The organism is Methylophaga sp. UBA2513 (assembly GCF_002341285.1).
GTDB lineage: Bacteria > Pseudomonadota > Gammaproteobacteria > Nitrosococcales > Methylophagaceae > Methylophaga > Methylophaga marina.
Map to the genome: position 1 here is coordinate 68795 of NZ_DDNT01000008.1, position 55628 is coordinate 124422.

At 43.8% G+C, this 55628-nt stretch carries 65 protein-coding genes (1 of these 65 cut by a window edge); 25 read left to right on the top strand and 40 right to left on the bottom strand.

The window, feature by feature from the left end; translation table 11 throughout:
• From dapE to dapC, 5 genes are all read right to left on the bottom strand, one after another.
• Positions 1-542: succinyl-diaminopimelate desuccinylase (gene dapE / locus B3V56_RS04785; RefSeq protein ID WP_289284013.1), on the bottom strand; the 542-nt coding region annotated here is incomplete at its 3' end.
• A gap of 21 nt (positions 543-563) precedes the next feature.
• Complete coding sequence (locus B3V56_RS04790; RefSeq protein ID WP_289284014.1) at positions 564-716, bottom strand: hypothetical protein; 153 nt, start codon at positions 714-716, stop codon at positions 564-566.
• Entirely contained in the window at positions 694-1032 is a 339-nt protein-coding gene (locus B3V56_RS04795; protein WP_289283572.1) for an ArsC family reductase, read from the bottom strand. Before B3V56_RS04795 ends, B3V56_RS04790 begins: the two co-directional genes overlap by 23 nt.
• Before the next feature lie 87 nt (positions 1033-1119).
• A complete protein-coding gene (gene dapD / locus B3V56_RS04800) occupies positions 1120-1941 on the bottom strand; it encodes a 2,3,4,5-tetrahydropyridine-2,6-dicarboxylate N-succinyltransferase (RefSeq protein WP_289283542.1) in 822 nt (273 codons plus the stop codon).
• A gap of 23 nt (positions 1942-1964) precedes the next feature.
• The gene (dapC, locus tag B3V56_RS04805) at positions 1965-3158 is read right to left on the bottom strand and encodes a succinyldiaminopimelate transaminase (RefSeq protein WP_289284015.1); all 1194 of its coding nucleotides are present in this window, start codon (positions 3156-3158) and stop codon (positions 1965-1967) included.
• A gap of 73 nt (positions 3159-3231) precedes the next feature.
• On the opposite strand from dapC, the gene B3V56_RS04810 reads away from it, so the two are divergent.
• Both B3V56_RS04810 and B3V56_RS04815 read left to right on the top strand, forming a co-directional pair.
• A complete protein-coding gene (locus tag B3V56_RS04810; protein WP_289283545.1) occupies positions 3232-4113 on the top strand; it encodes a DMT family transporter in 882 nt (293 codons plus the stop codon).
• Between the two features lie 76 nt (positions 4114-4189).
• The gene (locus tag B3V56_RS04815; protein ID WP_289136552.1) at positions 4190-4573 is read left to right on the top strand and encodes a VOC family protein; all 384 of its coding nucleotides are present in this window, start codon (positions 4190-4192) and stop codon (positions 4571-4573) included.
• 262 nt (positions 4574-4835) lie between these two features.
• Here B3V56_RS04815 and ttcA read toward each other — a convergent pair whose 3' ends face one another.
• Genes ttcA through mobA form a run of 3 tightly spaced genes read right to left on the bottom strand, consistent with a single transcriptional unit; the run spans position 4836 to position 8088 of the window.
• On the bottom strand, positions 4836-5714 hold the full coding sequence (gene ttcA / locus B3V56_RS04820; RefSeq protein ID WP_286305353.1) for a tRNA 2-thiocytidine(32) synthetase TtcA: 879 nt from the start codon (positions 5712-5714) through the stop codon (positions 4836-4838).
• Positions 5711-6970 carry a bifunctional molybdopterin-guanine dinucleotide biosynthesis adaptor protein MobB/molybdopterin molybdotransferase MoeA gene (locus B3V56_RS04825; protein WP_289284016.1) on the bottom strand — a complete coding sequence of 420 codons (1260 nt, stop codon included), beginning with the start codon at positions 6968-6970 and terminating at the stop codon, positions 5711-5713. The genes ttcA and B3V56_RS04825 overlap by 4 nt, the downstream gene beginning before the upstream one ends.
• Positions 6971-6972: 2 nt before the next feature.
• Positions 6973-8088, bottom strand: coding sequence for a molybdenum cofactor guanylyltransferase MobA (gene mobA, locus B3V56_RS04830; protein ID WP_289283548.1), 1116 nt, complete (start codon positions 8086-8088; stop codon positions 6973-6975).
• A gap of 38 nt (positions 8089-8126) precedes the next feature.
• Here mobA and B3V56_RS04835 point away from each other — a divergent pair, with 38 nt between their 5' ends.
• Positions 8127-8771, top strand: a complete 645-nt coding sequence (locus B3V56_RS04835) for a retropepsin-like aspartic protease family protein (protein WP_289283549.1) — start codon at positions 8127-8129, stop codon at positions 8769-8771.
• A gap of 54 nt (positions 8772-8825) precedes the next feature.
• Here B3V56_RS04835 and folE2 read toward each other — a convergent pair whose 3' ends face one another.
• From folE2 to B3V56_RS04860, 5 genes are read right to left on the bottom strand one after another with little or no spacing between them, the layout of a single operon-like run.
• Positions 8826-9638: a GTP cyclohydrolase FolE2 gene (folE2, locus tag B3V56_RS04840; protein WP_286305349.1), complete on the bottom strand. Its 813-nt coding sequence runs from the start codon at positions 9636-9638 to the stop codon at positions 8826-8828.
• The gene (queD, locus tag B3V56_RS04845) at positions 9639-10022 is read right to left on the bottom strand and encodes a 6-carboxytetrahydropterin synthase QueD (RefSeq protein WP_286305348.1); all 384 of its coding nucleotides are present in this window, start codon (positions 10020-10022) and stop codon (positions 9639-9641) included. It lies immediately after the preceding gene.
• A 44-nt stretch (positions 10023-10066) separates the two neighbouring features.
• Positions 10067-11890 carry a 1-deoxy-D-xylulose-5-phosphate synthase gene (dxs, locus tag B3V56_RS04850; RefSeq protein ID WP_289283551.1) on the bottom strand — a complete coding sequence of 608 codons (1824 nt, stop codon included), beginning with the start codon at positions 11888-11890 and terminating at the stop codon, positions 10067-10069.
• Between the two features lie 12 nt (positions 11891-11902).
• Positions 11903-12769, bottom strand: a complete 867-nt coding sequence (gene ispA / locus B3V56_RS04855) for a (2E,6E)-farnesyl diphosphate synthase (protein ID WP_289283573.1) — start codon at positions 12767-12769, stop codon at positions 11903-11905.
• A 26-nt stretch (positions 12770-12795) separates the two neighbouring features.
• Positions 12796-13041 (bottom strand): exodeoxyribonuclease VII small subunit, encoded by a 246-nt coding sequence (locus tag B3V56_RS04860; RefSeq protein ID WP_286305346.1) that lies wholly within the window; start codon positions 13039-13041, stop codon positions 12796-12798.
• Positions 13042-13168: 127 nt separating this feature from the next.
• On the opposite strand from B3V56_RS04860, the gene ribF reads away from it, so the two are divergent.
• Positions 13169-14110 carry a bifunctional riboflavin kinase/FAD synthetase gene (gene ribF / locus B3V56_RS04865; RefSeq protein ID WP_289283552.1) on the top strand — a complete coding sequence of 314 codons (942 nt, stop codon included), beginning with the start codon at positions 13169-13171 and terminating at the stop codon, positions 14108-14110.
• Here ribF and B3V56_RS04870 read toward each other — a convergent pair.
• From B3V56_RS04870 to B3V56_RS04880, 3 genes are read right to left on the bottom strand one after another with little or no spacing between them, the layout of a single operon-like run.
• Positions 14098-14457 (bottom strand): lysozyme inhibitor LprI family protein, encoded by a 360-nt coding sequence (locus B3V56_RS04870; RefSeq protein WP_289283553.1) that lies wholly within the window; start codon positions 14455-14457, stop codon positions 14098-14100. The genes ribF and B3V56_RS04870 overlap by 13 nt on opposite strands.
• A gap of 3 nt (positions 14458-14460) precedes the next feature.
• Positions 14461-14865, bottom strand: a complete 405-nt coding sequence (locus B3V56_RS04875; protein ID WP_289283554.1) for a hypothetical protein — start codon at positions 14863-14865, stop codon at positions 14461-14463.
• 11 nt (positions 14866-14876) lie between these two features.
• A complete protein-coding gene (locus B3V56_RS04880) occupies positions 14877-15335 on the bottom strand; it encodes a GNAT family N-acetyltransferase (protein ID WP_286305342.1) in 459 nt (152 codons plus the stop codon).
• 120 nt (positions 15336-15455) lie between these two features.
• On the opposite strand from B3V56_RS04880, the gene B3V56_RS04885 reads away from it, so the two are divergent.
• The 4 genes from B3V56_RS04885 to B3V56_RS04900 all read left to right on the top strand — a co-directional run bounded on the left by B3V56_RS04885 (position 15456) and on the right by B3V56_RS04900 (position 20882).
• On the top strand, positions 15456-16202 hold the full coding sequence (locus B3V56_RS04885; protein ID WP_289283555.1) for a ferredoxin--NADP reductase: 747 nt from the start codon (positions 15456-15458) through the stop codon (positions 16200-16202).
• A 145-nt stretch (positions 16203-16347) separates the two neighbouring features.
• Positions 16348-16869: a type IV pilin protein gene (locus B3V56_RS04890; RefSeq protein ID WP_289283556.1), complete on the top strand. Its 522-nt coding sequence runs from the start codon at positions 16348-16350 to the stop codon at positions 16867-16869.
• Positions 16870-16877: 8 nt separating this feature from the next.
• Positions 16878-19694, top strand: a complete 2817-nt coding sequence (locus B3V56_RS04895) for an EAL domain-containing protein (RefSeq protein WP_289283557.1) — start codon at positions 16878-16880, stop codon at positions 19692-19694.
• 132 nt (positions 19695-19826) lie between these two features.
• Positions 19827-20882, top strand: coding sequence for an acyltransferase family protein (locus tag B3V56_RS04900; RefSeq protein WP_289283558.1), 1056 nt, complete (start codon positions 19827-19829; stop codon positions 20880-20882).
• Positions 20883-20884: 2 nt separating this feature from the next.
• On the opposite strand, the gene B3V56_RS04905 is transcribed toward B3V56_RS04900, so the two are convergent.
• Positions 20885-21547, bottom strand: coding sequence for an SDR family oxidoreductase (locus B3V56_RS04905; protein WP_289283559.1), 663 nt, complete (start codon positions 21545-21547; stop codon positions 20885-20887).
• A 116-nt stretch (positions 21548-21663) separates the two neighbouring features.
• On the opposite strand from B3V56_RS04905, the gene B3V56_RS04910 reads away from it, so the two are divergent.
• Genes B3V56_RS04910 through arsB form a run of 3 tightly spaced genes read left to right on the top strand, consistent with a single transcriptional unit; the run spans position 21664 to position 23493 of the window.
• Complete coding sequence (locus tag B3V56_RS04910) at positions 21664-22041, top strand: ArsR/SmtB family transcription factor (RefSeq protein WP_289283560.1); 378 nt, start codon at positions 21664-21666, stop codon at positions 22039-22041.
• A gap of 1 nt (position 22042) precedes the next feature.
• Positions 22043-22453 carry an arsenate reductase ArsC gene (locus B3V56_RS04915; RefSeq protein WP_289283561.1) on the top strand — a complete coding sequence of 137 codons (411 nt, stop codon included), beginning with the start codon at positions 22043-22045 and terminating at the stop codon, positions 22451-22453.
• Positions 22450-23493, top strand: coding sequence for an ACR3 family arsenite efflux transporter (gene arsB, locus B3V56_RS04920; protein WP_289283562.1), 1044 nt, complete (start codon positions 22450-22452; stop codon positions 23491-23493). The genes B3V56_RS04915 and arsB overlap by 4 nt, the downstream gene beginning before the upstream one ends.
• An 80-nt stretch (positions 23494-23573) precedes the next feature.
• Here the strand turns inward: arsB and B3V56_RS04925 are convergent, their stop codons facing one another.
• The 5 genes from B3V56_RS04925 to B3V56_RS04945 form a co-directional block, all read right to left on the bottom strand.
• On the bottom strand, positions 23574-24815 hold the full coding sequence (locus B3V56_RS04925) for a sensor domain-containing phosphodiesterase (protein ID WP_289284017.1): 1242 nt from the start codon (positions 24813-24815) through the stop codon (positions 23574-23576).
• A 126-nt stretch (positions 24816-24941) separates the two neighbouring features.
• Positions 24942-25364 carry an MAPEG family protein gene (locus tag B3V56_RS04930; RefSeq protein ID WP_289283565.1) on the bottom strand — a complete coding sequence of 141 codons (423 nt, stop codon included), beginning with the start codon at positions 25362-25364 and terminating at the stop codon, positions 24942-24944.
• An 11-nt stretch (positions 25365-25375) separates the two neighbouring features.
• Positions 25376-25963 (bottom strand): hypothetical protein, encoded by a 588-nt coding sequence (locus B3V56_RS04935; RefSeq protein ID WP_289283566.1) that lies wholly within the window; start codon positions 25961-25963, stop codon positions 25376-25378.
• A gap of 31 nt (positions 25964-25994) precedes the next feature.
• Positions 25995-26381, bottom strand: a complete 387-nt coding sequence (locus B3V56_RS04940) for a YybH family protein (protein ID WP_289283567.1) — start codon at positions 26379-26381, stop codon at positions 25995-25997.
• On the bottom strand, positions 26378-27910 hold the full coding sequence (locus B3V56_RS04945; protein WP_289283568.1) for a bifunctional GNAT family N-acetyltransferase/carbon-nitrogen hydrolase family protein: 1533 nt from the start codon (positions 27908-27910) through the stop codon (positions 26378-26380). Before B3V56_RS04945 ends, B3V56_RS04940 begins: the two co-directional genes overlap by 4 nt.
• A gap of 182 nt (positions 27911-28092) precedes the next feature.
• Between B3V56_RS04945 and B3V56_RS04950 the strand changes: the two genes are divergently transcribed.
• Entirely contained in the window at positions 28093-28893 is an 801-nt protein-coding gene (locus tag B3V56_RS04950) for a response regulator (RefSeq protein ID WP_289283569.1), read from the top strand.
• A 195-nt stretch (positions 28894-29088) separates the two neighbouring features.
• The gene (locus B3V56_RS04955) at positions 29089-29883 is read left to right on the top strand and encodes an SDR family NAD(P)-dependent oxidoreductase (protein WP_289283570.1); all 795 of its coding nucleotides are present in this window, start codon (positions 29089-29091) and stop codon (positions 29881-29883) included.
• A 56-nt stretch (positions 29884-29939) separates the two neighbouring features.
• Here the strand turns inward: B3V56_RS04955 and B3V56_RS04960 are convergent, their stop codons facing one another.
• Positions 29940-30332: a DUF2846 domain-containing protein gene (locus tag B3V56_RS04960; protein WP_289283571.1), complete on the bottom strand. Its 393-nt coding sequence runs from the start codon at positions 30330-30332 to the stop codon at positions 29940-29942.
• A 174-nt stretch (positions 30333-30506) separates the two neighbouring features.
• Entirely contained in the window at positions 30507-31724 is a 1218-nt protein-coding gene (locus B3V56_RS04965) for an MFS transporter (RefSeq protein ID WP_289284018.1), read from the bottom strand.
• A 210-nt stretch (positions 31725-31934) separates the two neighbouring features.
• On the opposite strand from B3V56_RS04965, the gene B3V56_RS04970 reads away from it, so the two are divergent.
• Complete coding sequence (locus B3V56_RS04970) at positions 31935-34334, top strand: mechanosensitive ion channel domain-containing protein (protein WP_289284019.1); 2400 nt, start codon at positions 31935-31937, stop codon at positions 34332-34334.
• Positions 34335-34402: 68 nt separating this feature from the next.
• Here B3V56_RS04970 and B3V56_RS04975 read toward each other — a convergent pair whose 3' ends face one another.
• Positions 34403-34897, bottom strand: coding sequence for an aminoacyl-tRNA deacylase (locus B3V56_RS04975; RefSeq protein ID WP_289282449.1), 495 nt, complete (start codon positions 34895-34897; stop codon positions 34403-34405).
• A gap of 293 nt (positions 34898-35190) precedes the next feature.
• Here B3V56_RS04975 and B3V56_RS04980 point away from each other — a divergent pair, with 293 nt between their 5' ends.
• Positions 35191-36171, top strand: coding sequence for an IS110 family transposase (locus B3V56_RS04980; protein WP_289282448.1), 981 nt, complete (start codon positions 35191-35193; stop codon positions 36169-36171).
• A 116-nt stretch (positions 36172-36287) separates the two neighbouring features.
• On the opposite strand, the gene B3V56_RS04985 is transcribed toward B3V56_RS04980, so the two are convergent.
• The 7 genes from B3V56_RS04985 to B3V56_RS05015 form a co-directional block, all read right to left on the bottom strand.
• Positions 36288-36551: a Txe/YoeB family addiction module toxin gene (locus tag B3V56_RS04985; RefSeq protein WP_286305318.1), complete on the bottom strand. Its 264-nt coding sequence runs from the start codon at positions 36549-36551 to the stop codon at positions 36288-36290.
• Complete coding sequence (locus B3V56_RS04990; protein ID WP_286305317.1) at positions 36544-36798, bottom strand: type II toxin-antitoxin system Phd/YefM family antitoxin; 255 nt, start codon at positions 36796-36798, stop codon at positions 36544-36546. The genes B3V56_RS04985 and B3V56_RS04990 overlap by 8 nt, the downstream gene beginning before the upstream one ends.
• Positions 36799-36931: 133 nt before the next feature.
• Positions 36932-37435 (bottom strand): hypothetical protein, encoded by a 504-nt coding sequence (locus tag B3V56_RS04995; RefSeq protein ID WP_289282447.1) that lies wholly within the window; start codon positions 37433-37435, stop codon positions 36932-36934.
• The gene (locus B3V56_RS05000) at positions 37428-38165 is read right to left on the bottom strand and encodes a tRNA threonylcarbamoyladenosine dehydratase (protein WP_289282446.1); all 738 of its coding nucleotides are present in this window, start codon (positions 38163-38165) and stop codon (positions 37428-37430) included. Before B3V56_RS05000 ends, B3V56_RS04995 begins: the two co-directional genes overlap by 8 nt.
• Positions 38166-38235: 70 nt before the next feature.
• Positions 38236-40284, bottom strand: a complete 2049-nt coding sequence (locus B3V56_RS05005; protein WP_289282445.1) for a transglutaminase TgpA family protein — start codon at positions 40282-40284, stop codon at positions 38236-38238.
• The gene (locus B3V56_RS05010) at positions 40271-41233 is read right to left on the bottom strand and encodes a DUF58 domain-containing protein (RefSeq protein ID WP_289284020.1); all 963 of its coding nucleotides are present in this window, start codon (positions 41231-41233) and stop codon (positions 40271-40273) included. Before B3V56_RS05010 ends, B3V56_RS05005 begins: the two co-directional genes overlap by 14 nt.
• Before the next feature lie 2 nt (positions 41234-41235).
• Positions 41236-42147 (bottom strand): AAA family ATPase, encoded by a 912-nt coding sequence (locus B3V56_RS05015; RefSeq protein WP_286305313.1) that lies wholly within the window; start codon positions 42145-42147, stop codon positions 41236-41238.
• A gap of 129 nt (positions 42148-42276) precedes the next feature.
• Between B3V56_RS05015 and B3V56_RS05020 the strand changes: the two genes are divergently transcribed.
• A complete protein-coding gene (locus tag B3V56_RS05020; RefSeq protein ID WP_289243930.1) occupies positions 42277-42567 on the top strand; it encodes a ferritin-like domain-containing protein in 291 nt (96 codons plus the stop codon).
• Here the strand turns inward: B3V56_RS05020 and B3V56_RS05025 are convergent.
• Entirely contained in the window at positions 42564-43331 is a 768-nt protein-coding gene (locus B3V56_RS05025) for a TatD family hydrolase (RefSeq protein WP_289284021.1), read from the bottom strand. The genes B3V56_RS05020 and B3V56_RS05025 overlap by 4 nt on opposite strands.
• A gap of 34 nt (positions 43332-43365) precedes the next feature.
• Between B3V56_RS05025 and B3V56_RS05030 the strand changes: the two genes are divergently transcribed.
• On the top strand, positions 43366-43806 hold the full coding sequence (locus B3V56_RS05030) for a hypothetical protein (protein WP_289282442.1): 441 nt from the start codon (positions 43366-43368) through the stop codon (positions 43804-43806).
• A gap of 20 nt (positions 43807-43826) precedes the next feature.
• A complete protein-coding gene (locus tag B3V56_RS05035; RefSeq protein WP_289282441.1) occupies positions 43827-44297 on the top strand; it encodes a hypothetical protein in 471 nt (156 codons plus the stop codon).
• On the opposite strand, the gene ggt is transcribed toward B3V56_RS05035, so the two are convergent.
• The gene (ggt, locus tag B3V56_RS05040) at positions 44298-45962 is read right to left on the bottom strand and encodes a gamma-glutamyltransferase (protein WP_289282440.1); all 1665 of its coding nucleotides are present in this window, start codon (positions 45960-45962) and stop codon (positions 44298-44300) included.
• A 1-nt stretch (position 45963) separates the two neighbouring features.
• A complete protein-coding gene (locus B3V56_RS05045; RefSeq protein ID WP_289284022.1) occupies positions 45964-46956 on the bottom strand; it encodes a rhodanese-related sulfurtransferase in 993 nt (330 codons plus the stop codon).
• Positions 46957-47132: 176 nt separating this feature from the next.
• Here B3V56_RS05045 and B3V56_RS05050 point away from each other — a divergent pair, with 176 nt between their 5' ends.
• Positions 47133-47549, top strand: a complete 417-nt coding sequence (locus B3V56_RS05050) for a hypothetical protein (RefSeq protein ID WP_289243924.1) — start codon at positions 47133-47135, stop codon at positions 47547-47549.
• Here the strand turns inward: B3V56_RS05050 and B3V56_RS05055 are convergent.
• The 4 genes from B3V56_RS05055 to B3V56_RS05070 are packed head-to-tail and all read right to left on the bottom strand — an operon-like array spanning position 47546 to position 50761.
• Entirely contained in the window at positions 47546-48088 is a 543-nt protein-coding gene (locus B3V56_RS05055) for a YcbK family protein (protein ID WP_289282437.1), read from the bottom strand. The two genes, B3V56_RS05050 and B3V56_RS05055, sit on opposite strands and share 4 nt — an antisense overlap.
• A gap of 45 nt (positions 48089-48133) precedes the next feature.
• Positions 48134-49093 (bottom strand): FecCD family ABC transporter permease, encoded by a 960-nt coding sequence (locus tag B3V56_RS05060; RefSeq protein ID WP_289282436.1) that lies wholly within the window; start codon positions 49091-49093, stop codon positions 48134-48136.
• Positions 49090-49863, bottom strand: coding sequence for an ABC transporter ATP-binding protein (locus B3V56_RS05065; protein ID WP_289282435.1), 774 nt, complete (start codon positions 49861-49863; stop codon positions 49090-49092). The genes B3V56_RS05060 and B3V56_RS05065 overlap by 4 nt, the downstream gene beginning before the upstream one ends.
• On the bottom strand, positions 49856-50761 hold the full coding sequence (locus B3V56_RS05070) for an ABC transporter substrate-binding protein (RefSeq protein ID WP_289282434.1): 906 nt from the start codon (positions 50759-50761) through the stop codon (positions 49856-49858). Before B3V56_RS05070 ends, B3V56_RS05065 begins: the two co-directional genes overlap by 8 nt.
• A gap of 59 nt (positions 50762-50820) precedes the next feature.
• Between B3V56_RS05070 and B3V56_RS05075 the strand changes: the two genes are divergently transcribed.
• Entirely contained in the window at positions 50821-51360 is a 540-nt protein-coding gene (locus B3V56_RS05075) for a hypoxanthine-guanine phosphoribosyltransferase (protein ID WP_286305303.1), read from the top strand.
• The gene (locus tag B3V56_RS05080; protein WP_289284023.1) at positions 51361-52101 is read left to right on the top strand and encodes an S-methyl-5'-thioinosine phosphorylase; all 741 of its coding nucleotides are present in this window, start codon (positions 51361-51363) and stop codon (positions 52099-52101) included.
• A 3-nt stretch (positions 52102-52104) separates the two neighbouring features.
• On the opposite strand, the gene B3V56_RS05085 is transcribed toward B3V56_RS05080, so the two are convergent.
• Entirely contained in the window at positions 52105-52740 is a 636-nt protein-coding gene (locus B3V56_RS05085) for a CsiV family protein (RefSeq protein WP_286305302.1), read from the bottom strand.
• 142 nt (positions 52741-52882) lie between these two features.
• Between B3V56_RS05085 and B3V56_RS05090 the strand changes: the two genes are divergently transcribed.
• The 4 genes in view from B3V56_RS05090 to B3V56_RS05105 are tightly spaced (at most 2 nt apart) and all read left to right on the top strand, a layout consistent with a single transcriptional unit that may run on beyond the window.
• Complete coding sequence (locus B3V56_RS05090) at positions 52883-53806, top strand: SPFH domain-containing protein (RefSeq protein ID WP_286305301.1); 924 nt, start codon at positions 52883-52885, stop codon at positions 53804-53806.
• A gap of 2 nt (positions 53807-53808) precedes the next feature.
• Positions 53809-54249, top strand: coding sequence for an NfeD family protein (locus B3V56_RS05095; RefSeq protein ID WP_289282432.1), 441 nt, complete (start codon positions 53809-53811; stop codon positions 54247-54249).
• 1 nt (position 54250) lies between these two features.
• Complete coding sequence (locus tag B3V56_RS05100; RefSeq protein WP_289282431.1) at positions 54251-54853, top strand: histidine phosphatase family protein; 603 nt, start codon at positions 54251-54253, stop codon at positions 54851-54853.
• Positions 54850-55628, top strand: partial view of a cupin domain-containing protein gene (locus tag B3V56_RS05105; protein ID WP_289282430.1) — the 5' portion only. It continues 388 nt past the right edge of the window; only the first 779 of its 1167 coding nucleotides appear in the window; the start codon lies at positions 54850-54852; its stop codon lies off the right edge, out of view. Before B3V56_RS05100 ends, B3V56_RS05105 begins: the two co-directional genes overlap by 4 nt.

A 55628-nucleotide genomic window follows, 5' to 3' on the forward strand; every position in this document is an offset into this window, starting at 1 on the left:
AAAGAGCCACGACGACCGTTTTTGACAATATCGCCGACTTTATCCGTACTTGAAGGCTCACCTACCAGACACCAGTCAATATGTTCCCCACGGCTTTGTAAGGTTTCAACCACTTTCACCGTGCCGTTTACTGCTGGGCCTTCTTCATCGCTGGTAATCAGAAAAGCGATACTGCCCTGATGATCTGGATGTTTTTTGACAAAGCGCTCACAGGCTGTGATAAAGGCAGCAATACTGCCTTTCATATCAGCCGTACCACGTCCATACATCATGCCATCGACGATATTAGCTTCGAAGGGAGGATGACTCCAGCGCTCGACAGGGCCTGTTGGCACAACGTCAGTATGCCCAGCAAACGCCAGAACAGGACCTTTATTTCCTCGGCGAAGCCAGAGGTTATCCACGTCGTCGAAACACATGTGTTCAGCATGGAAACCATAAGGTGCCAGCCGATCCGCTATCATGATCTGGCAGCCTTTGTCTTCGGGAGTGACACTGTCACGACGAATTAATTCTTGGGTCAGTTGTATGGTTTCAGACATGAACGTTTCTTGTGTTTGAGGTTATAAACGAATACCGATGGTGAATGACAAACTGGCACCACCTAACATAATGACATCAACGCCATATTGATGATTACCGCAGCCGATACCTGGAATGATAGCGGGCAAAACTCTGCTAAGAAAATGTAAGTTAAACCAACTGTTGATAAACATCTTCTTTAAATCCGACTATGGTCGTTGAGTCGTTGACCAAAACGGGGCGCTTAATCAGAGTAGGGTTTTCCAACATGAGTTCAATCGCGGTTTTTTCATCCAGATTGTCCTTACGTGGGTCATCCAGTTTCCGCCAGGTTGTGCCTCGTTTATTCAACAAAGTCTCCCAGTCAACGGACTGAAGCCATTCTTTGACGGTGCTCTCTTCAAGACCTTGCTGACGAAAATCGTGAAACACATAGTCAATAGAGTGTGCCTCAAGCCAGCTTCGTGCTTTTTTGACCGAATCACAGTTTTTAATACCGTAGAGAATCATTGTAGTCACATGTATATAAGGCTAAAAATAAAAAGGGGTGAGCAATAACGATTTGCTCACCCCTAATGTTATCTGAATAAAATGATACTAGATATCACGTAATAATTCATTAATACCCACTTTGCCACGTGTTTTTTCGTCAACTTGTTTAACGATAACCGCACAGTACAGGCTGTATGAACCATCTTTAGAAGGTAAGTTACCAGACACCACAACAGAACCTGCAGGGATGCGACCATAAGTGATTTCACCGGTCAGGCGATTGAAGATTTTTGTGCTTTGACCAATATAAACGCCCATTGAGATAACTGAGCCTTCTTCCACAACAACACCTTCAACTACTTCAGAACGAGCACCAATGAAGCAGTTATCTTCAATGATGGTTGGGCCGGCTTGTAAGGGTTCTAATACACCACCGATGCCTACGCCACCAGAAAGGTGAACGTTTTTACCGATTTGAGCGCAGCTACCTACCGTCGCCCAAGTATCGACCATGGTGCCAGAATCAACATAAGCACCAATATTGACATAAGAAGGCATCAAAACAACACCAGGTGCGATGTATGATCCGCGACGAACCGCTGCTGGTGGTACAACACGCACACCGGCTTTGTTAAAGTCATCTTCATTAAAGTTGGCAAATTTAGGCTCAACTTTATCGAAATAGTTGGTTTCTGCACCAGGCATGATTTTGTTGTCATTTAAACGGAATGATAATAAAACCGCTTTTTTCAGCCATTGGTTAACAACCCAGTCACCATTTTGTTTTTCTGCAACACGAGCTGAACCGTTATCCAGCATCGTTAATGCTTCATTGACTGCATTTCTGACATTGCTATCAGCGTTAGCAGGGTTAATCTCAGCACGGCGTTCAAACGCCTCTTCAATAATTTGTTGAATATCACTCATTGGTGTCTACTCCATTGATTTAATTATAAACTTTCAATAAGGCTGCGAATGCGATGTGCAGCTTCTATACATTCTTCCAGCGGGGCAACCAACGCCATGCGAATACAATTCGAACCAGGATTGCCCGCAGTGGTGTCACGGCCTAGATAGGTGCCTGGTAAAACGGTGACATTTTGTTGTTCAAATAATTGTCTGGCAAATGCCGTATCAGCAATGGGCGTTTCAGCCCACAAATAGAAACCGGCTTGCGGCATAGATACTGACATGACTGGCGCTAAAATTTCTAATACCGCATTAAATTTTTCCAGATACAGCTCACGATTATGAACAACATGATCTTCATCATTCCAGGCGGTGATGGAGGCCGCCTGTGTAGCAGGTGGCATTGAGCAACCATGGTACGTGCGGTAGCGTAGAAATTGTTTCAGAATATCAGCATCACCAGCGACAAAACCACTTCTCAAGCCAGGGGCGTTCGAACGTTTCGACAGACTATGAAAAACCACACAACGGCTCATATCAGTATAACCAGCCGCATAAGCTGCTTCTAATAAACCGACGGGCGGGTTCGTTTCATCGGGGTAGATTTCGGAATAACATTCATCAGAAGCAATCACGAAATCATACTGATGCGCCAACTCAATTAAACGTGTCAGAGTCGCTTGATTAATGACAGCGCCAGTTGGATTGCCTGGGCTGCAGATATAGATTAACTGACAACGTTGCCAGGTATCTGCACTAATCGCATCAAAATCTGGAATAAAGTCGTTACTGGCAGAACAATTCATATAATAAGGTTCTGCACCTGCCAAAATAGCCGCACCTTCATAAATTTGATAAAACGGATTAGGCATTAAAACTAATGGTGCTTTGTCGCGATCAATGACTGCTTGAGCAAACGCAAATAAAGCCTCACGCGTACCATTTACCGGAAGCACCTGAGTCATGGCGTTGATATGGCCATCCAGATTGAATCTATCATTCAACCAAGTCGCTATGGCATGACGCAGCTCATTCGTACCGGCGGTGGTGGGGTAGGATGACAGTCCATGAAGATGGGTGATGACTGCTTCGGTAATAAATCCTGGCGTTGGGTGTTTGGGTTCACCTATCGACAGTGCAATATGTGCCTTGTCTTCAGGTGGCACACAGCCTTGTTTCAGTTGAGCCAACTTTTCGAAAGGATAGGGGTGCAGTTTTGCCAGTTCTGGATTCATAATTCCAAATGAATGAGTGAAAAAATCAGACCATTATAACGGGTTGGAGCAATCTCGTGTTATAAGGTGTGCCATGACAAATACGAATAACCAACAATTTAATCTTGCTGTACTCGGTATCTTATTTTCCTCAGCTATGTGGGGATTGATTTGGTATCCAATGCGCTTACTCGAACAACAAGGCCTTCCTGTCGTTTGGTCTACTTTACTCATGTATTTTGCTGCCGCCATCGTGGCCACAGCCATGTTGTTCAAACAGAAAAAAGATTTTTCAGGTTACTGGCCCCCCAGTCTTTGGGCGCTTGCTGCCGCAGCAGGCGTTACAAATATTGCTTTCTTAGTGGCACTGACTCACGGTGAAGTGATGCGTGTCATGTTGCTCTTCTATCTGTCTCCACTCTGGTCAGTGTTGTTGAGTCGTTGGTGGTTAGGCGAAAAAATTTCGCGAGTTTCCATGCTGATGATCATTGTGGCGATGTCAGGCACGATGATCATGTTATGGCACCCGGAAATAGGTCTGCCCTGGCCAAACGATATGGCTGACTGGTTAGCTTTGTTTGCGGGATTTATGTTTTCAGTGAATAACGTATTAAGTCGCAAACTTGCTGATGTGGCTATGGAAGTCAAAACCACCATTGTTTACTGGGGCGTGGTTATGGTGGCAGGGCTTGTATTAGTTCTACAGCAATCAAGTGTACCGGACATCAGCCTCAATTTATGGCTGGCGGTCATGGTTTTTGGTGGTCTTTGTTTTACCGCGATGACGATAGCCGTGTTATATGGTCTGGCAAGAATGCCGGTTTTTCGCTCAGCCATTTTGATGTTATCTGAACTGGTGGTGGCGGCTATTTCTGCCTGGTGGTTGACTAGTGAACAAATGAGCCAAACAGAGTGGTTAGGCGGAGCGCTTATTTTTATTGCTGCCTACGGTATGGCTAAGCAAGGTAAAGCCTGAGTTATATTTGGTGTCACATACCGCCTGACGTTAAACTAACGCTATGGCTTTTAAATGTTTTTTATCCAGGTGAAATATGATCAAATCGATAGCACATGCCAGTTTTCTAGTAAAAGACCTAGACGTTTCTTTACGCTTTTATTGCGACGTATTACAGCTGCCTCTTAACCCCAGCAGGCCTGAGTTTGCTTATGACGGTGCTTGGTTAGATATCGGCGATACAGGACAGATGATTCATCTGATGGTATTACCCAACCCTGACTCTACTGAAGGACGTCCCGCGCATGGTGGTCGTGATCGTCACTTGGCGTTAGTAGTCGATGATTTAGAAGCCTTGGGTGAACGTCTGGAAAATGCGGGTTATGAATTTTCTCGAAGCAAGTCGGGCAGAGCCGCATTTTTCTGCCGTGATCCAGATGGAAATGCATTAGAGTTTGCAGAAGATTTTACACCGAAGTAAAACTAAAAATAACGACTTAGAGAAGCAATCAATGACTTACAGAGTTACTCACATTTTCTGTGGATAACTCTGTGATTAACTTCTGTGAAAATCGCTAAGTCATTCTTACGCAACAAGGCTGACGGTTTTGGTTAAAAAATGACCATTTTGTTAAGTTTATATAAATCAATGACTTATATTCAAGTTAACCAGATTCAATGACTTAGCGATGATACTTGTATTGGTTTTGTAATACTTCTTATAACTGGTGATAAGTCTGTGGCTATCTTGCCAAAGCAGGCTGCTGAATATCGTCCTGAAAGCGATCTTCTTCCCCAGTGGGTTCCTGTCTAAATTGCTCGAGATCGGTAAAGTTAAATAAATCTAAATCGCCCATTTGTGAGGGTGAAATATTCTGAATACTGCGGAAGATATTTTCTAACCTACCGGGAAATTGTTTCTCCCAGCCCTGCAACATTGTTTTAATAGCCTGACGTTGCAGATTTTCCTGAGAGCCACATAAATTACACGGTATAATGGGAAACTTCATTGCTTCGGCATATCGTGCAATATCTGATTCTTGCGCATAAGCTAAAGGTCTAATAACGATATTGGTTTTATCATCACTTAATAGTTTTGGGGGCATGGCTTTTATTTTGCTGCCATAGAACATATTCAGAAACAGCGTTTCAATAATGTCATCACGGTGATGACCCAGAGCGATTTTGGTGATGCCATTTTGTCGAGCATAGCCATATAAAGAGCCTCGACGTAGGCGTGAGCAGATTCCGCAAGTGGTTTTACCTTCAGGCACGACTTCTTTGACGATGCTGTAGGTATCTTTTTCGATGATATGAAATGGCACACCAATCGATGATAAATATTCCGGTAATACGTGCTCAGGAAAGCCAGGCTGTTTCTGATCAAGGTTCACGGCGATAAGCTCAAAGTTAATCGGTGCATGATCTCTCAGATTAATCAGAATATCGAGCATGGTATAGCTGTCTTTACCACCAGATAAACAGACCATCACTTTATCGCCGTCCTGAATCATATTGTAGTCGGCGATGGCCTGACCGACGTTGCGACGTAAGCGTTTACGCAGTTTATTAAACTCGCGCTGTTGTTTGACCAGAGTGTGTTCGGTTGTGGATTCTGTCATACCAGACCTGCAAAGGGTTGAACGTTAACAAGACTGCCGGCACTGAGTCCGTCGCAGTTTTCTTCAAGTAAAATAAAACAATTCGCCATGCTCATCGAGCGAAGAATGCCAGAGCCCTGGGCTCCGGTTGTGCTGACTCTGAGTTGACCTTCATTGTTTCTAAATAAGATGCCGCGCTGAAATTCAAAGCGCCCTGCGCGTTTTTTTATCGCATTATCGCACGGAACTTCAATGATTATAGGGAGTGTGTCTGATTCACCCGCCAGACGTTTTAGGGCAGGTTGCACAAATTGATAAAAGGTCACCATCACCGACACGGGATTACCAGGTAAACCAAAAAACATGGCTTCGCCAATTTGCCCAAATGCCAGAGGACGTCCTGGACGCATAGCAATTTTCCAGAAATTGACCTGGCCTAATTCAGCCAACATGTCTTTGACATAATCGGCATCACCTACCGATACACCACCAGAAGATAGAATAACATCTGCGTCCGCCGCCGCTTGCTCTAGAGCTATTTTTAAAGCGGCTCTATTATCTGGAATAACGCCCATATCAATGACATCAATATTGAGCTCACTGAGCATGCCATAGAGGGTATAGCGGTTACTGTCATAGATCTGACCATCACCAAGGTGTTCACCCAAGCCACATAACTCGTCACCAGTAGAGAAAAAGGCAACACGAAGTGGTCTATATGTGACAACCTCGGCTATGCCTAGCGATGCTAAGAGGCCTAAGTCAGCAGGTGTTAATCGGCGGCCAGCAGGTAGAACCGTGTCACCACAGTCGATATCTTCTCCTGCTAGTCTGACATTTTGTCCAGCTTTCACGTCTGTATGGATGGTGATGGTTTGATTGTCTGATTCAACTTGCTCCTGCATCACCACTGTGTCACAACCATCCGGAATTTTTGCGCCGGTCATAATACGAATACATTGACCTGCTTCAACATGACCTTGATAGGGTTTACCCGCAAATGCCACACCAACGTTGTTGAGTGAGAAAGGGGCATTTTTGATGTCTGCACTTTGCAACGCATAACCATCCATGGCTGAGTTGTTATAAGGGGGTACCTGTCTGGGTGATACTACGCTTTGGTGTAAAACCTGCCCTAGTGCCTGTCTCAAGGAGACTTTTTGCCAGCTTGAAATGGGGGACAATAAGTCGTGGATACGCTGGCGAGCCTGTTCAACCGTCAAGTTATTGTGATCAACATCATCAGCGCAACTTGGCTGTGGGGTAAATTCGGCCATATTTAGCTTTTCCATGAAAAAATAAACTGTTCAATAAAGTCGACCATAGCAGGTATATGGTTGATATCCAGCATGAAAGGCATATCGTCATTTGCGATGGCATTGTCGGACGCAACGGCGATGATATGCGGGTCATCCTTATATAATGTTGGTGCGCCTAGTTCTGTGCGGTTTAATTCTATTTTAGGGAAACGTTCGTGTTTAAAGCCTTCAACAAGAATGAGGTCGATGGTGCGTGTATCCAGACGCTGAATTAATGGTTGTAATTCGGGCTCGATGAGATCGTCATGATTTTTTTTCATCAGTGCCATCATTTTATCTGAAGCAATAATCATTTCTTCAGCGCCGGCTTCACGGATTTGATAGCTGTCTTTTCCCGGCTTATCGATATCGAAATTATGGTGAGCGTGTTTTATCACCGCAACACGGATATTTCTGTCTTTGAGCGCGGGTATCAGCTTAGTGAGTAAAGTCGTTTTACCTGTTCCGCTGAACGCCGCAAAGCCCAGAAGTGGTTTGGTTGAGCGTATTTTTGACTTTAGAGTTAATTCATCAGGTGAATTGATATTGATAAAAAAGTCTGCCTGATCAGAAAAATCGACTTCAGCCACCTTATGCTGATATAGCCAATCGCGGGTTTTACGCTGACCTGAAGCTAAAAACTCAGACAAAGACTGTTTAAGCCGAAGTGGAATTAACGCAAATACCGGTTGTAATTGTGTACCATCATGGGCAACGGCAATATCACTTCCAGTCGCTAACAAGGCTTCCATTAAACGTTGCCTGAGTTGAGCACTGATAAGCGGATTGTCACAAGGTACGGTGAGTAAGTACGCTGATTTTACCTGCTGCATTACTGATAGTATGCCGGACAGTGGCCCCTGGAAATTGGCGAGATTATCCGTGATAACCGGATACGAAAAAGTTTGATACTTTTCAATATGTCGATTCGCACTGATATATAAATCATCAACTTGCGGTAATATAGCATCAATGACATGGCTTACCATCGCTCTGCCCTGGTAGTGAAGCAAGCCTTTGTCTTGACCACCCATTCGGCGGGATTGGCCGCCAGCCAGCAGTACGCCAGAGACTGTAATAGGGGAGAAAATGCTCATGATGCGATTAGTGAACAACCTGATTAAAAAGAAAAGTCATGGCTAAAGTTATATTAGTGTCGCTTATTATACTGTTAATTAGCGCTCGAGCAGAGGCCGTTAATATCGACATTATGGTGGTTGGTTTATTTAAAGACAAAGCCGTGGTCGAAGTGGATGGTAATCAACATTTATTGAGTGTCGGTGATACAAGCCCTGAAGGCCTGAAATTGCTTGCTGCCAATAGTAATAACGCCACTTTTGAAATCAATGGAAAAAAACAAACTTTCCCTTTAGGGGATCGTATCAGTAGTAACTACATTGAAGCTGAGAAAAAAACAGCAGTGACATTATGGCCAAGCAATGGCATGTATACCGCAACCGGCAATATAAACGGTTATACGACAAGCTTTTTGGTCGATACAGGGGCCAGTACTATCGCCATGAACTCAGCTACTGCAGCTCGCCTTGGCATTGATTATCTTCGAGGGCAGCAGGTGGGGATAAGGACGGCTTCAGGCAAGAGTGTGGGCTATAAGGTCAAACTAGACTACGTGCAACTTGAGCAGATAAAACTGCATAATGTTGATGCCGTCGTCTTAGATGGTGAAGAACCTTCAGTGACCTTACTCGGTATGTCCTTTCTGGGACAGCTGGACATTCAGCACAATGGTGAACGTCTTGATCTAAGACAAAAATATTAAGCAAAAAAAAGCCTGGTTAACCAGGCTTTTTTTAGATGAACCAATCAATAATGATTAATCAAACCCTTTGCTTATTAATGCATAAGCAGAATGGTTATGAATCGATTCAAAGTTTTCTGACTCGACTGTGTAAGCCGTAATACGAGAATCTTGATTCAATCTCGCTGCGATATCACGCACCATATCTTCAACGAATTTTGGATTATCATAAGCGCGTTCAGTGACGTATTTTTCATCAGGACGCTTTAATAAACCAAAGATTTCACAAGACGCTTCTTTCTCAACAAGATCGATTAGATCTTCGATCCAGACAAAGCTCTCCACACGGACAGTCAAAGTCACATGTGAGCGTTGATTATGTGCGCCGTAATCAGAGATATTCTTGGAGCAAGGACATAGACTAGTGACAGGAACGACAACCTTAACCGTCATCATGGTTGTTGCACCGGTGATTTCACCAATAAACGTGACGTCATAATCCATCAAGCTTTTGACTTTTGAAATGGGCGCTTCCTTGTTTACAAAATAAGGGAAGTTCATTTCAATGTAGCCAGATTCAGCATCAAGGCGCTCGGTCATTTGACCAAGCATTTCGCGGAATGACTTAACCGTAATTTCACGTTCGTGTTGATTCAAAATCTCCACAAAGCGTGACATATGTGTGCCTTTGAATTGATGTGGCAAATTCACATACATATTAAAGTTAGCAATGGTATGTTGCTCACCGGTCGTACGATCACTGACTTTAACGGGGTGTTTAATGTCTTTGATACCGACTTTATCAATGGCAATTTTACGTTGATCGGCGATATTCTGGACGTCTTCGATTTCGTCTTTTATCTCAGTGCTGGCTGGGGTTGTGCTCATTCAATTATCCTCGCTGTATTTAACGCAAGCGCGATCTGTTTCCCACAAAGTAACACCGGAAACTTTAGCGATATCATTATTTAAGGTATCACTGAGCTTTTGGTAAAAAAATCTGGCAATATTTTCAGCCGTTGGATTGATGGTATCAAATGGTGGGATGTCATTCAGATATCGGTGGTCCAACGTTTTTGCCAACTCACGAGTCGCTGTTTTGATCGTTTTGAAATCCATGCCCATGCCATGATCATTCAGATCAGTGGCAGTGACTTCGACTTCCAGCTTCCAGTTGTGGCCATGCATGCGACTGCAATCACCTGGATAATCTCTCAGGGTATGTGCCGAGGCAAAATCGGCCAAAATTTTCAGGGTGTACGTTGCGCTCATAATGTTGACTATTATACTCAGGAATCGTTCACGAAGACAGCGTATTATGCCGTAAAGTGCTGATTAATGGTATGCAAAATACCGTCAGCATCCAGACCGCACTGACTTAACATGCTGCTATGAACGCCATGCTCGATGAATGTATCAGGTAATCCCATCAGTTTTATAACGACAGCATGATTTATTTCTCTTAAATATTCATTTACTGCGCTGCCAGCACCACCCATGACCGCATTTTCTTCAATGGTGATAAGAAGGTCGTGTGAGTCAGCGATTTGCTTGATCATGTCTGTATCAAGGGGTTTAACAAATCGCATATTCACCACAGTGGCGTTGACCTGTTCTGCGGCTTGTTCTGCGGCAGTGACCATACTGCCAAAGGCAAGAATGGCTACTTTTTCACCGTGGCGTTTTAATTGGGCTTTACCCATTTCCAGTGAGGTCAGCGCCGGCTCAATCGGGGTGCCGTTACCACTACCACGGGGGTAACGTACTGCTGCTGGCCCGTTATAACGAAAACCAGTGGTTAACATTTGTCGACACTCATTTTCATCAGCAGGTGCCATGATGACCATGTTCGGAATACAACGTAAAAAACTTAAGTCGAAACTGCCTGCATGGGTCGGACCATCAGCGCCAACCAAACCGGCACGGTCAATGGCAAATAATACATTCAGATTCTGGATAGCTACGTCATGAATCAGTTGATCATAAGCTCGTTGTAGAAAGGTTGAATAAATCGCAACAACGGGTTTTTTGCCTTCACAAGCTAAACCAGCGGCGAGGGTGACTGAATGTTGTTCAGCAATACCGACATCAAAGTAACGCTCAGGAAAATCTTCGGCAAAGCGATTCAACCCCGAGCCTTCGCACATGGCTGGTGTAATACCGAATAAATCCGGATCCAGACGAGCCATATCGCATAACCAACGGCCGAAAACTTGGGTGTAGGAGGGGCCGGAAGATTTACTATTGGCCGGACTCACTCCATGGTATTTACATGGATGTAATTCGGCAGGCTCATAACCTTTGCCTTTTTTGGTGACGATATGAAGAAACTGCGGCCCTTTACGCTTTTTCAAATTGGTCATGGTCGCTATCAAGGTATCAATGTCATGACCATCAATAGGACCGATATAGTTGAAGCCCATTTCTTCAAACAAGGTGCCGGGAACCATCATACCTTTGACATGTTCTTCTGCGCGTTTGGCGATTTCCCATGCTGGTGGAATCTTTTCAAGTACACGCTTACTACCTTCGCGAGCGGATGCATAGAAGCTACCAGAAAGTAATTTAGCGAGATAATTCGCCATGCCGCCGACATTTCTTGATATCGACATTTCATTGTCGTTAAGAATAACTAAGAGATTGGCACTTAAATCACCAGCGTGTGCTAAAGCTTCAAAAGCTTGCCCTGCGGTAAGTGCGCCGTCACCAATAATCGCGACGGCGTGACGAGGATCGTTATTGGCTTGTGCTGCCAGTGCCATACCTAACGCTGCACTGATTGAGGTGCTCGAATGACCGACACCAAATGTATCGTAGTTACTTTCGCTACGTTTTGGAAAACCAGATAACCCGCCAGGCTGACGCATGGTGCTCATTTGATCACGACGGCCAGTCAATATTTTGTGTACATAACTCTGGTGACCTACATCCCAGACCAGTCGATCGGTTGGTGTGTCAAAGACATAATGTAGGGCAATAGTGAGTTCGATAACGCCCAGATTAGAGGAAATATGCCCGCCTGTTTGCTGCACACTATCGATAATCAGTGTTCTCAACTCTTCGGCCAGCTGGGGCAACTGTTTTTTATCCAGCTGACGCAGAGCATCCGGGTTATTGATATGAGCGAGTATTGTATCCATTCTGTCGATTTCTTAATGTGAGCGTTTCACAACAAACTGGGCCAATTCGGCCAGCACTTCTGAGTTAAATGGGCACGCATCAAGGTGAGTGAGTGCTTTTTCTATCAACGCAACCGCTTTTTGTTGTGCTTTTTCGAGGCCTAGTAAAGCAGGATATGTGGGTTTATTCAATGCAATATCGGCACCTTGCGCTTTTCCGAGCGTTTCTGTGTCTGTGATCACATCCAACACATCGTCCTGTACCTGAAAAGCCAGTCCTATGCAGTCTGCATAGCGATCAAGGTGTTCAAGTATGGTTTCATCGTATTGTTCTGCTGATAAGGCGCCCATTAAGACACTTGCCCGGATTAATGCGCCGGTTTTTAACTTATGCATGGCTTGGAGTGCGTCGATATCCAGTTTTATGCCAACGGATTCCAAGTCAATAGCTTGGCCTCCTGCCATGCCTGCTGCCCCCGAAGCATGACTGAGTGTTTTTATCATACGACTTTGTTGTTTATCCGTCAGCGTCTCATCACACAAGGTTTCGAACGCTTGAGTTTGTAAGGCATCACCGACTAAAAGCGCCGTGGCTTCATCATAAGCTTTGTGACAGGTTGGACGACCTCTTCGTAAATCATCGTCATCCATCATGGGCATATCATCATGTACCAGCGAATATGCATGGATCATTTCAACTGCCGCAGCAGCGACATCCATGGCTGGTTGCTTAGCTCCCATAGCTTGTCCTGTGGCGTAAACAAGTAGTGCACGTAAACGTTTACCTCCACCTAATGTGGCGTAACGCATAGCTTCGAATAAACGCGCTGATCCCGGCTTTAGACCTTGCTGAAGACGTTTTTCTAATACAAATTCAATTTGGGACTGGTGTTTTAACATCCAGTCTTCGAGAGGAAACTTGACGTTCACGCGTCACCAGTTTCCGGGTCGAAATCTACCATATTGCTTTGGCCAGATTGTTGTAAAAGCATTTGTACTTTTTGTTCTGCTGCTTGCAGTGACTCCTGACAATCACGCGTCAGTAATACACCACGTTCATAAAGTTTAAGGGATTCTTCCAGACTAATATCGCCATCTTCTAAGCGTTCAACTAATGCTTCCAGCTCTTTAACTGCAGCTTCATAATCCAGCTTTTTTTGTTTCGCTGCCATTCTTGCCTCTGACCGAAATAATTTTGCGCCTATTATAAGGTAATAGGCGTAGGCTTGCCTGCTGGATTGTTTTTTTATTTGCCGTTACTCTGTTGTGTTTGATTATTTTTTTGGTAGAGAACGTCTTATGCCGAAAATCATTCGCGGTTTTCATAATTTACCTGCTTCACCACAAGGGTGTGTCGCTACCATTGGTAATTTTGATGGTGTTCACTTAGGCCATCAGGCGGTATTAACTCAATTAGCCATGAAAGGCGATACGCTGAAATTACCTGCCGTAGTGATAACTTTTGAGCCGCAGCCTTTTGAATATTTTGTACCAGAAAAAGCCCCAGCCAGACTGACACGGTTTCGTGAAAAAGTGGAAGCATTGCGTTGTTATTCCATTCAGCAGTTATGTGTCTTACGGTTTAATAAACGTCTGGCGCAAATGTCAGCAGAAGCATTTATCCAGACATTATTAGTGAAAGGATTGAATGTTAAATATTTGGTGGTGGGTGATGACTTCCGCTTTGGCTGTGAGCGAAAAGGCGATTTTGCGTTGCTACAGGAAGCTGGCAAAAAATATGGCTTCCAGGTTGTGAATATGCATACCTTTGCCATTGATCAAAATCGGGTGAGTAGTACGCGCATAAGAAATGCTCTGAGCAGCGGTGATTTAGTATTGGCTGAAAAATTATTAGGACGCCCATACAGAATGAGTGGTCGTGTCGCCCATGGTGATAAGCGCGGCCGTAAGATGGGCTTTCCCACGGCGAATATCCATTTACATCGCCATAAAATTCCACTGACAGGTGTCTTTGCTGTGCAGTTATTTGGTATTGATGAAGAGCCGGTCAATGGCGTGGCGAATATTGGTATTCGACCCACCATCGGTGGTAATAAAGCCTTACTTGAAGTACATTTGTTTGATTTTAAAAGAGAAATATATGGAGAGCATGTCCAGGTATTTTTCTTACACAAGATTCGAGATGAACAGCGTTTTGATGGCCTGGAGCAACTCATTGCTCAGATTCATCTGGATGCAGAGCAGGCACGCCAATATTTTTCACAGGTTTATTTCAGGTAATAATTCTGTAGAAACTGATGGCGTTGTCTGGTCAATTCAATAGCACAACTGGCCGTCATGGCTGTTTGCTCCTGATGCTTTTGCCAGGTCTGATACACATTCAGACATTGAGTCTTGCGATAGGCGTCCCAGGTTTGTTGAGATAATTCCAGTGATTTAAGCAATGCCTCATTATCAGCATGGCGTCGTTTAATGAGGGTTAAGTCACTCACCATATGATCAATCGCTGATTGTAATTTTTCATCTAAACAACTTTGCTGCGCCTCGGCACTCGTCATTGGGCATAGCGCCTGTGCCTGAGTCAGCGGTGAGACAATAAAAAGCAGGCTAAATAAAATATATTTCATGGTTTAGAGTCTATCAATATCCAGTAAAATCTGTTTTGCCAATGTTTCCATTCGCTCCAGACTGATATCGGCTTTTTGCAGAAAATCACCGCTGTAAAATTTGGGGTCAGCCCAATGCTTGCCGGTGATATGGCAACGTTTGGCGAGTTTGTTGAGCCCCAGATCCTCTAAATCAAAGCCAAGTTGCGTCCAGTATTTGGCTAGATGCCGCTCGGTCGCATGGTCAGTTTGTTGCGTATCTTGTATTTGTCTGACATAAACGCTGGTTTCGCGAGCTGCAATAATCACATTTCTCAGCGCTTTTCTGGATTGTTGCTGACGTGCCTCACCAGCACGATTGAGATTTGCTAGCCAGCGTTGTATATGTTTAAAAATTTCCCATAATAATTTGGGATTAATCGCATCCATGACGTTTTTATTTATGTGTCTAAGATTAAGCGCATCGGAATCATGGCTGAATGAGTAAAGCCTTCATCCTGATACATTTTTTGTGCAATGGCGTTATCAGCATCGGTTAATAGCGTCATCCGCAGGCAACCTTGTTGTCTGGCAAAATTCACAGCCGCATTCAACAAAGCTGAGCCAAAGCCTTTACCCCGATGTTGTTCATCAATGACCATATCTTCCAATAAAGCGACTTTACCGCCCATGGCGGTTGAGGTCAGATATAACAAACTGACAACGCCAACCACTTTTGACTGATGTTTGATAAGTAAAAAATGGCCTTTGTCTGGATGCCTGAGAATATCACTGACCGCGTGCATTTGTTTCTCTGGCTGTGGCTCAAAGTCGGCCTCCTGTGTGAACAGAACGGTTAACAAATGTGTGATGGCATTCAGATCAGTTAATGTCGCTTCTGCAATGATGTGGTTGGTCATTTAGCGTTAACCTTAGGCTCAGTTTATGTTGGTTATGTTCGTCGTATTCAAGGTCGATTGATAGTAGCATGACCCTTAATCAGAACGTTATATCATTTCGACAAAAAGGGAGACACCACCATGGCTGACTGGTTAACGGCAACTGTAGTTGAAAATAAGCAATGGACTGATCGATTGCACTCGTTAAGACTGGATGTCGATTATCCTATGTTTAAAGCTGGTCAATTTACCCGTTTAGCGTTGGAGATTGACGGTGAACTTGTCAGCCGACCTTTTTCTTTGGTGAATAGTCCTGATACGAGACCGCTCGACTTTTATTTTATTGAGGTACTGGATGGCTTACTCTCTACCCGACTCTCTAAACTGAAGCCCGGCGATGAAATTTTTGTGGCACCCAAAGCCGCGGGCTTAATGACCTTGGATCAGTTACCCGAAGGAAAGCATCTCTATTTATTGTCAACGGGGACTGGGGTGGGTCCGTTTCTTTCTATTCTGAACTCAGCTGAAGTCTGGCAGCAATTTGAAAAGGTGGTATTGGTTCATGCCGTCAGATATCAAAATGAGCTGACATATCAGGCGACGATTGACGCGATAAAAGCAGCACACAGCGAGCAGTTTATGTATGTGCCTTTTGTCAGCCGTGAGGCCGCACCGGATGTATTATCAGGTCGTATTCCTCAAGCTGTTGAAGATGGTCGCTTTGAAAAACGCACAGGCCTAAAGATCAATGCAGAAGATAGTCAGGTGATGTTGTGTGGTAATCCGGATATGGTCTTGGAAACAATGGATGTATTAATCAATACACATGGTTTGAAAAAACATTCGCGACGTGATCCAGGTCAAATCAGTATTGAGAAATATTGGTAATAGATAATTTACAGCTGAATTTGTGAGCAAACTCACTATTGAGAAATATTTGGTTTAGCCGATATCTTGTATACAAGATAAAATTAGTCAAACAAAGTCATTGCTACTCATGATGAAGTGAGTATTTCAAGAAGGTAAATGAGTCTTGACGACCAAAAATATTTATTCAACTCTTTCAGTATTTCCCAACACGAAAGTACATAAGCTACATTTTGATCAGGGTTTGACTCTAATTGAACTCATGATCGTAGTCGCTATTTTGGGCGTGCTCGCTATGATTGCTGTTCCCAGTTACCAACAATATAAAGAAGAAGCGGATAGACAGTTAGCCATTGCTGACTTAACCGAAGTACGCTTTTATATCGAACGATTTTATGCAGAAACAAATCGTTTTCCAGCCGACATCACAGAGCTAGGTAACTTACCTAACAATGGTAATGATCCGTGGGGAAATCCATATGTATATCTCAACATTGCCAATGCGGGTCCAGGGATTAAAGGCCAAGTGAGAAAAGATAAAAAACTTAACCCTATTAACACCCAATACGATTTCTATAGCAAAGGGAAAGACGGGGTGACTAAAAAACAAATATCCAATAAAGACAGTCTCGATGACATCATTATTGCGAGAGACGGTTTGTTTATCGGCGTAGCAGAAGACTTTTAAGCTAAGTCATGCTGACACGTTCTCTTTTTAGCAAAAATACGGTAGCCAAACGCCTCTATTTAGCCTTTATTTTAGCCACGATTATTCCTGTGAGCATTTTAGGGATCGTCTCGTTTTATCAAGTTAATGGTGAACTGGAAGAACAAGCGTTTTCTGGGCTACGCAAAAGCAGTAAAGATTATGGTTTGCGTTTGATTGACCGTTTCGTGGTCGCTGAAAGCGCCCTTAAATTACTCGAAAACAGAATTCCAAAATTAACGCTGGCACATGATTCCGCCATTCTCAAAGAGCGAATTGGCATGCTCTTTAGTCACATTGTTGTATCAAAACCAACTGGCAATCAATACATTGTAGGTGAACAGATATTACTTCCCACACTCAGCACTGATGAGCAGCGTGTGATTAGTTTAGGAAGGACGGTTATCAAAGCCGTTGATGAGGATGAGTCCATTGCATTGTGGATTGCCATTCCTCAGCTAGGGCTGCAAGACCATTTGCTTATGGCCCGCCTCAAGGGGGATTCTATCTGGGAACAGGAAGTGCTGGGTGCAAATGAGCTGCTAGTCTATGGTGAGAATGGTCAGTTATGGTTTAGCACTGCTGAGCACAATGTCTTACCAGAAGAATTGGAGCAGGAGGTGTTGTCCAAAAGCAGTGGTACATTTAAGTGGGAGGATAATGTTAACGGCAGTGTATTGGCCGGTTTTTGGCATACTCCACTGCGTAATATGTTTGAAGCACCGAATGCCATCATTGTTCAAATACAACTCGAAGATATTGCGCTGTCAGCGAATGTGCATTTCAAATCATTTTATCCACCTGTGATTATGCTGGCTGTCTTGGTAGTGTTGCTTTCCGTAACGAAATTAATCTCTCGATATTTAACACCTCTTTCAGCTCTTCAGGAAGCCACCGAGAAGCTAGTCAAAGGTGACTTTTCTTATCAGGTAAAAGTCGACAGTGAAGATGAGTTTCAGTCTCTTGCTAACTCCTTCAACAACATGACTCGACATATTCAAACTCAATTTGATATTCAGTCGACAATGGGGGAGATAGACCGACAGATTTTATCTGTTCGAGATGCGAATGAAGTGGTAGAAACGGCTATGACTCGGTTACCTGAAACACTTGGTGTCGATATGATGGCCATCGCAAGTATTAAACCCAACTCATTGGCGATTGAAAAGCTTTATTTCCGCGTTGGTCTACAGCCGACTCAAATTGTAGATAAGCCCAGTGTCCTTAGTCATGAGGACTATCAACATTTGATTTCTGAACAAAACCGTATTTTTATTCTTGCGAGTAGTGAATTGCCCGCTTATTCCTACATTAGGAAAATAATGCAAGAGCAGCACTTTTATTATCTCGTGGTGCCAGTGATTGTTAACGAACAACTAACGGCTATCGTTGGTTTTGCCTATCATCAACTGTCAGCTATCACTCATGAGGTGAAAAATACGGCGAGAAACTTCGGCGATCGAATTGCTGTAGCTTTATCTAATGCCGCCTGGGAAGAGAAGCTCTATAATCAAGCTCATTACGATGGGTTGACAGGGTTAGCAAACCGTCGTGTTTTAAATGAATATTTGAAACAGGCTGTGGCCAGAGCCAAGCGAGATGAAACTAATTTTTGTGTGCTATTTATTGATCTTGACCGTTTTAAGAGTATCAATGATTCGATGGGACATGCTGCCGGTGATAATTTACTCGTAGATGTTGCCAAGCGCCTTGAAAACAATTGCAGAGAGGCTGACCTGGCGGTTAGAGTGAGTGGCGATGAGTTTGTTATTCTGCTGACCGAGTTTGATGACAAACAAGCTTCAGCCTCTATTTCCAGTCATATTGCTGAAAAAATCCTAAAGACATTAGCTGAGCCATACCACATCAATGGACAAACATTGCACATCTCGGCAAGTATTGGTATTGCCATTTTTCCAGATGATGGTAATAACCCTGACGCTATTTTAGAACACGCTGATGCGGCTATGTATCACGCGAAATCAGCTGGTCGAGCAAATTTCCACTTTTATCAGTCGGCAATGACATCAACAGCCGTTGAAAATCTCAAGCTGGAAAATGATTTGCGTCAGGCATTAGATAATAATGAATTAGTCGTTTATTTTCAGCCGAAATTCGATAGCGAACAGGAAATAGTTGGTGCTGAAGCATTAATTAGGTGGATGCATCCTGAACTTGGCATGGTATCCCCAGCCAAGTTTATTCCCATTGCTGAGCAGTCATTATTAATTATAGATATTGGTCGCTGGGTGTTTGAGCAGTGTTGCGATCTTATTAATGAATTGAGTGATAAAAATCTGACTATTGTTCCCATTGCGGTCAATTTATCGGCAGTAGAATTTAATAGAGATGATCTTATTTCCCATCTGCTTGGGATATTGGATAAAACTCAGACAAACCCTAATTATATTGAGTTAGAACTTACCGAAAGCGTCGCTTTAACCAACAAAGATATCTGTATTCAGCGAATGACTGCATTACGAGAATCAGGAATGAGTTTAGCGATGGACGATTTTGGCACCGGATTTTCATCTTTATCATACCTTCAGGAACTACCACTTAATACGCTAAAAATTGATCAACAATTTGTCAGAAATATTGAGTTGGGTGAAAGCAGTCAGGCAATCGTAAAAGCAGTAATGGCCTTGGCAAAAGGTCTGTCCATGTCAGTTGTTGCCGAAGGTGTGGAAACACCAGAGCAATTTAATTTTCTGGCTGAAAATGGATGCGATTTTTATCAAGGCTATCTGTTAAGTAAACCCATACCCAAAGTTGATTTTATGGCAAAGTTAGAGGCCAAAAAATAGATGACAGCAGGTTTCTATACGGGATATCAATAAATCATATTGCTCATGGTGATTTGGTGTATTGTTCTCATCTTCTATCTTTAGAAGAATGATAAGCTGATGTTCTTACTGATGTTGTTGGTAACTGATTAGATGAGGTTGATTGCCTTTGATTACTTCAGAGCCATTGCCATATTATGCATCGTTGCCGGACATTCTATTAGCTACAAATCCATCACCAGTTTTGATGAAAGAGTCATAGCGAATTTAATTCAGGGCGGCTCACCACTGTTTGTCTTTATCTCTGGTTTTTTCTTTCATCATATTTTTTACAGGCAGTTTCACTACAGCCAGTTTATGCTGAAGAAAGTTAAAAATGTCTTGTCGCCTTATCTGTTCTTATCCTCCCTAGCACTCATTTATTATTTAAGTTCTGGTATTTCTCTACCGGATGCAAAACAGTTAGGCGTGTCGTCTCTAACTGACTGGCAAGATTATATAGGCATGATTAGTTTGTACCTTTGGACAGGCAGAACCTCGTTTGCTTATTGGTATATTCCTTTTATTATGCTGATATTTTTGATGTCGCCTTTGTTTATCAGTTACATTCGCCAGAGTCTAAAAACGCGTTTGGTAATATTCATTATCGCTTTAATATTGGCAATGATTGTCCATCGTCCAGCAGGTAATTTGTCTCCGTGGCATGCCGTTATGTATTTTTTACCGATGTATTTATTGGGCATTTTCGTGTCGATGCATCGTGAGCTTGTGCAGCGATATCTACATAACAAAGCGTTTTTGCTCGGGGTTACAGTGGTATTTCTGGCAATTCTACAAGCGCTGATTTATCCAAGCTTTGGCAATCTGCATAAATTACATCCATTTACCTTTGATGGCTTAGATATCCTGATTTTGCAGAAGATAGTTTTATGTTTTTTCTTTTTATCTTTGCTAGAAAAACTGAGCGAACATTACCCTCAAATACCTTTATTAAGGTTATTAGCTGATGCTAGTTTTGCCATTTATTTTATTCATCCCTGGGTATTGATTGCCTTAGTCGGGTATCAGTGGTTACCCTATCTGGAACAGATGAGCGGATTGGTTCAATTTATTATTACCTTTCCGCTCACAATATTGATTAGCCTGACATTAGCTTATGTTATTAAGCGATGTATCGGTACATACAGTCGCTTTTTAACGGGTTGGTGAGATTATCCTAGTCGCCCTGACACACTATTGATAAAGGCATCCTGGATCGTTTCATCACCATTATAGAGTTCATCAATCTGGTTGATGGATTCAGTATGCTTCAGGCAAAACTGAATACAGGCGGCCACGTCAGCTCGAGTAATCACGTCTTTATCAGCCTGACCTGTTCGTTGTGTGGAAATATGGCCAGTCGCTTTATCATCTATCAGTTTGCCTGGTCGCAAGATGGTGTAGGGGACACCACTGGCTAATAAATACTCATCAGCAAAGTGTTTGCAGATATTGTAGTGTTTTATCGCTTCGGTGCCTGCTTCAGGATTACCGGCATCTCTGGCGCTTACCATAACAAATTGTTTTATATTATGTTTCTTTGCCATGTCGATAGCTTTTACGGCGCCCCATAGATCAATCAAGATGGTCTTATCTGCTCCAGTTTTTCCTCCTGAGCCCGCTGTAAAAACGACTTTATCGCAGTCAGCAAAGGCATCATCAGGTAGCGGTGCTTCCAGATCAGTAATCATTGTTTCAGCACCCAAGTCTTGAAAAAAGGGGGCTTGCTGTGAATGTCGAATCATGGCTTTAACGGGACTATTCTCAGCGCAGAGTAATTTGACCAGTTGTTTTCCAATTTGGCCATTCGCACCAATAACTAATGTTTTACTCATCGCTTTCCTCCTGAAGTCTTAACGTCAATATAACTATCACTCTAACATGGCCACCTGTTTTACTAATATGTCCATAAGTGTTGACGTAAAAAATATATGTCGAATACTATCGACATATGAAAATAGAAAATGCACTTAGCGCTTTTGATGCCCTGTCACAGGAAACACGCCTCCAAGCTTTCAGATTACTTGTTGAAGCTGGTCCGCAGGGAATGGCTGCCGGTGCTATCAGTAATGCACTGGGTATTCCACACAACACCTTATCATTCCATCTGACTCACCTGAGCCAAGCTAAATTAGTTTCGTCACGTAAACAAGGCCGTTCGATCATTTACCTCGCTAATTTTGAACAGATGAGAGAGTTGATCGCCTTTATGGTTCAAGATTGTTGCAGAAGTGATATGGCCCGATTACATCAGGCTGACAATATTGACTGTGCCGTTGTGGAACTGGTTGATTGTTGTAAACCTCAATCCGATAAAACAGAGAGTTGAAATGAAAAGGATATTGGTTTTATGCACAGCAAACTCATGTCGGTCCATCATGGCGGAAGCATTGATTAACCATCTCAAAGGTGAGGAATATCATGCTATGAGTGCGGGCAGTCAGCCCGCAGGGTATGTTCACCCCAAATCGATTGAGACACTAAGAAAACATGGCATTGACCCGGGAAGTCCTGTCAGTAAATCCTTGGATGAGTTTGCTGGTCAGTCTTTTGATTACGTTATCACCGTTTGTGATCAGGCCGCTGATGAAATATGTCCAATTTTTTATGGTGAGTACCGGAAACTACATTGGAGCACGCCAGATCCGGCAAAAGTACAAGGCACTTCCGCGGCGCTAGACGCGGCTTTTGATGAGGCTTTTCAATTATTAAAAACACGTATCGAGAAGGAATTAGTATGAAGCAGGAGTCGACTTCAGCGATAGGCTTTTTTGAACGCTACCTGTCCGTTTGGGTGGGCCTTTGTATTGTGGCAGGTGTGGGCCTTGGGTCGTTATTTCCAGGCGTCTTTCAAACAGTAGCTGCATGGCAATATGCCAATGTAAACCTAGCCGTGGCTGTGTTTATCTGGTTAATGATTTATCCAATGATGGTCAATGTCGATTTTGCGTCGATTAAAGATGTTGGCAAAAAACCAAAAGGATTATGTCTGACGCTGGTGGTGAATTGGCTCATTAAACCCTTCACCATGGCCGGACTCGGTATTTTATTTTTTGAGATTTTATTTGCAGGTTGGGTTGATCCGCAATCAGCAAAAGAATACATCGCTGGGATGATTTTGTTGGGTGTAGCCCCATGTACCGCAATGGTGTTTGTCTGGAGCCAACTGGTCAAAGGGGATGCGAATTACACCTTAGTACAAGTCTCCATCAATGATTTGATTATGGTCTTTGCCTTTGCACCCATTGCCGCATTTTTATTGGATATGACCGATATTATTGTGCCGTGGCAAACTTTATTTTTATCCGTGGTCTTGTATGTGGTCATACCATTAATCGCAGGTTATCTCACGCGTAAACTTCTTGATAGTAGTCAGGAACATCATGAAATAGCGCGTTTCACACAAACCATAAAACCTTATTCAATCATGGGTTTATTGGCGATGGTGGTTTTACTATTTGGTTTTCAGGCTGAAACTATTCTGGACAAACCCTTAGTTATTGCTTTGATTGCTATTCCGTTGCTGATTCAAAGCTACGGTATTTTTGCTATTGCATATGGCTGGGCTTATTTATGGAAAGTGCCGTTTAATGTGGCCGCACCAGCGGCTTTGATAGGCACGTCCAATTTCTTCGAGCTGGCGGTGGCCGTGGCGATTAGCTTATTCGGCCTGCATTCTGGTGCAGTCTTGGCGACAGTTGTTGGCGTGTTGGTCGAAGTACCGGTAATGCTATCTCTGGTCGCTCTGGCATTGAAAACAAAACAAGCTTTCAGAGATTGAAATGAGTATCACTCTTTACGAGATTGGTTGGTATGAAATGTATCATCTAAAAGTAAAAGACATCGTATCTACTGTGTCTTTTAATTAAACTCTGGGCATTGAAAATGAATCGCTTGTTCTAACTCTAACGGCTGGCTGATGAAATAGCCTTGTATTTTATTGATGCCAAGCCGCACCAGTTCATGGAATTCCTCTTCAGTTTCTACCCCTTCGGCTAAAACTTCACAGGCAGTTTCTTTTGCATAAGCAATTAATGCGGCGGTAAGTGCTTTTCTGGACGTATCGGTATCAATATTTCTGATCAGGCTGATATCTAATTTGATGATATCTGCACCCAACTCAAGTATGTGCTGGAAGTTGGAATAGCCTGCCCCGACATCGTCAATGGCAAGACGTACACCTTGATTACGTAATGACTCGACAGCATTTCTGAATGCGCGATAGTCTGTTATCTGAGCATGTTCTGTGACTTCAAGGACAATTTTTTTGTCCAGAATATGTTGAGTTAATGCGCGCTCAACAGCACCATTTATCACGTATTCAGGTGAAATATTTAATGAGAAACTGGTGTCGTTAGAGAAAGCACTCATCTTATCAATGGCAGCCTCAATAGCCATGATTTCAAGTTCTTCCCCTAAGCCAACCGATTCTGCTTGCTGAAACCAGATATCTGGAGTGAGATAGGGTGTACTGGTAAAACGCGATAAACATTCATAGCCGATGACTTTTTGTTGGTCCACATGAAATACAGGCTGGAAGACGGTTTTTACCTCATGATTATTTAATACTTCGGTGATGCGTTTTTTTATTTGGTTGTCTTCTTGGTTCTTGTGCAATTGCTTGTCAATATGGCGTGCAGCGATATCAGCAAATATTTTCATCAGCGCCAGATCTCGTTCATTCAGACTATCGTTTGGTGTATGGCTGAAGCAGCAAAACGTGCCGTAAACCTCACCATCATTCAGCACAATAGGGGCGCCTAGGTAGCTACCAATTTGCAACTCTTCAGTAATAGGCATCACTTTAGTTATATGGTTTTTTGATGTGTCTTGGATAACTTCGTTCAGTTCACCTTCAATAATTCTCTGGCAATAAGTGTGTTCGGTTGGATCGGCGTGCCCAGGGGGGAGCGGTGAATCAGGATAAGCAGTATCAACGATTTCGATTTTTCTCATATCATCAGTAATTTCTGATATGAACGCGACGTCCATGTCCAGATGTTTACGGATAACAGACAAAATATAGCTGAGGTTGCTAGTAATTTCTGACGTTTCTGACAAGGCTATTTCACTTTCTAAGCCTTGGAGGATTGTGTCTCTCATTATCATAAAACTCGTCTACGTATGGGCTTGAAATTATCGTTTCATTGCATATTTACCAATATTTTATATTTTGTCGAGTCTCAAGGTTTTAACAAGGGTTAACTTAAGGGCCTCAATAGCCTTAGGCTAGATGAGCGTTATCGCGCATAAGCCCAGCAATGCAACGTTTGCCAATAAACCAATCATGAAAAAGAGTGTTCTTGGGCTTGGGTTTTTTTCAGTGGCAATTTTGTAATATAACGCCATATGAAAAATTCGGGCGATGGCAAATACCCAAATAAAAATACCTGTCCATAGGGCATTAGCGCCGATAAGAATCGCCATAAAAGACGTCCCGAGCATCAAAGGCAGGTTTTCAAGTGAGTTCATAAAGGTTCGATGAGCACGGAAAACAAAAGAGGAGTGACTTAGGTTCTCATCAATTTTCCCAGGCACAGCACCGGGTTGAGAGGCTTTGGATTTACTGGCTATAAACCACTGGATTAACAGAGTTAATAAAATGATAAATAAACCGGTAAAGGCTAAATGGTAGATGTTCTCTAATGTCATGATGTCTCCGTTTAGTTTTGGGCAATCAGGGCAACCGCACCAAGTATAGCCAGCAGCCATAGCACGCCACCGATAAGTAAGGCACCGTATCCTCTCCAGTCATAGCGTGAGTTGATACTGCCAATAGGATCGTCTTTCAGCATATTGATTTTATCTTGTAGCTCTATCAGCGGATAAGCACTGAGGTAGAACATTATCAACCAGATAATATTGAAATATGGCGGCACGACTTGGTTATCAGCCAAGGTGCTTGCCAGGTTGCCAAGAACGACCAGTAAAACAAACATGGTTGCAAGAAAACCCAGGTGTTTATTCTCGGGAATATCCTGACGTAACATACTTTGCTTGATGCGTTTCGTTAATGCATGAGCAAAAAAAATAGAGAATATGCCACGCATGACAGGCATGATTTTGCCATCGATATAAGGCTGCTGAAGTTTCCAGTTTTTATAAAACCAGTAGATACCATATAAACCGAATGTGGCGAGATAAAGCCACTTTAGCTTAGTGGGGGATACCGAAAAATAAGCTTGATCCCCTGCAGCAGGGTTGCTATCCGTTTCCATAACGGTTTGAGGTGTTTGTGTTTCTAATTCCATTTTAGCCTCGTATTAATAAAATAAAACGCTGTTATTTGCTCTGAAGAATGGCATGTCCGTATGAATTATCAATGGCGCATCGCCAGATATCATCGCTGTTTTTGACAAATACATATGTGACTTGTCTTGTGGTCGGTTCAGCATCAGGCGCAGAGATAATGGTGTTCGCCAATACGAGGGCGGTATCGCCAGTTTCTAAAATCTCTAACGCTTCCTGTGTGATCTGTAAGCCATGCTGAAAGTAAACAGCAATTTTTTCAAATGCCTGACGAATCTGAGCTTTGCCCACCGCATTCATGCCGGGTTGTACTACTAAGACCGCATCGCCAGTGTATATGTCTAATAATCTATCAAAGTCTTCCGCCATGATGGCTTGGTCTGCTGCTTTGATCTGACTGATGATGGGATGTTCCGTCATTTGTTTTTCCCATTCCAATTGAGCGTATAGAGTTCAGTCCGTCTGTCTTTTAGGTTATTCACCGAGCCTTCGCTTCGAGTCAACTTGAGTTTATCCAAGTCCAGATCTGAAAACATGATCATTTCGGTATTCGGTGTGGTTTCTGCCATGACGGCATCGTGTGGATAGGAGAAATCAGAAGGGGAGAACACGGCCGCCTGAGAATATTGGACATCCAGGTTTTCTACTTGTGGCAAGTTACCGCAACTACCACAAATTACCACATAACATTCATTCTCAATGGCGCGAGCCTGAGCACAATGACGTACCCTTAAATAACCATTTTTGGTATCAGTCCAATACGGCACAAAAAGAATATCCATATCCTGCTGTGCCAACAAACGAGCCAGCTCAGGAAATTCGACGTCATAACATATCAATATGCCGACACGGCCGGCATCTGTTTCAAAGACCTGTAACTGGTCGCCACCTTCAATTACCCAGTCGCGTCGTTCATGTGGCGTGATATGGACCTTAGTTTGTCTCTCAATCGTGCCATCACGACGGCAGAGATAACTGACGTTATAGAGCACATCGTCTTCTAATAACGGCATGGAACCTGTAATCACATTGATGTTGTAACTGACCGCCATTTGCGACATTTCTGTTTTAAAGCGCTCAGTAAAACTCGCTAAAAATCGAATCGCTTCGGTCTGATTGCGTTGATCTGGACTGAGTCCCATCAATGGTGAATTGAAAAACTCGGGGAACAGGGCAAAGTCGCTTTTATAACTCGATAAGGCATCAATAAAATATTCGACCTGACTTAACAATTCTTCAACAGACTCAACTTCACGCATCTGCCATTGGATAGCACCAATGCGAACCTGAGTTTTACGGGTTTCAATAACGGTACTTTCAGGTTCATAAAAAATATTGCGCCATTCCAGCAAAGTCGCGTAACCCTGAGACTTTTCATCTTCAGGCAGATATTGTTTTAATAGGCGCGTGACCTGAAAGTCATTTGATAACTGGAAGGTCAGAATTGGGTCATAAATACGTTTGTTTTTAACCGCTTCAAAATACTCAGCGGGCGTCATTTCTTCAGCATACTGATGATAGTTGGGAATACGACCACCGGCCAGAATCGCTCTCAGATTATGTTGTCTGCATAGCTCTTTGCGCGCTTCGTATAAACGCCTTCCCAGACGATAGCCCCGGTAATCAGGATGAATCAAGACATCTAGCCCATACAGAGCATCACCATTTTTATTATTCAGAATGGTTTCTTTTTTGCTGATTAAATCATCATAGGTATGTGGGTTACTAAAGCGTTGGTAATTCACCTGTACTGACAGAGCGACCCCAATGATAGTGTCATGATCAATGATACAAATCTGACCTTCAGGTAGGTCATCAATCAGTTTGAAAATAGTATGTTCCGGCCAGGCGCCACCAATATCATCGTAAATTTTATCCATCAATAGTTTGAGCTGAGGGTAATCGGATTTTTCCAAATTACGAATCTTGATGTGCAGATCTTCAGGCATAACATTCCTTTATCAGTTGACGCATACAGCATAGGTGAGTGACTGATAATATAAAAGTCAGTGTGAAAAAAATTTGATAATGTCAGTGATAACTTATAGGAATAAGTCATCTATCGAGCACGATACGACACTTCTTGGTATATTTTAGCCATAGCCAGTCTTTAAACAACGGAGTTGAACATATGGCTTCAGTGAGTTTGTCGGATTTATCTATTGTGCTGGTGGAGCCTTCTGCCACTCAACGCAAAATTATTGTTAGCCATCTTCAGCAGGCAGGTGTGTATAACATTGAAGGTGTTGCAACGGGGATGGAAGCATTAAAAATCATGATGCAATATCCGCCTGATTTAGTTATCAGTGCTTTGCATTTAGCTGATATGGAGGCTGCAAAGCTGATTGCCCTCGCTCGCAAGTTTAAAAATGAAACCACCACATACTTCATGCTGGTATCAAGCGAAACACGTTTTGAAGAGCTGGATGATGTGCGTCAGGCTGGTATTGTGGCGATGCTACCGAAGCCATTTAATAGCCAGGATTTAGAAAAAGCCCTGGCAACCACTATCGACTTTATGGAACCCGCCAGACTGGAACTGGAAAATTATGATATCCAGGAACTAAAAGTGCTGGTGGTTGATGATAGCCTGACTGCCCGAAACCATATTACCCGTGTATTGAAAAACCTAGGAATGGTGATTATATCCAAAGCGAATGACGGTGCAGCGGCAGCAGAAGTCATAAAAAATAATGAGTTTGATTTGATTTTTACCGACCTGAATATGCCGAATATGGATGGCAAGCAGTTAGTCGAATATGTCCGTCAAGAGCTCAATAATGCATTTTTACCTATCATCATGGTCACCAGCGATGACGATGCTGCCCGTTTAGGTGAAGTCAAAGCCGCAGGTGTGACCGCTATCTGTGATAAACCGTTTGAGCCTGAAGCGATTCGCCAATTATTAGTCAGCGTTCTTGATGAGAGCTGAGATCAGCTCTAGCTATTGCCCTGTCTGGGGTTAGTACTTTTTCCTCATCGATATTGCCTAGCAAAGGTTACTTTTAAGTAACTAAGTTTCTGAAAAGTGCCGTCTTGCGGCACTTTTTTATCCTTTCTACGATGTTTCTAACAAGCAAGGTATTTCATTGCTTTTCATTCTTTCAAAAGAGTAGAGGAAACAATCATGGCGGGCAGATTAGACAATAAAGTCATTTTAATAACAGGGGCTGGCGGCGGACTCGGTAGTGAGCAGGTTCGGATGATGGCAAAAGAAGGTGCCAAAATTGTGGCAGCTAATTTAAAGCAGGATCCGATCATTGCCGATGGACAAGCTGCCGATGCTCTGTGGAACAAAACGCTTAAGCTGGTTGAGGAAATCAAACAGAGCGGGGGAGAAGCGATTGCCGTAGCGCTCAACGTGACCAAGGAACAAGACTGGGAAGATGCTGTTGCAGAAACCGAAAAGCATTTTGGTCGTCTGGATGTATTGGTCAATAATGCTGGCATTTATTATCACGCAGGCTTACTTGAGCATACTGTCGAAAAGTTTTACCAGATAGTCAATATAAACCAACTCGGCGTTTTATTAGGAATGAAAGCTGCCGTGCCGGCCATGAAACGCGCAGGCGGTGGTTCTATTGTTAACTTTTCATCTATCTACGGCATTGCGGGAGCAGGTGTCTCCACGGCTTATCAGAGTACGAAAGGTGCTGTCAGATTAATGACCAAGTCAGCGGCGTTGGAATTTGTCGGCGACAATATTCGAATTAATGCCATTTGTCCCGGTATGTTCGATACCAATTTATTTGAAAGCAGTGTGCCAAAAGAAGAATGGGACGCACTTATCTCAATGGTGCCGATGAAACGCTTTGGTAAACCTCATGAAATTGCCTACGGTACGATCTTTCTGGCGTCTGATGAGTCTTCATTTATGACTGGCACAGATTTGGTGATAGATGGTGGTTATACCTGTCCTTAGAACGGGTTAATAGTGAAGCCAATGAGAGAAAGAATATCTCTCATTGGTTTTTAAGATTATTTACTGCATGTTCCAGTTTTTGCCATGTTTAAAGAGCTAATGTCTTTTTTGCCTTTTTCTTCATCAACAAGATCTACACCGGCACCACCCACAAAAACACCTATTTTCATATACTGTCTAATGAAATAGTTTTTGCCAGTTTCGGTATTCAACAATAAGTCGTTAGGTGAGAACTCTGATTCGGTAGCAATTTTATGCTGCTCATCACCTTTTACTTCTTTGTAAAAGAACATGTCTGGAGCAGTTTCACCCAGGCAATCTCCATCAACCCAGACGTCTTTTTTGAGTGCGTCACCAAAGCTACCTGAGCGATAAACATACAAGCCTGAATTACCTTCTGAGGGAGACTTGAATTGTTTTGCCAGCTCGCTGTTTTCTTTGCTTTCCATTGGAACAGAAGCGCAACCAGATAGGAATGTTACTGCTACCAAAACAGCAGCAAATTATACTTTTTTCATCTACTTTCCTTGTTTTTAAATTTAAATGGGAATAATCAACCTTAAATTACGCAAGGTCATTTAAGGTTGATTTGATAATAACGGAAAAACTGTAGAATGAAAAAATTATATCTCCGAACTTTGATGTGCTTCCTTTATCGGCCCTTGTGCCAATATCCAGGCAATGACTAGGAAAGTCAGCATCCCTAGTAAGATGCTCTGAAAAGAGACATCGGCATCGATCATAAAACCCAAAAATGCCGGTGCGATACCAGTAGAAAATACTAAAAAGGCTGACTTCAACGAACGCACCTGACCTAAGTGATCTCGGCCCCATAGTCGAACCAATAACGTATCCCCAATCGGCGAAGACATACCTAATGCTGTGCCAGCCCCAAGCATTAAAATCCAGATACCCATATCCCCACCAACGGTAGCGGCAATTAATAAGGCTAAAGCAAATGGAATCAGGTAAAGTTTTGCCAACGTGGTGGCACCGTATTCATCAATCCAACGCCCCCCTAATAACGCTCCGGGAAAACGAGCGATACCTAATCCTGTTAAGGCCAAAGCATATGTCGTCGGGCTGGCGAGTAAATCTTTTGTCATCTGAGCTTGATAGATAAAAATGCCTGTCAGGGTAATGGGTAATACCATCAGCATTGGCAGTAATAACCAGAAACGTAGATCACGGGTAGGGCTGGGTCCTGCGTCTTTATGTTGTTTATGCTCGTTCTTTTGACGTGGTGCAGGAGGCCAGTCAACAAATAAAATCAGTAAAGCCCAGAGCCCAATAAGCACGGCAAGACTACTCCACCACACCTGCTGCCAGCTAAAACTGACAGCCATTAAAGCAATAATAGGCGGTAATATAATTTCACCTGTTGGCATGCCCAGCGTGACAAGCCCCAGTGCTTTACCTCGATTAGTAGAGAATTCACGTCCGGCAAGTGTGCTGCCAAAATGAGTCATCAATCCCTGTCCACATAAGCGCTGCAAACCCAGGCCAAACACACATAAGCCCCACCAGGGGGACAAGGTGAGCATTAATACGCCAATCGTTAAAACAATAAGCACGCTAAGTACATAACGACGCGGCGCTATCCAGTCGATTTTTGGACCAAAGTGCATGACCAAAAAGCCACTGATCATCGTAATCACCGCGTAGATAGAGCCAAACTCACCGGCAGATATATTAAGATATTCGCTGATATCAGTCCGAAATAAACCAATAAAAAAGCTTTGTCCAAGATTACCGGTAAACACTGCCAGATAAGCAGCAGCAATCAGACCAAAATGATTTTTTAACAACCCGGCATAACTGAGTCGGATATCAGAGTCCATAAGAAGTCCTGTCTGAAAAGAATCTTTGATAGAAAATAGAGGATAGATTATTTTTGATTCTATTCTACCAGCCTGACATTCAATTCAATCACCACATTTATTGATTGTCATGAGTGTGTTCTAATTTGTGTCTGATGTGCTGAGTTGTTATGGTTGCCAGCCATTATCTTTTTCGCAATATATAATTTGGCTTAACTTCAGGAGAACTTTGTGCCAAACGTCCGAACGTATTTTTTATTGCCCCAGCTATTACTTATCACTGTATTTTTGCTGGGTTTGGCTTCACCAACGCAATCGATGGCGAATGCTGATCCATCTTCTACAAGCTTGCAGAATCCAAAATCGGGTGAATCACAAGCCGATGTTTACCGAAGTTTAGCCAACTTAATTGAGAATCCTGAAACGCGTGATAAGTTAATCGAAGAATTAAATAATTTGTCAGACAATGCTGATAAGCAAAATGGCAAAGAGTCATCGAATAGCGAAAAAAAAGCGGAAGACAAAAAGTCTGAGGATTCCCTTGCCGCGGCTATTGCAGAGCAAAGTCAGTCGGTTGTTCAAACCATGATGTCCACCCTTAAAGGTAGTTGGGATGCGATTACCTCTATCTGGACAGGATCTGATAAAACGACTCAAGGTTGGTTTAAGGATCTCATCACTACAGCGATTGTTGCTGCAGCAACGATTCTGAGTTTTATTATATTCAGAATACTGGCTCGGTTTATTTTTCGCAGTACCAACAATTTCGCTATGCGTGAGCATAGTACACATGCTGTTATCATTAAAGTAACCGCGGTCATCATTGCAACAATTGTAGATATTGCTGTAGTGGCATTAGCTTGGCTGGCGGGGTATGGCGTTGCTTTGTTAGCGGTAGGAAAAGTAGGTGATATTGCTGTTTCAGAAACGCTGTTTTTAAATATCTTCCTGGCAGTTGAACTTACCAAAGTACTGATTAGAGCTATATTTGCAGCAAGAAATGAAGGCTTGCGCTTACTCTCTATTTCCACGGAAACCGCTCGTTACTGGTCGAGCTTCTTTTCTATCATCGTGTCATTAGTTGGTTACGGCACGTTGTTTATTGTGCCATTTCTGGCTATGTCGATTTCAGAAAGTCTGAGTCAATTAGCCAATCTTGTTATTGTTCTCTTTACCATTATTTTTGCTCTAAGCGTGGTCTTTAAAAAGAAAAATACGGTGAAAGAGCAGTTAATCGCTACAGCCAAACATAGCCATTTTAGTGTGAATGATGTCACCTTACGGGTCTTAGCCAAGACTTGGCATTGGTTTGCATCTATCTATTTTCTGGTATTGGGTACAGGGCTTTTAGTGAAATCAGAAGAGGCCTTGCCGATTATTCTGTTAGCGACGATAAAAACAGTTGTAGCTGTTCTGGTCGGTATCGGGGTGATTGCTTTGTTGGATATGGCCTCTGAACATGGCATTACTCTGCCAAAAGCCTTTAAGCAGCACCTGGCAAATGCCGAGAATCGTATTAATGAGCAGCTGCCTCGTGTATTTAAAGTCTTCAAGTTGATAGTTGTTGTGCTGGTTATCAGTGCCATTCTGGATGCCTGGGGCATTGTGAATTTAGCGAACTGGATGAGTTCTGCGACGGGAATGCACGTCATCACCTCAGCCATTTCGATTTTCTTAATTGTGTCAGCTGCGATGCTGACATGGATTGTGCTGGCCAGCTGGATTGAGCATCGTCTCAATCCTGAAGATAGCGGTCATATGCCCAGTGCCAGAGAGAAAACGCTGTTAACTATTTTCAGGAATGCGGTTGCCATCACCATTACGGTGATGACCGTTATGATCGTTTTATCTGAAGTGGGTATCAATATCGGACCGCTGATTGCTGGTGCTGGCGTGATGGGCTTAGCCATTGGCTTTGGTGCACAAAAACTGGTTCAAGATGTGATTACCGGTATATTTATCCAGCTAGAAAATGCGATTAATACAGGTGATGTGGTCACAGCAGATGGTATTACTGGCGTAGCCGAAAAGCTGACTATTCGTTCGCTGGGCTTACGTGATCTGTCTGGTACATTCCATATTATTCCATTCTCATCAGTGGGGACGGTATCCAACTATATGCGAGAGTTTGCATATCATCTCGGTGAGTATGGTGTGGCTTATAGGGAAGATACTGATCAAGTCATCATCAAATTGCGTGAAGCGTTTGCAGAATTGATGTCTGATGATGAATTACGCTCTCAAATTCTTGATGATGAGCTGGAAGTACATGGTGTGACAGCTCTTGCAGATAGCTCGGTAAATATTCGAGTCAGAATCAAAACGCTGCCAGGCAGTCAGTGGAGTATTGGCCGCGCCTATAACCGTCTGGTTAAACGCCATCTGGATGCTGCGGGTATCGAAATTCCATTCCCACACCTCACTCTTTACTTTGGTGAGGACAAAGAGGGTAAAGCGCCAGCGGCACCTTTACGTATGGTGAATGAGCTTGAAGTGAAAGAGTTATCACATGGTGATACTGAACAAGAAGAGCAGCCAGACTCTCATTCACATCAGGAAAAAGGAGATAAGCGTTCGAAGTCAGCTAAACCTAACCCGAAATATAAAGGTGACTTCGACGACGGGGAGTAGATGCTATCATACAAAAAAGGCTGACATCATCATGATGTCAGCCTTTTTATATAGCGTGTCTTTGCTTTTTACTCTTTCACAAATGTGCCGCGGTCGACATCAGCCATCACTTTTTGTAAGTCAGCTGAGGTTAAGCCCAAGGCGTAACCTAAGACGCCACTGCCAATCACGACATTATCAAATTTTGTCACACTCTCATCGAGTAACACAGTGACGCTGTCAGGCAAAGCAATCGGTGGCACAGCACCTACTACATAGCCCGTCGCTTCTGGCACTTCATCAAATTCGGCCATACGCAGCTTTCGTTCTTCCAGGTGCTTTCTCAAAATGCCCCAGTCAGCTCGACCACCGCTGGCAACGGCTAACAACACATAATTATCCGAACCGGTTTTAAACAACAAACTACGCACCACAGATTTCGGATCATGCCCCTGACTGCTTAACAGTTCTTCCAGGTTACGCACCGGCTTTTTATCTTCGGTTAGTGGAATTTCAATCACTTCAAACGCAATACCTTGTGCTTCAAGTAAATCAGTGACGGGAGAAGAAATCGGCGTACTCATTGTGCCTCCTGTAAGTGCCATAGTTAAGTTTGGATATTAGTCAGTGTACAGTGAAAATCAGATTTTTGAAGTGGTTGTATTTGTTGGGTTTCATGCTTCAACCCAACCTTGTATCTCTCCAGGAATATCTGTTTAGCTAGCAGAGGTTCCTGAACTTGGAGAAGTTGAACCCAACCTTGGCACATGATGCAGAGTCGTAGATTTAACTCCCAAGTTCATTATTCTCACTATATTGAATGGTATCCAAGCGCACTGTCTTTTCAGTGATGCTGTATGAACAAGGGTAATAAGAGATGCACCACATTGGAATTGATATAAGTAAAACCAAGCTGGATTGTTGTTGGTTGAGCGATCCTGAAAATAACAAAATAAAAACCAAGGTATTCAAAAACACGCATGCCGGTCATGATGATTTAGCTAAGTGGTTAACACATCAAACCAAGGCAGCTGCTTCAAGTATTCAGGTTGTAATGGAATCAACGGGTATCTACCATGAACCCATGGCTTGTACCCTACACAAATTAGGTTTTAAAGTCTGTGTACTTAACCCCGCGCGTTCAAAAGATTTTGCAAACAGTTTAGGGAATACCCACAAAACTGATTTAAAAGATAGTGTCATGCTGGCGTTATTTAGCCACAGAATGATGCCAAGAGCGTGGCAGCCAGAGTCTCCTGAAGTCAGAGAGCTCAAAGCATTGCTCGCTCGTTTTGACGCGCTTGAAACCGATCTTCAACGCGAATTGAATCGTCTTGAAAAAGCCCAATTTAGTTGTTCTTCAGACCGTATCATTGAATCAATCACACATATGGTGACTTATCTTACAGCTGAAAAGAAGCAGCTTGAGCAAAGTATTGATGACCATATTGACCGTCATCCTCAGCTCAAAAAGGATAGAGATTTGATGACCAGTATTCCTGGTGTTGGACGAGTAGTATCACGCGTTATGCTGAGCGTCTTACACGGTCATCAATTTGCTTGTGCAGGACAAGTGGCTGCGTTTATAGGTTTGATCCCACGGATACAAGAGTCAGGACAATGGAAAGGTCGAAGCCGTTTAAGCAAGCAAGGATCATCGAAAATCAGAGCCAAACTCTATATGGCCGCAGTCACTTCTGTCTCTTGTAACCCGGATCTTCGTGCTCAGTATCAACGACTACTGAGCAAGGGAAAAAGTAAGATGCAAGCCATTGTGGCGGCGATGAGAAAGCTTGTGCAAATTTGTTTTGGTGTCGTGAAACACCAAAGCGAATATCGGCCACAATGCCTGATTTAGGTTATTGTGCTCGGTTTGGAGAGATGGTATCTACGAAAGAGAGTTTTTTTATTGTGTAGGTTGGGTAAAGCGTTAGCGAAACCCAACGATTGATGATTTTCTTTTCGGTATAGCCGTTAATAATGATAGCGGCAGGAAATAATAGTTATAGCACTGTTATCGACGGCATAGACTAATCTATTGATGTCATCGATTCTCCGTGACCAAAAGCCAGACAAGTTTTCTTTTAAGGCCTCTGGTTTTCCTATGCCTTCAAATGGGGAGCGTTTAACATCAGCAATCAACTTATTGATTCGTTTGAGCGTTTTTTTGTCTTGTGTCTGCCAATATAAATAGCTATTCCATGCTTCATCTGTCCATGTCAGCAGTCGTTTACTCATCCAGTAATTTCCGTTCTGCAACTTTTCCTTGTTTATACTGAGCAATGGATTTATTCAGATGCTCAACGTTTGCGGGGGAACGAAGTAAATGAACGGTTTCCATTAGACTATTGTAATAATCTAATGACATTACCACCGCATCCTGAGAGTCTCGACGTGAAATAACTGTGGTGTCGGCATCATTGATAACTCGATCTAAAACAGCCTTCAAACTATTACGCGCTTCTGTAAAAGAAACAACTTTCATATCACACCTTAATATGTACAATTTATTGTACAAGTATAGATAAAAATTCAATACCTGTACAGAAAGTTGTTCAACTCTACAATCTTATTAAAAGTACTGATATAAAAAGAGAAACAGGTAAGAGCGTGAATGATTATGTGCTACGAACCTGCCATGTGGGCTGTTGTGCTGAATCGATAATATTGAAGTCTTCCAACCATTGACGAGCGTCGTCGGCATCTTGTTCAAACCAGGCCTTGGCACTGCCTAGACGAAAGGTGTAACCCCAGCGATCCATATCTCTGAGCATACGAGATTGGCCCATTTGCTGGATATGGCCGGCTAATAGAATTTGAAGATAACAGACGCCGTTTTCTTCATCGTAATCACCTTCAGCATCAGTATGTAAGTTGGCTCGACGCTTTGGGTCCATACAGATATAGTGACCCGCTTCGTGTAAGACAGAATGAACCGGGGTGTCTGAACGGACGATGAGTTTATTCCCAATTAAACCGGCTTCACGTTCACCAAAAAAACTGCCTGGAATGGCTTCATCTGTTGAGACTTTCTCTATTTCCAAGCCGTATTTGCTGAGTAGGGTGTGTAGTTGCTGCAACATAAAGTCATTGCAGTTAATAACATCCGTCGGATCAGACACGTCGTGAGTCACCGATAATGTGATTGATAACCAGACCTGCTAAGGTTAAGCCAAAGATGGATGGCATATAACTGACCGTGCCATTCACGGCACGTGCCCGACCACGGCTGACCGGTTCTGGTGGTAACGGAGGTAGTGGTGCTTCCAATGAGTACACCGTCTGAATGCCTCTGCCAATACCACGTTTACGTAATTGCCCACGTAAGTGTTTGGCAAGTTTACAAATGGAGGTATCCATTAAATCACCGGTTTTGACTTGGGTGGGATCGAGCTTTCCACCGGCCCCCATACTGGCAAAGACCGTCATCTCGTTGCGCCATGCGGTCTCTAATAAAGCAGCTTTACTGCTTAAGCTATCAATTGCATCGATCACTACATCGTAGTCTTGTGATAATACGGTGGGGATCGACTCTGGTGTTAAAAAGTCGGTGATTAAGGTGACCTGACAGTCCGGGTTAATATCTTTAATACGATCAGCGATGACGTCAGCTTTTAATACATCCACAGTCGAACGTAGCGCAACAAGCTGGCGGTTCATGTTCGAGCCGGACACTACGTCATGGTCAACCAGTGTCATTTTACCCACGCCCATTCTGGCCAAGGCTTCCGCTGTATAAGAGCCCACACCACCAATGCCCGCCAGAAAAATATGGCTGTTTTGCAGCTTTTCGATGCCTTCATCACCAATCAAAATGTGAGTGCGTTCAAACAGGGGATTGGAATGTGCCATGCGTGTTCCTTGAAACCAACAAATTAAGGTTGTCTATTTTCCGTAAATTCACGCAGCTTGGCAAAGACAGTTAACGCTTGGGGTTAAATGCCTTTACTTCTTCACGTAATGAGGCCAGCGTTTGATCGTCTTGTTGGCGATAGCGCCAAGTTGTAAATTGGGTGGTAATGCTCTCAATTTGCTGCTGATACTTGGGTAAGGCGACTTGAGCGCGTTGGGCAAAATCTTGAGGGCCTTCGTAGTCGGCTTTTGTTATGTCCGTTCTAGCTAATTTCTTACAAAATTGCTGATACAAGGCAACAGCTGGATCATCAGGTGAACGTTTAAACCAGACACTCAACATCATAATGAGTCCGGTGAGAACGAATAAGATCGTCAAGACCAGCGTCATTTTCTTCCAGTTTGGATTAGTCATGCCCAGTTTTGATAACAACTCAAGCTGGCGCTCCGGGCCGAAAGACACCACCCACATATCCCAGGCGGTGTTAAATGCGTTCCAGTTATTTTTGAGACTGTTCCATGCCGCGACGAGTTGACTGTGATTGCCAAGCATTGCAGGTGATTGTCTTCCAGGCGGTAATAGCTGTCCGATGCCTTGTTCAATACGTTGATGTGACACAGCGGCCGTTGGATCAATTCTTACCCAGCCTTGACCGGCTAGCCAGACTTCGCTCCAGGCATGCGCGTCACGTTGTCTGACAGTGAGAATATTATCAACCGGGTTAATATCTCCGCCCTGATAACCCGTGACAATACGTGCCGGAATGCCTGCCGCTCGCATTAGCACAGTAAAACTGGCGGCATAGTGTTCGCAGAAACCTTCTTTGGTAGTGAATAAGAACTGATCCACCGTGTCGCCGCGAAGTGCGGGTGGGCTGAGTGAATAGACAAAACCATCGTTTGTAAAAAAGGCTAAGATGGTATCAATATACTGCTGAGGTGTAGCTGATTGCTGCTGCCATTTGTGAGCCAAAGCACGTGTTTTAGTGTGCTTGTTTTCAGGCAGTTGTAATGCGGCATGAAGGTTTGGATCAGATGAAGCATTAAAAGTGTAAGACGGGCTGGATATCAGGGAATATTGTGTGCGTTGTTTAATGGCTTTAGTACTGTTTAGTTGGCCATCTGTCTTGATATGTGTCGAGAGTGATGTTGGCAATTGTGTTGGGAAGTCGAGCGCAAATAACCATTTTTTGTTATGTGGCTCCAACGTCATCTGATAGTTGTAAGCATCTCCTGACACCTGAATATTGGGCTTGGATGAGTCTATATTTTTTTCTGCAATGGGCGACCAGACTGTGCCATTGGTTTTCCATAAAACCGGGCCACGCCAGTAAAGTTCTGACGGGGCAGGTTTGACATTATCAGTAAATTTAACCCGAAAAGCGATGGCATCAGATTGAATAAGCTGACTGATTTTACCCATCTGAATTTGGTCATTAATGCCGGTAGTTCCCTGTGATGGAGGCAGTTCTCCCAAGGTGAGTTGCTCTGTCATTTGAGCAGACTGATTGGCATTTGCATCTTGTGGCAGCCCCCAGATAGGGCCTGAGATGCGTGGGAATAACACAAACAGAAACAGCATCATCGGTGTGGCTTGTAACACCATTTTGCTGGATAACCATAAGCGTTGTTTGATATTGAGTGCACTGACCTGACTGTTCACACTGAGTAAGCAATATCCAAGGCCGATAACCACAATCAGCATTAGCACCACCATAAACACACTTTGGCTGTAAAAGAAGTTGGTAATGACGACAAAGAAACCCAGAAAACAGCTGAGGTAATAGTCACGCAGAGAGCGGATTTCCACCACTTTGAAGGCCAGCATCATAGTGAGTAAAGCGGCACCGGCATCACGGCCAATGGTGAGACCAAACTGGGCAAAAAGCATCACAATAGTCAGCAGGGCTGTGCCGTTGTGTAACACTTTCAACCAGCGACTCGCTGCAGGCAAAGGCCAGTCTTTCCAGTGATGCAATAAGCGCCAGCTAATCATGATCACAAACGTCATGCCTACCCATACAGGCTGGTAGATAATGTGTGGAATAGCCGCAAGACTCAGCGCCAGAATTAAAGCATTGATAGTGGCTTGCGGTGGTGATAAATCAACGGTTTTCATCAAACAACGCCAACAATTTTAAACAATGATGTTGATGAGACGGACCATGAGAAGTAGCGACTTCAGTGTGAGGTAACATCAGGCCATAGCGATCACCTTGTTGCTCTGCCTGGCAAATCCATTGACTGAGCTGAGACAGTTTTTGCTCAGTGTCGTTGATATCAGCCACATCTTCCCAGCGGAATAATATCTCTCTGCCTTGTGGTGATGAGAACTGTTTGCTACGCATCTGATCATCACGAGCCATCGCTTTCCAGGCGACGCGGTGCAACGCTTCACCTTCGCGATAGGATCGTAAGCCTGCAAAATCATCTTCTCCTTGCTGCTCATGCTTGCGTGCTTCCTGTCCGGTCTCAGCGTTCATGGGTAATGGCTTTTGACCTTTCGCCTGAGGATAGACCAAGACCTGAGCTGAGGTGTCGAATAATGTCCAACACTGAAATAAACCGAGAGGATAGCTGCTAGTCACGCTAAGGGTATTTAATGGTTGCCATCCACGTTTTAGTGTTGGGATAGTCAGTGTCGACGTGTGGTTGCTATGGCCATCAACCTTATCCAATAACTGCAAAGATTGATAACGTTTGATAAAGGGCCAACGTGATTTCTTTGTACTGATTTTGTGTCGGACCTCCAGCTGAAAACTAGCCTGTGGTTTCGTGTTGTTTGTCGTTAATCGAAACTGGGCAGATTGGCCGTAGAACACCGGATCTAAAGCTGTCACCGTCAAACTCAGATGTTTGATATTTCGATGACTATGATGCATCGCTACCTGACCAAGACCAACCAGCAAAAAGCACAGTAAATGTCCGAGACTATTATTATAATTAATCGCGCCCAGCAACATGACTATCAGCAGCACGACATAAGCATAACCATAGGCTGACGGCATAATAAAGATACGCTGTCGCTGCTGCCATTTCTGCCAAAATTGAGTGAAGCTGTTGACCATTATCAGGGGATAGGAACTTGTTGAATTAAACTATCAATCCAGTCTGGCTGTTGCGTCTCATCCACCAATTGCAGACGATGATTCACCACACTAGGCAAAACGGCTTGTATATCTTCCGGTAAGACATGATCGCGGCCTTCAATAAATGCCCAGGCTTTTGCCGCGTTAAGTAAACCTAAACCCGCTCTGGGAGACAGACCGTGATGATAATGGCCGGATTCACGTGTGTGTTGCAGAATTTTTTGCAGGTAATCAATCAGCGCATCCGACACGATAAGTTCGCTGGCTTGCTGTTGTAGTGTTAGTAGTACGTTGGCTGTGATGACTGCCTGAAGTTGCTTTAACAGTTGACGCCTATCTATTCCCTTGAGTAATTGTCGCTCCGCGTTGGCATCGGGGTAGCCCAGTTCTATGCGCATCAGGAAGCGATCTAGCTGCGATTCCGGTAAAGGGAAAGTGCCAATCTGATGACTGGGATTTTGCGTGGCAATCACAAAAAATGGTTCAGGTAGATTTAAGGTGTCGTTATCTACGGTAACTTGATGCTCTTCCATGGCTTCAAGCAGCGCACTTTGGGTTCGGGGCGAGGCGCGATTGACTTCATCAGCCAGAATAAACTGAGTAAAAATAGGGCCGTGGTGGAAATGAAACTTAGAGGACTCCCTATCATAAATGCTGATACCAATAATATCGGCGGGCAACATATCACTGGTGAATTGAATGCGTTGAAAACTCAGCCCCATGGTAGCCGCAAGCGTATGAGCTAACGTGGTTTTGCCTACACCCGGCAGATCTTCAATCAGCAAATGACCTCTGGCTAACAGACAGGCCAGGGCCAGTTTTATAGGTTGTTGTTTTCCAATAATAATGTCGTTAACAGTGTCTAGAATCAGCGAAATATCTTTATTTGCCATGATGGTCCTGAGAATTATTTATGATGTTTTTTAACCTCTGATAGTGCCAACTTATCGCCCTACATGCTAGTTTTAGCATCGTTCACAAGAACATCGTATACAACCACTTTTAAGAGAGAGGAGATTTATATGGCAAGTGAAGGCTATCACGAACCCATCGAAGAATTATCAACTGAAACTCGCGATATGCATCGCGCGATAGTTTCATTAATGGAAGAGCTAGAAGCCGTTGATTGGTATAACCAGCGGGTAGATGCCTGTCATGACCCTGAGTTGAAAAAAATTCTGGAACATAATCGTGACGAAGAAAAAGAGCATGCTGCTATGACACTGGAATGGATTCGTCGTCGTGATCCTAAATTTAATGATGAGTTGAAAGACTATTTATTCACGGAAGGTGAAATCGGTCATCACGATTAAACCAGATGAAACACTCTCTGGCAGTTGGCCGTGGTGGCTGCTGCCAGCGATGCTTCTGAAACCGAACGTAGCTCAGCCAGTGTGCTGAGAATGATAGGAATGCGTTCAGGCGTATTTCGCTCACCTTGATAACCCGCGAGAGGCATATCGGGCGCATCCGTTTCCAGCACAATATACTCTTCTGGTAATTGGCTAAATAACGTTTTCAATTTGTTTGCTCTAGGGTAGGTTAGGGCACCGCCAACGCCAAATAAAAATCCCAGTTTTTGATAATGTTCTGCCTGCTGCAGACTGCCATTAAACGCATGCACAATGCCGCCCGGAACCTTGATTTCTCTCAGCAGTTTAAGCACTTCATCATGCGCTTTGCGAACATGCAGAATAACGGGTAGGTTGAAATCAGCGGCGAGCTTTAGCTGTTTTTTAAACAGCTCGGTCTGTGCTTCTTTGTCAGCATCAGCGACGAAAAAGTCGAGACCAATTTCACCAACAGCGGTCGCTTTGTTCTTTGTTAATGCTGTGTGTAACTGATCAATATGATCAGGCTTATGTTCCGCCATAAACATCGGGTGTAAGCCCAAAGCCAACCTAAGCGCCGGATAATGGTCACAGGTTTTAATGAGTTTTGGCCACTGGGATACAGTAACGCCGGGTACGATGATCTGTTGAATGCCGGATGAAGCACATTCAGAAAGAATGTTTTCTCTGTCTTTATCAAAAGCATCAAAATCAAGGTGGCAATGACTGTCTATCAGGTTCATCATAAAGCTATATTAGCAAATGTTAATGGATTAAATGATGAACAATGATATAAAAGAAGCCAGCCTGCCGCATGAACGTATGATGATTAATCTCGCCTTGTTTCATTTATTGCTTCCTGTGGCTGCATTCAGTTCCGGACACATTGCCTGGATTCTGAGTTTTGCGCTTGTGGGTGCTCTGGTCAGCATAGGCTGGATTGCCTGGAAAGCCAAGTTTGGTCAGTATGCTAGTGTAGTCACTCAGCAACACTGGAATTTAGCATGGCGTCATGCCAAGTGGTTGCTAATCAGCTATGGCGTGTCTGTTGTCATTATGCTGGTGGCATGGTCTATTTCAGCTATGCAGCCTGATCATAATATGGCGACCATTATGCTCGTAGTCTTCAGCCGAATTGCGGCCGTACCGATTTTACTGATGGTTTTGTTCATCTTTATGTTGGAAATGACCGCTTTATCTGATGCACGCAAAGGTGCGTAATAATCAATAGGGGAGTCTTTATGTCTGAAACGGATAACACAGCACATCTCGCCAGTCAGCCGCATGAAAGGATGATGTTCAATATCGCTATTTTTCATTTTCTTTTGCCAGCCATACTTTTTGCAACGGAAAATCTGTGGCTAATTTTCAGTGTGCCAATTGCCTGCTCACTGATGATGATTTTATCGATCTGGATTCAAGCACACAGGCCTGCAAATAAAACGGAACTGGTATTAGCACATTGGCAATGTGCCTGGCGTCGTAGTCGTTTTCTTATTGTGTCTTATGCCGTCTCACTTGTACTCTTTCTTATCGCTTGGGGTGTGTTACAAGGACAGGAAGATGCCAATATGCGAATGATTCAACTGGCGGTGGTTGGCTGGTTTTGTCTGATTCCGATCTCACTGACGATAGTGGGTTTGATTATTTTAGAAACCAGCGCCCTAGCGCAAGCAAGAAGAGGCGTTATGCCGCAAAAAATGCGGCTGTGATTATTTTTCCAGTGTGATGATCGTCGCCTGACCTTCACCACGCGGATCGCTGGCGGCATTGAGTGTGCGATTGATTTTATCTTGGATGATGATGTGCATATCACCGTATTGACGTGATAGTGGGGTGATGTGATGACCTCTTTGCTTTAGTGCATCCAGTTCCTGTTCGTTAAAACCCACGTTTTCTACCTGCACTTCATCAGGTAGATATTGATGATGGTAGCGAGGTGCAGCCACGATAACTTCTGCACTTTTGCCTTCGATAAAATCAAGCACGCTAAGTAACACCATACTGATAATGCGGCTGCCACCGGGTGTGCCGGTAATAAGTAAACGATCATTATTTTCGACAAAGGTCGGTGTCATGCTCGACAGTGGTCGCTTGTAGGGGGCAATAGCATTGGCTTTTTCACCAACAAGACCATAAACATTGGCGGCACCAGATGGGGCAGAAAAGTCATCCATTTCGTCGTTAAGTAATACGCCAGTTCCTTCTGCAACAAACCCAGAACCGAATGGATAGTTAACACTTAACGTAGCAGCCACCCGATTACCCTGACTGTCGAGTATGGAAATGTGCGTGGTATCTTCGCCTTCAATGGATTGGTCTGTCAGGGCGGGACTCGGCGTCGCATGAACCGGATCAATCGTGTCGCTAAGTTGTTTACCATAGTCGACCGAAGTTAAGTAATCAGGAATAGCTACAAAATCAGCATCACCCAGAAAACGACTGCGATCACGATAAGACCGGCGCATAGCTTCGATGACCAGATGCCTTTTCTGTGTGGTCTTAGCGTCAGCCAAGTCAAAAGCGGAAAGCTGATTTAATGCATTGACCATCACAATACCGCCTGAAGAGGGAAGGGCTGCAGAGGTGATGGTGTAGCCTTGATAAAGCCCTTTTATCGGTTGTCTGAGTTTGACTTCATAATGCTGTAAATCATCTAAAGTCCAGATGCCACCCTGCTGCTGAACAGCTTCAACTAAACGCTGGGCAATATTGCCCTCATAAAAACCAGCTTTACCTTGTTGGGCAATGTTATTCAGCGTATGTGCTAAGTCAGGCTGTTTAATGACGGTGCCCACACTGGGGACTTGTCCATTATCAAGAAACTGCCGACGGCTGGCGGCGTATTGGTTTAATGCCGACAGCCGAAAACGCGCCATATCGGTGTAGTGCTGACCCACTGCAAAACCTTCTAGCGCATAACGAATAGCGGGTGCCAGACTTTGTTTAAGAGGCAATTTACCGTAGTGCTCGCTTAGATATACGATACCAGCGGGCACACCGGGAATGCCGGCAGCAAGTGGGCCATTGAGGGAGCGGGATTGTTCGAACTCGCCTTGCTGATTGAGATACATATCAGTACTGGCTTTACCGGGCGCCATTTCACGTCCATCCACCATAATATCTTTGTTAGTTTCTGCCTGATGTAGTAACCAGAAACCGCCACCGCCCAGACCTGATCCCGCAGGCTCGACGACAGCTAAGGCAGCGGTGACGGCCACGGCAGCATCAAAGGCATTGCCACCTTGTTCCAGAATCTCAATACCGGCTTGTGTGGCTAAGGGGTGAGCGCTGGCGACGGCAACATCATGTTCGCTTGCCCAGACCGGGGTAACGCATAAACAAAAACTAAGGCAAAGAAGATGGACTAGACGCATATCAAGCCTTTGTCTTAGCTGCCTGACGGTCTAATTCGCGGCGGCGTTTTTTTTCGGCACGATGTTTTTCAACAGCTTCCTGAGTTTCGACACCGATATGCGCCTCACCACGTTGTCTAGCTAATTGAATTTGCTTTTCACGCTCAGCATAACGGGCTTTTTGCTCAGGTGTGGTTTTGTCATAACAATGCGGACAGCTGACGCCTTTTTGATACAACGGGCTTTGTTTTTCTTCTTCAGTAATGGGTAGTCGGCAGGCGTGACATTGATCATAGTCGCCTTTTTCCAGATTGTGATTGACCGTGACTCGGTCATCAAATACAAAACATTCACCTTGCCACATGGATTCTTCAGCAGGGACTTCCTCCAGGTATTTCAGAATGCCACCTTCCAGATGGTATACCTCGTCAAATCCTTGTTCTTTGAGGAAGGCCGTAGATTTTTCACAACGAATACCGCCTGTGCAGAACATCGCAACACGTTTGTGTTTTTCAGGATCCAAGTGGGATTTCACGTAGTCAGGAAACTCTCTGAAACTATCGGTTTGTGGATTCACTGCATTTTTGAAGGTGCCAACCTGGACTTCATAATCATTGCGGGTATCGATTAACAATACATCGGAGGCAGAGATCAGTTCGTTCCACTGTTTGGGTTTGACATAGGTACCGACGACTTGTTTTGGATCAATGCCTTCTACGCCCATGGTGACGATTTCTTTTTTGAGTTTGACCCGGGTGCGCATAAACGGCGCGGTATCAGTGAAGGATTCTTTGTAACTTATCGGATCCAATCTTGGATCCTGTTGCAAATAATTAAGCAAAGCATCGATGGCTTCTCTGGAGCCTGCAACCGTGCCATTAATGCCTTCTTGTGCCAGCAATAATGTGCCGCGAACCTCGTGTTCGAGCATGAAATCAAGTAACGGCGTTTTTAACTCGGTGTAATTGTCTAGCGTGACAAATTTATATAACGCACAAACGACAATATGGGACATGGTGTTTCCTGAAACTGAAATAAATCTCGTTATTTTACGTTTATTTAACGTCGCTGTCCTGCTATGAATGATTCATAAAAAATAAGGCAAATTTACCGTGCTGGCTGATGAATTTCAGCGTTAATATTTTTGTCAGATAATTTCAATAAGCAGCTGCATGATGCAAGGGTGTTGGTATGAACGCAATGGAACAGAGAGAACAGCTTAAACACTATAACCAAAAGTGGCAGGAAGATGATCAGCGCTGGCAGGAAGAAATTGAACACTGGCAGCACTCAACACAGCGTATGGTGGCGCTCATCTATCTGTTGGAAAAATCCTTACCAGAACACTCATCGAGCATCGAGAAACACAAAAAACGCATTGATGAGCATAATGCGGAAATTGTTCGTTACGAATGTGGCCTTGATGAACATTGTTTAAGTACCTGTCCGAGCCATATCGAATTAGAAAAACATCAAAAAATGCATCGAAAAATGCAGCTAAGACACGAAGAAATGAAAAAAGAGCATGACCGTTTCTCACGTAATTACCAGAAGCAAATGCAACGTGTCAGAGAACTGGCAGAGCGATTACTGAACGAGTTAGATTAACCTTGCCACTGTCGTGGTCGACCAGTGTCTAAATGGACAAAATTCGACTTAGGATAATAGCCCACACCACCGGCGTTTAATGTCAGTGCTGCTTCACGAAGACGTGACAATTCGACATCAGCTAATCGCACATCAATGGCTTTCCCCACCATATGCAGACTCTTTTTAGCCACACCATCAGACGTTTTTCTAAGCATGGAATTAGTCTGACTGGAACGATAGCCGGATATGATTTGAAAAGGACTTTTACTGCCAAGCTCGGTATGTAACAGATTAAGAAGATCAATCAGATGTCGGTCGATGGGCATTTGTTCATCTGTTCGGTGATCGCGCAGTATATGATTGATCTGTTTCAATGCATCCGTTTTATAAAAACCAGCTTCCCAATAGGTCACTTTCATCTTTTCACCGGTATGCAGATTATCAAAAGCAATATGCCTAGGCGGCTGTTTTAGGTTTTCTGCTAGTGCCAAAGGTGTAGTCAATAGCAGTGTTGAAGTCAGCCCCCATTGTAGAAACTGTCGTCTTGATGTCTGCATCAGCGTTTTCCTCTGAAATATTGGCAGAGAGTAGCAGATCCTGAATTAACCTTGTCGACGTTTAATTAACAACCACAGAAAAAAAGGGCCGCCAAGTAACGTCGTGATAATACCCACAGGAATTTCTGCAGGGGCAATCAGCAGTCTGGCAATTCCATCGCACAGAATTAAAAAGCCACCACCGAACATGATGGTTGCCGGTGTAAGCCAGCGATGATCGGTCCCGATTATCAGTCTGCAGATATGTGGCACCATCATGCCGATAAAGCCAATGGGGCCAGATAAGGCAACAATGCCACCCACACATAAAGAGGTGGAGAAAAATAACAGATAACGTACCTGCCTAACCGATACCCCACGACTAAGAGCAATATCATCCCCTGCCATTAACAGGTTCAGTTCACGACTCAGCCATAAAATGATAGCCGTACTGACGGTGACAACGGGAATGAGCTGCAAGAGTGATTGATAGCTGGCTGAAGTTAATCCTCCCATGAGCCAGCGCATGATCATAAAAGAGTCTGTCATATCACTCAGATACTGAATAAATAAAATCAGGCTGGAAAAAAAGAAGCTGGTGGCGACCCCCGTAAGCAGCAAGGTTTCACTGGAAAATCCGCGTTGTAGCTGGCTGATGAAAAAGACAAAAGTAATCGCCACTAAGGCACCGATAAAAGCCCCTATCGTAATGATGTCAAAACCGAATAAGCTAACGTTAATGCCTAAAAAAACGGTGCATGCGGCTCCGAAAGAAGCACCACTGGCGACACCTAATGTGAAAGGCGTAGCCAGTGGATTATGAAACATAGCCTGAAATACCATGCCACAGAGCGATAAGCCAGCACCAGCGACAAAGGCGAAGAGTACTCGTGGCACTCTGATATCCAATAGAATCTGTTGTTTAAGGATGTCATCAGCAATATCGTTGAGTCCTACCCAAGGAGCTGATAGTGCGATGACAAGGCTGAACAACGTAATCAATATCAGTTTATGTGATGACGTCATGGAGTGTCTGCCAAAGCTACTAAGCGCTGATTTGTCGGATGCACAACAAAGGTGAAGTCCTGTTGGTAGAGTTGTTTGAGCCGTTGCTTATCAAGTAAGTCCGGACCGTTACCTTGCCACAACACCTGACCTTCACGCAGAGCTAATACCTGTTTATCAGGGTGAGCTGCGTGGTTAATATCATGGCTGACTTCAATCACGGTCATTTGATGATTTTTGTTGAGTTGATTAATCAGCTGATGGATTTCTACCTGATGGTGAGGATCGAGATAGCTGGTGGGTTCATCCAGCAAGATTAAGGGTGTTTGTTGACTTAAAGCGGCAGCTATCATCACTCGCTGGCATTCCCCACCGCTGAGTGTTTTCATGAAACGTGTACGAAATGATTGGGTTTCGGTAATCGTCAGTGCTTCTTCGATCGCCTGTTGATCCTGGCTGGTCCATTCTGATAATGGAGAGTGATAGCTATAGCGTGACATTTTCAAAAATTCTTCAACGCTGAAAGGTAAAGCCCGACCACTATTTTGCGGTACATAGCTTATCAATTGTGCCCGCTGCCGCTGTGCATATTCGTTGATGTCACGCTGGTTTAAGCAAACGTTGCCTGAGTGAATGGGCAGAATACCCATGAGTGTTTTCAGTAAGGTGCTTTTACCAGATCCATTTGGGCCCACGACCACCCAGTAACTTCCCGTATGGACATGAAAATCAATCCCGCTGAGCAGGGTTTTCTCCTGAATCTGTACAGAGAGCTTATTGACTTCAATCATTGTGCTGCCAGTCGAGGTCAGGATGAAGCAACCGCGCCATCTCAGGTAAGAGCTTAAAGATACGCGGGCCAGGGATACTTGCATAATCATGTTCGATGATATAAATCCGCTGCTGTTTGACTGCGTTGACACTGTGCAGGGTTTGCCACTGCTTGATGACCTGTTTCATATCAGATTGATGATCTTTTTGTTCTGGAAAAACGTCAATAATGGCATCTGGGTTCATGCGAATAATGCCTTCTGCTGATACTGAAGGGACTTTAACGGCGGTGTCCGTGTAGACATTGACGCCGCCGGCAAGCTCCAGCAATTCATTATAAAAGTCATGTTGTCCTGCAATATAAACTGTGTCGATTTGATCGCTATTCACATAGTGAGCAATCCCCACCAAAGTTCTGACAGGGTCAACGTTATGGACTTTATGGCGTACAGAATCAATTTGATCCTGGATGTTATTGAGCAATTGAATGGCTTTACTTTGTTTGCCAGTGAGATCAGCGATGGTTGAAATGGTCTCTTTAATATCAGCAATCGACGTGTTATCCAGTACTAAGGTTTGTATACCTAAGTCTGCTAAATGTTGTTGTGTTTGTTGTTGACCGTTTAACATAATGACAAGGTCGGGTTGCTGACGGGTAATGGCTTCGATACTGGTATTGGTATAACTTCCGACACTGGGTAATGCTTGAGCTTGTGGAGGATAGTCGCAATAATCAGTGACCGCGACAACGCGATTTCCTAATCCTAATGCAAACACGGTTTCCGTCAAGCTTGGCGATAAGGTGATGATCCGCTCATAGTTATTTGTTGTCGCTACAGGCTTCTTTGCATTATCTGCCAATAGCCAGACAATACCAAAAATCAGTATAAATACGAGTAAGGGCCATAAACGGCGCATAAATAATCCTGAGCGCAAATGGATCATTATACGGCCTGAACCACAATAGAGAGTAAGCAATGACAGAGTATGAGGAACTGCTATCCAAATCGGATAAGCTTTTTGATATGAATCAAATTAATACCGCACTGGATAATCTGGCAGAGCAATTACATCGGGATTATGCCAGTAAGCTGCCGCTGATGCTGTGTGTGATGAATGGATCGGTTATCACAGCGGGTCATTTATTACCTCGGCTGAACTTCAAATTAGAGCAGGATTATATTCACGCCACACGATATGGTGATAAAACAGTGGGCGGAGAGATTAGCTGGCAGGCGAAGCCGGTCACAGCTTTGCAGGGGCGCCATGTGTTGTTGATTGAAGATATTTTTGATGAGGGCGTCACGCTGACGGCATTAAGAGAATATTGCCTCAGTGAGGGGGCAGCCTCCGTTAAATGTGTCTGCCTGTTTGATAAAGATCATACTAATAAAGTCGGCACTGTTCCCGAATACATGGGCTTAACCGTACCCAATCGTTATGTTTTTGGCTTTGGTATGGATATGGGTGGTTTCTGGCGTAACCTACCTGCTGTATATGCTCTGAAGGAGTCGTAAATGCGTTTATTAGGCATTATTGGTGGAAGCGGTCTGGCGCAATACCCAGGGCTGGAAATAACGGAACAAAAACAAGTTGAAACGCCCTATGGAGAACCCTCAGCAGCGATAAAAATGGGCACCTTAAATGGTAAAAAAGTCGCTTTTTTACCGCGACATGGCGATAGGCATAGTATTCCACCGCATCGCATTAATTATCGAGCTAATATTCATGCATTGAAAGTCATCGGTGTCACCGATATTTTGGCTGTCGCTGCCGTAGGGGGGATTACTGATAAGTATGCGCCAGGCGTGCTATCGGTGCCGGATCAGATTATTGATTACACCCACAGTCGTGAACAAAGCTTTTTTAGTGAACGCTTCCGTGCTGATAATCATATTGATTTTACCTGGCCCTATGATGCTGAACTACGCCAGACCTTATTAAGCGCTGCGACTGATGCCGGTCTGTCAGTAAATGATGGTGCGACTTATGCCGCCGTTCAGGGCCCAAGATTAGAAACGGCGGCAGAAATTCGTCGTTTGGAAAGAGATGGTTGTGACCTGGTCGGGATGACGGGGATGCCAGAAGCCTGTCTGGCCAGAGAAGCCGAGCTACGCTATGCAACTCTCGCTATTGTTGCAAACTGGGCGGCTGGTAAAACTGAGAACGTGCTGACGATGACTGAAATTCAGCAAACTCTGGCTAATGGTATTGATGATGTAAAATCGATTATCGCTCATGTTATCGAGCGACTATAGCGATTAATTTTCTGGTAGCGAATATGTTTCCGGCGTTTTAGAAACCGCTGAAGCAGGCGTCGCTACAGGGACAATTTCTAAAATGGCTGCTACACGTGGGTGATCAAAGTAAATGAGACTTTTACTACGGATGCGTCGAATTTGGCTAAGGCGAGGGTTATTGGGATAGGTAACTGACTCACTATTCGAGTCTGAGTTACTTACAGGTACGTTACCGTTTTCTTTAAACCAGATATCAATATCAGCATGAAGATAGTTAACCCGGTAAAGTTTGATTTGGCCTTCTACCAGACCATTACTCGAGTTAATTTGAACACTTCTTGCGCTGCCTTTGCTCAAAATCGGCTGCTGCCAAGCCTGATGATAGAGCACGCGATAATTAGACGCATTGTTCAGACGGGATGCGACGCCAGATAATAAGCCTGTGCCGGCCGGTTTTATTCGGTTGTTATTTGAACCTGGGCTTAAGCTGCCACTGTTGATGCTGCGCATTTCTGGCCAGTGTTCGGCATTGGCACCACTATATCTTTCGAAAACAACGAGTTCTGCTTTATACCATTGTTGAGCTGCTGCATTAGTGCTTAGGCCTGTAAGAAGGAATAAGGCAAACAGTGATATAAACAGGCGTTGTATTTTCATAATGACTCTATTCGGGAAGTATTTCTATGTATTGTCCACTGAATAAAACCTATTATTCAAGTGATAAACAATCTGTCGTGGCAATACTGCTATCATTTAAACAGTATGTTTGATCAATGTCGATAAACAAGAGGGTGAAATAATGGATGGGTTTTCAAGTTTTGTACTGATTATTGTCGTACTTATGGTGGTTGTCATCATGATGGGCGTCAAAGCTGTTCAGCAAGGACGTGAGTATACCGTTGAACGTTTTGGGCGTTATACACGAACCTTATCACCCGGATTACATTTGATCGTACCTGTTATTGACCGTATCGGCTCAAAAATAAATATGATGGAACAGGTTCTTGATGTGCCTTCTCAGGAAATCATCACTAAAGATAACGCCACTGTCAGGGTGGATGGCGTGGTGTTCTTTCAGGTCATTGAAGCAGCTAAAGCAGCTTATGAAGTGAGTGGTCTGGATAATGCGATATTGAATCTCACCATGACCAATATCCGTACCGTTATGGGGTCTATGGATCTGGATGAGCTGTTATCAAAACGTGATGATATTAATGCGCGCTTGCTGAACGTAGTTGATGATGCAACCACACCATGGGGCGTGAAAGTTACCCGGATCGAAATTAAAGATCTGGAACCGGATCAAGGTTTAGTAGAAGCGATGAGTCGCCAGTTAAAAGCGGATAGAACAAAACGGGCATCCATCCTGGAAGCGGAAGGCCATCGTCAGTCTGAAATTTTACGAGCAGAAGGTGAAAAGCAGGCTGCTGTATTAGAAGCGGAAGGTCGTCTTGAAGCCGCCATGCGTGATGCTGAGGCACGTGAACGTTTAGCTGAAGCAGAAGCCAAAGCGACCATGATGGTGTCAGAAGCCATCGCGAAAGGTGACGTACAGGCTGTGAACTACTTCGTCGCACAGAAATATGTTGAAGCACTGAAAGATATGGCGTCAGCCGATAATCATAAAGTCATCATGATGCCACTTGAGGCCAGCAATGTTATAGGTTCAGTTGCTGGTATCGCAGAACTTGCCAAAGAAGCGTTCAATAAAAAAGGAGCCTAATCATGCCTTTTGTCATTGATTTTTGGCATTGGTGGGTATTAGGTGTCGGTCTGATTATCATTGAAATACTGTTGCCGACTTTTTTTGCTCTATGGATGGGGATCGCGGCCTTCGTTACAGGACTGTTTTTATTCTTTTTTTCGGCGCTATCCTGGCAGTATCAGTTATTAATTTTTGCTTTGTTATCCATCATCAGTATTGTGGTCTGGCGACAATATTTACGCGAACACCCTTTGCTGAGTGATCAACCCAATTTGAATAAAAGAGGCGAGCAATACATAGGTCGAGTTATCACCTTACAGACACCGATTGTTGATGGTGTTGGCAAAATCAAGCTGGATGATTCGACATGGAAAATTCAGGGAAATGATAGTCCAGCCGGAAAAAAAGTCAGGATTATTGCTTTAAACAACGTCGTCTTTACTGTGGAGCCTATCGACTGACATGTCTGTCACGACTATTGATTTACTGCGGCATGGTGAGACGGAAGGTGAGGGAGTTTATCGAGGGCAGCAAGATTATTTGCTGACTGAAATTGGACGTGAACAGATGCAATCTGTGCTGACGGATGAGTTACCCTGGCAGCAGATTATTACCTCACCACTGTCTCGCTGTGCCAGTTTTGCGGTAGATTTATGTCGGGATACTGGTCTAAGTCTGGCATATGAGCCAAGATTTATTGAAATGTCATTTGGCCAGTGGGAAGGAAAAACAGCAGAGACCATAGAGAAAAACGACCCTCATCATTTTTTTGCTTTTTATGATGACCCTGTCTTCAATACACCGCCTCAAGCTGAAACGTTAATTGCCTTCCAACAACGTTGTATTTTAGCCTGGCAAGCCATGTTGAAGCAGTATCAGCAACGACATATTCTTCTAGTCACACATGCGGGTGTCATCAGATTATTATTGGCGCATATTTTATCGATGCCGTTACAAGCCCTTTTCCATATTGATGTGCCTTTTGCCTGTCTGAGTCGAGTAGAAGTGTATAGTGATGGCAACGGTGACTTTGCCAGAGTGTTATTTCATGCAGGACAATTATGAGTGAGTTTTTTAATACCGGATTATCTCAACAAACGTTTTTAGATGAGTACTGGCAAAAAAAACCACTACTGATTCGGCAAGCCTTTCCTGATTTTGAATCACCTATTACCCCTGAAGAGCTTACAGGCTTTGCTTGTCTGGGGGATGTGGAGTCACGGCTTATTGAAGAACACGCCAGCACTGGTCCATGGTTGTGTCGTCATGGCCCTTTTTCAGAAGATGATTTTGAGGCATTACCTGCATCACATTGGACGCTATTGGTTCAGGATATGGATAAGCATGAACCTGAATTAATAGACATTACACGTTGTTTTGATTTTATCCCTGACTGGCGACGTGATGATCTGATGATTAGTTATGCCCCCATTGGTGGGAGTGTCGGGCCCCATACGGATGGTTACGATGTGTTTTTACTGCAAGCAAAGGGGACTCGACGCTGGCAAGTCGGGGCTGAACCCCTTTTAGAAACCCGTTTAATTGAAGGGCTAGATCTGAAAATTCTGTCGGAATTTACAGCTGATGAAAGCTGGGATCTGGAGCCCGGTGATATGCTGTATTTACCGCCACACTTTGCTCATCATGGTGTGGCGCAGAATGACTGTATGACGTTTTCAATTGGCTTCAGAGCGCCGACGCAAACAGAGCTGCTGGATGCTTACCTGCAAGAGCTTGCTGATTCAGAGATGGGAGACTTGCACTACAGTGATCCTGATTTGAATGTGAATACAAGTGAAACAAAGATTGATAAAAGAGCGATGGCACGCTTCAAACAAAG

Excerpts from the sequence above, each read along its gene's own strand:
- B3V56_RS04835 (WP_289283549.1), top strand. The coding sequence starts at position 8,127 with ATGGCTAAAGTTATATTAGTGTCGCTTATTATACTGTTAATTAGCGCT.
- B3V56_RS05100 (WP_289282431.1), top strand. The coding sequence starts at position 54,251 with ATGTCTGTCACGACTATTGATTTACTGCGGCATGGTGAGACGGAAGGT.
- B3V56_RS04955 (WP_289283570.1), top strand. The coding sequence starts at position 29,089 with ATGGCGGGCAGATTAGACAATAAAGTCATTTTAATAACAGGGGCTGGC.
- B3V56_RS05025 (WP_289284021.1), bottom strand. The coding sequence starts at position 43,331 with ATGATGAACCTGATAGACAGTCATTGCCACCTTGATTTTGATGCTTTT.
- B3V56_RS05080 (WP_289284023.1), top strand. The coding sequence starts at position 51,361 with ATGCGTTTATTAGGCATTATTGGTGGAAGCGGTCTGGCGCAATACCCA.
- B3V56_RS04945 (WP_289283568.1), bottom strand. The coding sequence starts at position 27,910 with ATGCCTGAAGATCTGCACATCAAGATTCGTAATTTGGAAAAATCCGAT.
- B3V56_RS04985 (WP_286305318.1), bottom strand. The coding sequence starts at position 36,551 with ATGAGTAAACGACTGCTGACATGGACAGATGAAGCATGGAATAGCTAT.
- B3V56_RS04975 (WP_289282449.1), bottom strand. The coding sequence starts at position 34,897 with ATGAGTACGCCGATTTCTTCTCCCGTCACTGATTTACTTGAAGCACAA.
- B3V56_RS05055 (WP_289282437.1), bottom strand. The coding sequence starts at position 48,088 with ATGCAGACATCAAGACGACAGTTTCTACAATGGGGGCTGACTTCAACA.
- B3V56_RS05030 (WP_289282442.1), top strand. The coding sequence starts at position 43,366 with ATGAACAATGATATAAAAGAAGCCAGCCTGCCGCATGAACGTATGATG.
- B3V56_RS04790 (WP_289284014.1), bottom strand. The coding sequence starts at position 716 with ATGTTTATCAACAGTTGGTTTAACTTACATTTTCTTAGCAGAGTTTTG.
- B3V56_RS04885 (WP_289283555.1), top strand. The coding sequence starts at position 15,456 with ATGGCTGACTGGTTAACGGCAACTGTAGTTGAAAATAAGCAATGGACT.
- B3V56_RS04910 (WP_289283560.1), top strand. The coding sequence starts at position 21,664 with ATGAAAATAGAAAATGCACTTAGCGCTTTTGATGCCCTGTCACAGGAA.
- B3V56_RS04880 (WP_286305342.1), bottom strand. The coding sequence starts at position 15,335 with ATGACCAACCACATCATTGCAGAAGCGACATTAACTGATCTGAATGCC.
- B3V56_RS04870 (WP_289283553.1), bottom strand. The coding sequence starts at position 14,457 with ATGAAATATATTTTATTTAGCCTGCTTTTTATTGTCTCACCGCTGACT.
- B3V56_RS05010 (WP_289284020.1), bottom strand. The coding sequence starts at position 41,233 with ATGGTCAACAGCTTCACTCAATTTTGGCAGAAATGGCAGCAGCGACAG.
- B3V56_RS04895 (WP_289283557.1), top strand. The coding sequence starts at position 16,878 with ATGCTGACACGTTCTCTTTTTAGCAAAAATACGGTAGCCAAACGCCTC.
- B3V56_RS05070 (WP_289282434.1), bottom strand. The coding sequence starts at position 50,761 with ATGCGCCGTTTATGGCCCTTACTCGTATTTATACTGATTTTTGGTATT.
- B3V56_RS05085 (WP_286305302.1), bottom strand. The coding sequence starts at position 52,740 with ATGAAAATACAACGCCTGTTTATATCACTGTTTGCCTTATTCCTTCTT.
- B3V56_RS05020 (WP_289243930.1), top strand. The coding sequence starts at position 42,277 with ATGGCAAGTGAAGGCTATCACGAACCCATCGAAGAATTATCAACTGAA.
- B3V56_RS05045 (WP_289284022.1), bottom strand. The coding sequence starts at position 46,956 with ATGTCCCATATTGTCGTTTGTGCGTTATATAAATTTGTCACGCTAGAC.
- B3V56_RS05005 (WP_289282445.1), bottom strand. The coding sequence starts at position 40,284 with ATGAAAACCGTTGATTTATCACCACCGCAAGCCACTATCAATGCTTTA.
- ggt (WP_289282440.1), bottom strand. The coding sequence starts at position 45,962 with ATGCGTCTAGTCCATCTTCTTTGCCTTAGTTTTTGTTTATGCGTTACC.
- B3V56_RS04795 (WP_289283572.1), bottom strand. The coding sequence starts at position 1,032 with ATGATTCTCTACGGTATTAAAAACTGTGATTCGGTCAAAAAAGCACGA.
- B3V56_RS04815 (WP_289136552.1), top strand. The coding sequence starts at position 4,190 with ATGATCAAATCGATAGCACATGCCAGTTTTCTAGTAAAAGACCTAGAC.
- dxs (WP_289283551.1), bottom strand. The coding sequence starts at position 11,890 with ATGGATACAATACTCGCTCATATCAATAACCCGGATGCTCTGCGTCAG.
- B3V56_RS04935 (WP_289283566.1), bottom strand. The coding sequence starts at position 25,963 with ATGGAATTAGAAACACAAACACCTCAAACCGTTATGGAAACGGATAGC.
- B3V56_RS05060 (WP_289282436.1), bottom strand. The coding sequence starts at position 49,093 with ATGACGTCATCACATAAACTGATATTGATTACGTTGTTCAGCCTTGTC.
- ttcA (WP_286305353.1), bottom strand. The coding sequence starts at position 5,714 with ATGACAGAATCCACAACCGAACACACTCTGGTCAAACAACAGCGCGAG.
- B3V56_RS04900 (WP_289283558.1), top strand. The coding sequence starts at position 19,827 with ATGAGGTTGATTGCCTTTGATTACTTCAGAGCCATTGCCATATTATGC.
- mobA (WP_289283548.1), bottom strand. The coding sequence starts at position 8,088 with ATGAGCATTTTCTCCCCTATTACAGTCTCTGGCGTACTGCTGGCTGGC.
- B3V56_RS04950 (WP_289283569.1), top strand. The coding sequence starts at position 28,093 with ATGGCTTCAGTGAGTTTGTCGGATTTATCTATTGTGCTGGTGGAGCCT.
- ribF (WP_289283552.1), top strand. The coding sequence starts at position 13,169 with ATGCCGAAAATCATTCGCGGTTTTCATAATTTACCTGCTTCACCACAA.
- B3V56_RS04990 (WP_286305317.1), bottom strand. The coding sequence starts at position 36,798 with ATGAAAGTTGTTTCTTTTACAGAAGCGCGTAATAGTTTGAAGGCTGTT.
- B3V56_RS05065 (WP_289282435.1), bottom strand. The coding sequence starts at position 49,863 with ATGATTGAAGTCAATAAGCTCTCTGTACAGATTCAGGAGAAAACCCTG.
- B3V56_RS05035 (WP_289282441.1), top strand. The coding sequence starts at position 43,827 with ATGTCTGAAACGGATAACACAGCACATCTCGCCAGTCAGCCGCATGAA.
- B3V56_RS04925 (WP_289284017.1), bottom strand. The coding sequence starts at position 24,815 with ATGAGAGACACAATCCTCCAAGGCTTAGAAAGTGAAATAGCCTTGTCA.
- B3V56_RS04930 (WP_289283565.1), bottom strand. The coding sequence starts at position 25,364 with ATGACATTAGAGAACATCTACCATTTAGCCTTTACCGGTTTATTTATC.
- B3V56_RS05050 (WP_289243924.1), top strand. The coding sequence starts at position 47,133 with ATGAACGCAATGGAACAGAGAGAACAGCTTAAACACTATAACCAAAAG.
- dapC (WP_289284015.1), bottom strand. The coding sequence starts at position 3,158 with ATGAATCCAGAACTGGCAAAACTGCACCCCTATCCTTTCGAAAAGTTG.
- B3V56_RS05095 (WP_289282432.1), top strand. The coding sequence starts at position 53,809 with ATGCCTTTTGTCATTGATTTTTGGCATTGGTGGGTATTAGGTGTCGGT.
- B3V56_RS05015 (WP_286305313.1), bottom strand. The coding sequence starts at position 42,147 with ATGGCAAATAAAGATATTTCGCTGATTCTAGACACTGTTAACGACATT.
- B3V56_RS05075 (WP_286305303.1), top strand. The coding sequence starts at position 50,821 with ATGACAGAGTATGAGGAACTGCTATCCAAATCGGATAAGCTTTTTGAT.
- folE2 (WP_286305349.1), bottom strand. The coding sequence starts at position 9,638 with ATGAGCACAACCCCAGCCAGCACTGAGATAAAAGACGAAATCGAAGAC.
- B3V56_RS04825 (WP_289284016.1), bottom strand. The coding sequence starts at position 6,970 with ATGGCCGAATTTACCCCACAGCCAAGTTGCGCTGATGATGTTGATCAC.
- B3V56_RS04905 (WP_289283559.1), bottom strand. The coding sequence starts at position 21,547 with ATGAGTAAAACATTAGTTATTGGTGCGAATGGCCAAATTGGAAAACAA.
- B3V56_RS05090 (WP_286305301.1), top strand. The coding sequence starts at position 52,883 with ATGGATGGGTTTTCAAGTTTTGTACTGATTATTGTCGTACTTATGGTG.
- queD (WP_286305348.1), bottom strand. The coding sequence starts at position 10,022 with ATGAGCGCAACGTACACCCTGAAAATTTTGGCCGATTTTGCCTCGGCA.
- B3V56_RS04915 (WP_289283561.1), top strand. The coding sequence starts at position 22,043 with ATGAAAAGGATATTGGTTTTATGCACAGCAAACTCATGTCGGTCCATC.
- B3V56_RS05000 (WP_289282446.1), bottom strand. The coding sequence starts at position 38,165 with ATGGCACATTCCAATCCCCTGTTTGAACGCACTCACATTTTGATTGGT.
- B3V56_RS04965 (WP_289284018.1), bottom strand. The coding sequence starts at position 31,724 with ATGGACTCTGATATCCGACTCAGTTATGCCGGGTTGTTAAAAAATCAT.
- B3V56_RS04860 (WP_286305346.1), bottom strand. The coding sequence starts at position 13,041 with ATGGCAGCGAAACAAAAAAAGCTGGATTATGAAGCTGCAGTTAAAGAG.
- B3V56_RS04960 (WP_289283571.1), bottom strand. The coding sequence starts at position 30,332 with ATGGAAAGCAAAGAAAACAGCGAGCTGGCAAAACAATTCAAGTCTCCC.
- B3V56_RS04875 (WP_289283554.1), bottom strand. The coding sequence starts at position 14,865 with ATGGATGCGATTAATCCCAAATTATTATGGGAAATTTTTAAACATATA.
- ispA (WP_289283573.1), bottom strand. The coding sequence starts at position 12,769 with ATGTTAAAACACCAGTCCCAAATTGAATTTGTATTAGAAAAACGTCTT.
- dapD (WP_289283542.1), bottom strand. The coding sequence starts at position 1,941 with ATGAGTGATATTCAACAAATTATTGAAGAGGCGTTTGAACGCCGTGCT.
- B3V56_RS04980 (WP_289282448.1), top strand. The coding sequence starts at position 35,191 with ATGCACCACATTGGAATTGATATAAGTAAAACCAAGCTGGATTGTTGT.
- B3V56_RS04940 (WP_289283567.1), bottom strand. The coding sequence starts at position 26,381 with ATGACGGAACATCCCATCATCAGTCAGATCAAAGCAGCAGACCAAGCC.
- B3V56_RS04810 (WP_289283545.1), top strand. The coding sequence starts at position 3,232 with ATGACAAATACGAATAACCAACAATTTAATCTTGCTGTACTCGGTATC.
- arsB (WP_289283562.1), top strand. The coding sequence starts at position 22,450 with ATGAAGCAGGAGTCGACTTCAGCGATAGGCTTTTTTGAACGCTACCTG.